The organism is Undibacterium sp. Dicai25W, assembly GCF_049340505.1.
Lineage (GTDB): Bacteria > Pseudomonadota > Gammaproteobacteria > Burkholderiales > Burkholderiaceae_D > Undibacterium > Undibacterium jejuense.
Genome location: NZ_JBMPOQ010000010.1, coordinates 57,230 through 114,195, shown reverse-complemented (window position 1 = coordinate 114,195; position 56,966 = coordinate 57,230). Strand labels below are relative to the sequence as shown.

The 56,966-nt window shown below is 46.8% G+C and carries 57 protein-coding genes (1 of these 57 cut by a window edge); 28 read left to right on the top strand and 29 right to left on the bottom strand.

The features are described from left to right. The first annotated feature begins 295 nt into the window (after window positions 1-295). Window positions 296-865 (top strand): DUF7482 domain-containing protein, encoded by a 570-nt coding sequence (locus ACO0KY_RS12985; RefSeq protein WP_423046647.1) that lies wholly within the window; start codon window positions 296-298, stop codon window positions 863-865. A gap of 70 nt (window positions 866-935) precedes the next feature. Here the strand turns inward: ACO0KY_RS12985 and ACO0KY_RS12980 are convergent, their stop codons facing one another. Both ACO0KY_RS12980 and ACO0KY_RS12975 read right to left on the bottom strand, forming a co-directional pair. After that, a complete protein-coding gene (locus ACO0KY_RS12980) occupies window positions 936-3,323 on the bottom strand; it encodes a DNA polymerase II (protein ID WP_423046645.1) in 2,388 nt (795 codons plus the stop codon). 24 nt (window positions 3,324-3,347) lie between these two features. Beyond that, on the bottom strand, window positions 3,348-4,253 hold the full coding sequence (locus tag ACO0KY_RS12975; protein ID WP_422990847.1) for a LysR family transcriptional regulator ArgP: 906 nt from the start codon (window positions 4,251-4,253) through the stop codon (window positions 3,348-3,350). Between the two features lie 73 nt (window positions 4,254-4,326). Between ACO0KY_RS12975 and ACO0KY_RS12970 the strand changes: the two genes are divergently transcribed. Beyond that, window positions 4,327-4,974: a LysE/ArgO family amino acid transporter gene (locus tag ACO0KY_RS12970; RefSeq protein WP_423046642.1), complete on the top strand. Its 648-nt coding sequence runs from the start codon at window positions 4,327-4,329 to the stop codon at window positions 4,972-4,974. A gap of 55 nt (window positions 4,975-5,029) precedes the next feature. Here ACO0KY_RS12970 and ACO0KY_RS12965 read toward each other — a convergent pair whose 3' ends face one another. Beyond that, window positions 5,030-5,632, bottom strand: a complete 603-nt coding sequence (locus tag ACO0KY_RS12965; protein WP_422990849.1) for a short chain dehydrogenase — start codon at window positions 5,630-5,632, stop codon at window positions 5,030-5,032. Window positions 5,633-5,742: 110 nt separating this feature from the next. On the opposite strand from ACO0KY_RS12965, the gene ACO0KY_RS12960 reads away from it, so the two are divergent. After that, on the top strand, window positions 5,743-6,639 hold the full coding sequence (locus ACO0KY_RS12960; RefSeq protein ID WP_422991028.1) for a LysR family transcriptional regulator: 897 nt from the start codon (window positions 5,743-5,745) through the stop codon (window positions 6,637-6,639). Between the two features lie 168 nt (window positions 6,640-6,807). Here ACO0KY_RS12960 and ACO0KY_RS12955 read toward each other — a convergent pair whose 3' ends face one another. Then, a complete protein-coding gene (locus tag ACO0KY_RS12955; protein ID WP_423046640.1) occupies window positions 6,808-7,407 on the bottom strand; it encodes a hypothetical protein in 600 nt (199 codons plus the stop codon). 529 nt (window positions 7,408-7,936) lie between these two features. On the opposite strand from ACO0KY_RS12955, the gene ACO0KY_RS12950 reads away from it, so the two are divergent. Continuing rightward, window positions 7,937-8,392, top strand: coding sequence for a ricin-type beta-trefoil lectin domain protein (locus ACO0KY_RS12950; RefSeq protein WP_423046638.1), 456 nt, complete (start codon window positions 7,937-7,939; stop codon window positions 8,390-8,392). Between the two features lie 88 nt (window positions 8,393-8,480). After that, entirely contained in the window at window positions 8,481-9,572 is a 1,092-nt protein-coding gene (locus tag ACO0KY_RS12945; protein ID WP_423046636.1) for a M28 family metallopeptidase, read from the top strand. 11 nt (window positions 9,573-9,583) lie between these two features. Here ACO0KY_RS12945 and ACO0KY_RS12940 read toward each other — a convergent pair whose 3' ends face one another. Beyond that, window positions 9,584-10,474: a LysR family transcriptional regulator gene (locus ACO0KY_RS12940; RefSeq protein WP_423046634.1), complete on the bottom strand. Its 891-nt coding sequence runs from the start codon at window positions 10,472-10,474 to the stop codon at window positions 9,584-9,586. 140 nt (window positions 10,475-10,614) lie between these two features. Between ACO0KY_RS12940 and ACO0KY_RS12935 the strand changes: the two genes are divergently transcribed. The 3 genes from ACO0KY_RS12935 to ACO0KY_RS12925 all read left to right on the top strand — a co-directional run bounded on the left by ACO0KY_RS12935 (window position 10,615) and on the right by ACO0KY_RS12925 (window position 12,595). After that, window positions 10,615-11,499 (top strand): MBL fold metallo-hydrolase, encoded by an 885-nt coding sequence (locus tag ACO0KY_RS12935; RefSeq protein ID WP_423046632.1) that lies wholly within the window; start codon window positions 10,615-10,617, stop codon window positions 11,497-11,499. 62 nt (window positions 11,500-11,561) lie between these two features. Continuing rightward, window positions 11,562-12,263 carry a DsbA family protein gene (locus ACO0KY_RS12930; RefSeq protein ID WP_423046629.1) on the top strand — a complete coding sequence of 234 codons (702 nt, stop codon included), beginning with the start codon at window positions 11,562-11,564 and terminating at the stop codon, window positions 12,261-12,263. A gap of 95 nt (window positions 12,264-12,358) precedes the next feature. After that, window positions 12,359-12,595 (top strand): nuclear transport factor 2 family protein, encoded by a 237-nt coding sequence (locus ACO0KY_RS12925; protein ID WP_423046627.1) that lies wholly within the window; start codon window positions 12,359-12,361, stop codon window positions 12,593-12,595. Window positions 12,596-12,828: 233 nt separating this feature from the next. Here the strand turns inward: ACO0KY_RS12925 and ACO0KY_RS12920 are convergent, their stop codons facing one another. The 3 genes from ACO0KY_RS12920 to ACO0KY_RS12910 form a co-directional block, all read right to left on the bottom strand. After that, window positions 12,829-13,074, bottom strand: a complete 246-nt coding sequence (locus ACO0KY_RS12920) for a hypothetical protein (protein ID WP_423046625.1) — start codon at window positions 13,072-13,074, stop codon at window positions 12,829-12,831. 110 nt (window positions 13,075-13,184) lie between these two features. Then, window positions 13,185-13,664 carry a hotdog fold domain-containing protein gene (locus ACO0KY_RS12915; RefSeq protein ID WP_423046623.1) on the bottom strand — a complete coding sequence of 160 codons (480 nt, stop codon included), beginning with the start codon at window positions 13,662-13,664 and terminating at the stop codon, window positions 13,185-13,187. Between the two features lie 122 nt (window positions 13,665-13,786). Next, window positions 13,787-14,671, bottom strand: a complete 885-nt coding sequence (locus tag ACO0KY_RS12910) for a LysR family transcriptional regulator (RefSeq protein WP_423046621.1) — start codon at window positions 14,669-14,671, stop codon at window positions 13,787-13,789. A gap of 197 nt (window positions 14,672-14,868) precedes the next feature. Between ACO0KY_RS12910 and ACO0KY_RS12905 the strand changes: the two genes are divergently transcribed. From ACO0KY_RS12905 to ACO0KY_RS12880, 6 genes are all read left to right on the top strand, one after another. Further along, window positions 14,869-15,429 carry an ester cyclase gene (locus ACO0KY_RS12905; RefSeq protein ID WP_186913435.1) on the top strand — a complete coding sequence of 187 codons (561 nt, stop codon included), beginning with the start codon at window positions 14,869-14,871 and terminating at the stop codon, window positions 15,427-15,429. A 98-nt stretch (window positions 15,430-15,527) separates the two neighbouring features. Continuing rightward, window positions 15,528-16,001 (top strand): MoaF-related domain-containing protein, encoded by a 474-nt coding sequence (locus ACO0KY_RS12900; RefSeq protein WP_423046619.1) that lies wholly within the window; start codon window positions 15,528-15,530, stop codon window positions 15,999-16,001. Window positions 16,002-16,097: 96 nt separating this feature from the next. Next, window positions 16,098-16,883, top strand: a complete 786-nt coding sequence (ygiD, locus tag ACO0KY_RS12895; protein ID WP_423046617.1) for a 4,5-DOPA dioxygenase extradiol — start codon at window positions 16,098-16,100, stop codon at window positions 16,881-16,883. 34 nt (window positions 16,884-16,917) lie between these two features. After that, a complete protein-coding gene (locus tag ACO0KY_RS12890; protein WP_422990863.1) occupies window positions 16,918-17,571 on the top strand; it encodes a CDGSH iron-sulfur domain-containing protein in 654 nt (217 codons plus the stop codon). Window positions 17,572-17,744: 173 nt separating this feature from the next. After that, complete coding sequence (locus ACO0KY_RS12885) at window positions 17,745-18,164, top strand: OsmC family protein (protein WP_186913439.1); 420 nt, start codon at window positions 17,745-17,747, stop codon at window positions 18,162-18,164. Then, complete coding sequence (locus tag ACO0KY_RS12880) at window positions 18,157-19,038, top strand: pirin family protein (protein ID WP_423046614.1); 882 nt, start codon at window positions 18,157-18,159, stop codon at window positions 19,036-19,038. Before ACO0KY_RS12885 ends, ACO0KY_RS12880 begins: the two co-directional genes overlap by 8 nt. A gap of 193 nt (window positions 19,039-19,231) precedes the next feature. Here ACO0KY_RS12880 and ACO0KY_RS12875 read toward each other — a convergent pair whose 3' ends face one another. The 5 genes from ACO0KY_RS12875 to ACO0KY_RS12855 all read right to left on the bottom strand — a co-directional run bounded on the left by ACO0KY_RS12875 (window position 19,232) and on the right by ACO0KY_RS12855 (window position 21,723). Beyond that, window positions 19,232-19,423: a helix-turn-helix transcriptional regulator gene (locus tag ACO0KY_RS12875; RefSeq protein ID WP_422990865.1), complete on the bottom strand. Its 192-nt coding sequence runs from the start codon at window positions 19,421-19,423 to the stop codon at window positions 19,232-19,234. A gap of 1 nt (window position 19,424) precedes the next feature. Next, window positions 19,425-19,811, bottom strand: a complete 387-nt coding sequence (locus ACO0KY_RS12870) for a hypothetical protein (RefSeq protein WP_423046612.1) — start codon at window positions 19,809-19,811, stop codon at window positions 19,425-19,427. Window positions 19,812-20,139: 328 nt separating this feature from the next. Next, the gene (locus ACO0KY_RS12865) at window positions 20,140-20,400 is read right to left on the bottom strand and encodes a hypothetical protein (protein WP_423046610.1); all 261 of its coding nucleotides are present in this window, start codon (window positions 20,398-20,400) and stop codon (window positions 20,140-20,142) included. 4 nt (window positions 20,401-20,404) lie between these two features. Further along, a complete protein-coding gene (locus tag ACO0KY_RS12860; RefSeq protein ID WP_423046608.1) occupies window positions 20,405-20,860 on the bottom strand; it encodes a group I truncated hemoglobin in 456 nt (151 codons plus the stop codon). Between the two features lie 53 nt (window positions 20,861-20,913). After that, a complete protein-coding gene (locus tag ACO0KY_RS12855) occupies window positions 20,914-21,723 on the bottom strand; it encodes a DUF3034 family protein (RefSeq protein WP_423046690.1) in 810 nt (269 codons plus the stop codon). Window positions 21,724-22,042: 319 nt separating this feature from the next. Between ACO0KY_RS12855 and ACO0KY_RS12850 the strand changes: the two genes are divergently transcribed. Further along, on the top strand, window positions 22,043-22,627 hold the full coding sequence (locus ACO0KY_RS12850; protein WP_422990871.1) for a sigma-70 family RNA polymerase sigma factor: 585 nt from the start codon (window positions 22,043-22,045) through the stop codon (window positions 22,625-22,627). Beyond that, window positions 22,624-23,355: an anti-sigma factor gene (locus tag ACO0KY_RS12845; protein ID WP_423046606.1), complete on the top strand. Its 732-nt coding sequence runs from the start codon at window positions 22,624-22,626 to the stop codon at window positions 23,353-23,355. Before ACO0KY_RS12850 ends, ACO0KY_RS12845 begins: the two co-directional genes overlap by 4 nt. Before the next feature lie 156 nt (window positions 23,356-23,511). Here the strand turns inward: ACO0KY_RS12845 and ACO0KY_RS12840 are convergent, their stop codons facing one another. Both ACO0KY_RS12840 and ACO0KY_RS12835 read right to left on the bottom strand, forming a co-directional pair. Next, on the bottom strand, window positions 23,512-24,300 hold the full coding sequence (locus ACO0KY_RS12840; protein WP_423046604.1) for a helix-turn-helix transcriptional regulator: 789 nt from the start codon (window positions 24,298-24,300) through the stop codon (window positions 23,512-23,514). A gap of 37 nt (window positions 24,301-24,337) precedes the next feature. Further along, the gene (locus ACO0KY_RS12835; RefSeq protein ID WP_423046602.1) at window positions 24,338-24,883 is read right to left on the bottom strand and encodes a kinase inhibitor; all 546 of its coding nucleotides are present in this window, start codon (window positions 24,881-24,883) and stop codon (window positions 24,338-24,340) included. Between the two features lie 400 nt (window positions 24,884-25,283). Between ACO0KY_RS12835 and ACO0KY_RS12830 the strand changes: the two genes are divergently transcribed. Next, window positions 25,284-26,675, top strand: a complete 1,392-nt coding sequence (locus ACO0KY_RS12830) for a cytochrome C (protein ID WP_423046600.1) — start codon at window positions 25,284-25,286, stop codon at window positions 26,673-26,675. Window positions 26,676-26,715: 40 nt separating this feature from the next. Then, the gene (locus tag ACO0KY_RS12825; protein ID WP_423046598.1) at window positions 26,716-27,357 is read left to right on the top strand and encodes a c-type cytochrome; all 642 of its coding nucleotides are present in this window, start codon (window positions 26,716-26,718) and stop codon (window positions 27,355-27,357) included. Between the two features lie 118 nt (window positions 27,358-27,475). Here ACO0KY_RS12825 and chrA read toward each other — a convergent pair whose 3' ends face one another. Then, window positions 27,476-28,681, bottom strand: coding sequence for a chromate efflux transporter (gene chrA / locus ACO0KY_RS12820; RefSeq protein WP_423046596.1), 1,206 nt, complete (start codon window positions 28,679-28,681; stop codon window positions 27,476-27,478). Window positions 28,682-28,692: 11 nt separating this feature from the next. After that, window positions 28,693-29,448 (bottom strand): AraC family transcriptional regulator, encoded by a 756-nt coding sequence (locus ACO0KY_RS12815; RefSeq protein ID WP_423046594.1) that lies wholly within the window; start codon window positions 29,446-29,448, stop codon window positions 28,693-28,695. A gap of 112 nt (window positions 29,449-29,560) precedes the next feature. On the opposite strand from ACO0KY_RS12815, the gene ACO0KY_RS12810 reads away from it, so the two are divergent. Together ACO0KY_RS12810 and ACO0KY_RS12805 are read left to right on the top strand one after the other, a co-directional pair. Continuing rightward, window positions 29,561-30,364: an inositol monophosphatase family protein gene (locus ACO0KY_RS12810; RefSeq protein WP_423046592.1), complete on the top strand. Its 804-nt coding sequence runs from the start codon at window positions 29,561-29,563 to the stop codon at window positions 30,362-30,364. 13 nt (window positions 30,365-30,377) lie between these two features. Continuing rightward, window positions 30,378-30,632, top strand: coding sequence for a hypothetical protein (locus ACO0KY_RS12805; protein ID WP_423046590.1), 255 nt, complete (start codon window positions 30,378-30,380; stop codon window positions 30,630-30,632). Between the two features lie 75 nt (window positions 30,633-30,707). On the opposite strand, the gene acpA is transcribed toward ACO0KY_RS12805, so the two are convergent. Beyond that, window positions 30,708-32,147 (bottom strand): acid phosphatase, encoded by a 1,440-nt coding sequence (gene acpA / locus ACO0KY_RS12800; RefSeq protein ID WP_423046588.1) that lies wholly within the window; start codon window positions 32,145-32,147, stop codon window positions 30,708-30,710. Window positions 32,148-32,290: 143 nt separating this feature from the next. After that, a complete protein-coding gene (locus ACO0KY_RS12795; protein ID WP_423046586.1) occupies window positions 32,291-33,238 on the bottom strand; it encodes a cation diffusion facilitator family transporter in 948 nt (315 codons plus the stop codon). 318 nt (window positions 33,239-33,556) lie between these two features. Between ACO0KY_RS12795 and ACO0KY_RS12790 the strand changes: the two genes are divergently transcribed. After that, window positions 33,557-34,432: a c-type cytochrome gene (locus ACO0KY_RS12790; RefSeq protein ID WP_423046584.1), complete on the top strand. Its 876-nt coding sequence runs from the start codon at window positions 33,557-33,559 to the stop codon at window positions 34,430-34,432. Window positions 34,433-34,599: 167 nt separating this feature from the next. On the opposite strand, the gene ACO0KY_RS12785 is transcribed toward ACO0KY_RS12790, so the two are convergent. The 7 genes from ACO0KY_RS12785 to ACO0KY_RS12755 all read right to left on the bottom strand — a co-directional run bounded on the left by ACO0KY_RS12785 (window position 34,600) and on the right by ACO0KY_RS12755 (window position 43,560). Continuing rightward, complete coding sequence (locus ACO0KY_RS12785) at window positions 34,600-34,833, bottom strand: hypothetical protein (RefSeq protein WP_423046582.1); 234 nt, start codon at window positions 34,831-34,833, stop codon at window positions 34,600-34,602. A 370-nt stretch (window positions 34,834-35,203) separates the two neighbouring features. Next, window positions 35,204-36,778, bottom strand: a complete 1,575-nt coding sequence (locus ACO0KY_RS12780; RefSeq protein WP_423046580.1) for an HD domain-containing phosphohydrolase — start codon at window positions 36,776-36,778, stop codon at window positions 35,204-35,206. Between the two features lie 267 nt (window positions 36,779-37,045). Further along, window positions 37,046-37,906 (bottom strand): ABC transporter permease, encoded by an 861-nt coding sequence (locus tag ACO0KY_RS12775; RefSeq protein ID WP_423046578.1) that lies wholly within the window; start codon window positions 37,904-37,906, stop codon window positions 37,046-37,048. Continuing rightward, window positions 37,903-38,769: an ABC transporter permease gene (locus ACO0KY_RS12770; protein WP_423046576.1), complete on the bottom strand. Its 867-nt coding sequence runs from the start codon at window positions 38,767-38,769 to the stop codon at window positions 37,903-37,905. Before ACO0KY_RS12770 ends, ACO0KY_RS12775 begins: the two co-directional genes overlap by 4 nt. Before the next feature lie 8 nt (window positions 38,770-38,777). Continuing rightward, window positions 38,778-39,896 carry an ABC transporter ATP-binding protein gene (locus ACO0KY_RS12765; protein ID WP_423046574.1) on the bottom strand — a complete coding sequence of 373 codons (1,119 nt, stop codon included), beginning with the start codon at window positions 39,894-39,896 and terminating at the stop codon, window positions 38,778-38,780. 156 nt (window positions 39,897-40,052) lie between these two features. Further along, window positions 40,053-41,126, bottom strand: a complete 1,074-nt coding sequence (locus ACO0KY_RS12760) for an extracellular solute-binding protein (RefSeq protein WP_423046572.1) — start codon at window positions 41,124-41,126, stop codon at window positions 40,053-40,055. 196 nt (window positions 41,127-41,322) lie between these two features. Next, window positions 41,323-43,560, bottom strand: coding sequence for a TonB-dependent receptor (locus ACO0KY_RS12755; protein ID WP_423046570.1), 2,238 nt, complete (start codon window positions 43,558-43,560; stop codon window positions 41,323-41,325). A gap of 683 nt (window positions 43,561-44,243) precedes the next feature. Between ACO0KY_RS12755 and ACO0KY_RS12750 the strand changes: the two genes are divergently transcribed. The 4 genes from ACO0KY_RS12750 (at window position 44,244) to ACO0KY_RS12735 (ending at window position 48,895) form a co-directional block, all read left to right on the top strand. After that, window positions 44,244-44,948 (top strand): MgtC/SapB family protein, encoded by a 705-nt coding sequence (locus ACO0KY_RS12750; protein ID WP_423046688.1) that lies wholly within the window; start codon window positions 44,244-44,246, stop codon window positions 44,946-44,948. A gap of 290 nt (window positions 44,949-45,238) precedes the next feature. After that, window positions 45,239-46,111: a cysteine hydrolase gene (locus ACO0KY_RS12745; protein WP_423046568.1), complete on the top strand. Its 873-nt coding sequence runs from the start codon at window positions 45,239-45,241 to the stop codon at window positions 46,109-46,111. Between the two features lie 81 nt (window positions 46,112-46,192). Beyond that, a complete protein-coding gene (gene pncB, locus ACO0KY_RS12740) occupies window positions 46,193-47,383 on the top strand; it encodes a nicotinate phosphoribosyltransferase (RefSeq protein WP_423046566.1) in 1,191 nt (396 codons plus the stop codon). Between the two features lie 207 nt (window positions 47,384-47,590). Continuing rightward, on the top strand, window positions 47,591-48,895 hold the full coding sequence (locus tag ACO0KY_RS12735) for an ectonucleotide pyrophosphatase/phosphodiesterase (protein ID WP_423046564.1): 1,305 nt from the start codon (window positions 47,591-47,593) through the stop codon (window positions 48,893-48,895). Between the two features lie 16 nt (window positions 48,896-48,911). Here the strand turns inward: ACO0KY_RS12735 and ACO0KY_RS12730 are convergent, their stop codons facing one another. Next, a complete protein-coding gene (locus tag ACO0KY_RS12730) occupies window positions 48,912-50,303 on the bottom strand; it encodes an exonuclease domain-containing protein (protein ID WP_423046562.1) in 1,392 nt (463 codons plus the stop codon). A gap of 179 nt (window positions 50,304-50,482) precedes the next feature. On the opposite strand from ACO0KY_RS12730, the gene ACO0KY_RS12725 reads away from it, so the two are divergent. Together ACO0KY_RS12725 and ACO0KY_RS12720 are read left to right on the top strand one after the other, a co-directional pair. Continuing rightward, window positions 50,483-51,493 (top strand): DUF2804 domain-containing protein, encoded by a 1,011-nt coding sequence (locus ACO0KY_RS12725; RefSeq protein ID WP_423046560.1) that lies wholly within the window; start codon window positions 50,483-50,485, stop codon window positions 51,491-51,493. A 113-nt stretch (window positions 51,494-51,606) separates the two neighbouring features. Beyond that, entirely contained in the window at window positions 51,607-52,749 is a 1,143-nt protein-coding gene (locus tag ACO0KY_RS12720; RefSeq protein WP_423046558.1) for a JmjC domain-containing protein, read from the top strand. A gap of 80 nt (window positions 52,750-52,829) precedes the next feature. On the opposite strand, the gene ACO0KY_RS12715 is transcribed toward ACO0KY_RS12720, so the two are convergent. Then, complete coding sequence (locus ACO0KY_RS12715; RefSeq protein WP_423046556.1) at window positions 52,830-54,074, bottom strand: nitronate monooxygenase; 1,245 nt, start codon at window positions 54,072-54,074, stop codon at window positions 52,830-52,832. Between the two features lie 501 nt (window positions 54,075-54,575). Then, entirely contained in the window at window positions 54,576-55,526 is a 951-nt protein-coding gene (gene rlmF, locus ACO0KY_RS12710) for a 23S rRNA (adenine(1618)-N(6))-methyltransferase RlmF (RefSeq protein WP_423046554.1), read from the bottom strand. A gap of 322 nt (window positions 55,527-55,848) precedes the next feature. Between rlmF and ACO0KY_RS12705 the strand changes: the two genes are divergently transcribed. Next, window positions 55,849-56,966: the start of an alkaline phosphatase family protein gene (locus tag ACO0KY_RS12705; RefSeq protein WP_423046552.1), read on the top strand. Its footprint extends 1,327 nt past the window's final position; the window shows 1,118 of its 2,445 coding nt (coding positions 1-1,118); its start codon is at window positions 55,849-55,851; its stop codon lies off the right edge, out of view.

The window sequence follows — 56,966 nt, the reverse complement described above, 5'->3', positions numbered from 1 at the left end:
TAAAAAAATAGCAATTTTATTGGCGGTAAAATTCGTGTTGCTATTAGCGGACTCTATAGCTGAATCAGGCAACGCCCCACATATTTTAAGCCCAGAGGATGGCTTTCATGAGGTGTCGATTGACGGCTTATTTGAAATGCAGTCAGAACGATAGAAAATATGATCACTGATCGACGGGGTAGTGAATTATTTTGATGTGAATGTAAGTTCTCGTGACATACTTTGACTAAGTTAAGAAAACATCAAGTTTGATCAACTTTTTTGAAACATGAACTTTTCACCAAGGAAAATTGACATGAACCGAGGTAAAACTAGCTGCCAGTTTGTCTCGCTGAGTTTCATCGTAGCATTGCTGAGTACTCTACTTATGAGCGGTTGTGCCAGCGTGTCTGCTTTCCATGCCGAGAATCAATTTCTGACGCTGCCATTGGTTCCAGGCTGGTTTGAGGGTAAGCGGGTGTGGTATCTCACGACCGATATCTCGGATGAATCGATGGCAAAGCAAGCAAACATTAATTTTGTAGCCAGACTGGCGAATGCATTGCCGCCAGACCCTCCGGTGCCGGGAAAGCCGTCTTCAGTTGATCGCATTTATAAGTTTATGAATTTTGATCAAGGTAGCGTCTTGCCTTCGATCCCGCAGCCATTAGGTGGTGGTAACGGCAACGCGAATTACAGCCCGTTGTGGCAGTTGTATGCGGTTTATTGGTTGCCTGATCAAACACCACACGAACTGCACTCAGAGCAAGAAGTGTTAGCCGCGCAAGATCAGAATCTTATTCAGATCAAGCCGCTTCGCATCATTGTCAATTGTCCAGTGGTAAAGGTGGAGAATTCGTTGCTACCGGGTACGCGATTGCCATAGTCTGTTGGCAAGTCGCTGGAATCAACGGATGTAGGCTATCAGTCGCTGGCATTGGAGACGTGTTTGTTTCTCAAAATAATTGTTGTTGACGGCTGATCAGCGCATCAAAACTATCATCCAGCAAAGGAAGAATCGCATCAGCAATTGGCCTGAGCTGGTTGGAAATGTAATGTTCGTAATCAATTGCCGCTTGCCTGATTTCTAGCGGTTCTGGTCCGTTACGGGTGATGACGTAACTGATCCAGCCACCATGTTGATATTGCAACGGGCGGCCACGTTGCAGATTGTAGTCGTCAGCGATGCGTGCCGCGCGCACATGCGGCGGGACGTTACGCTGGTAGTCTGCCAAAGGGCGGCGTAGGCGTTTGCGGTAGACCAACGCCTGATCAAATTCGCCGCGCAAGGTGCGCTCTACATAGTCGCGCAAAAATTCTTTATATGGCTGTCGTCTGAAGATTTTTCCGTACAGTGTTTGTTGAAATTCTTGTGCCAGCGGTGTCCAATCAGAACGTACGGTTTCTAAGCCTTTGTAGACTACATCATCGCTGCCATCGGCAAGAATGGATAAACCGGCATAGCGCTTTTTACTGCCTTCTTCGGTGCCACGTATTGTCGGCATGAAGAAGCGACTGTAGTGTCGTTCGAATTGAATTTCTAAGGCACTCGTCAGTTTGAACTGCGATTGCAGATGCTCTTTCCACCAATTGTTAATGTGCGTAACTAAGGTTTTTCCTATCTGTGTTGCATCTTCTTCGCTACGTGCTTCTTTAAGCCAGACAAAGGTCGAATCGGTATCGCCATAAATGACGACATAGCCCTTTTGCTCAATCAACTTGCGGGTCTGGTGCATAATTTGATGGCCGCGCATGGTGATAGACGAAGCGAGTCGCGGATCAAAGAAGCGACAACCGGTCGAGCCAAGTACACCATAAAATGAATTCATGATGATCTTTAGTGCTTGTGATAATGGTGCGTTACGTTCGCGTTTGGCGACATCACGTGCTTGCCAGATCTGAGTCACTATCGATGGCAAACAATGCTTATTTCTGGAAAAACGGGCACCGATAAATCCAGGTACCGAGGCTTCGTCATCAGGATTGTTGACGCCTTCAATCAAGCCCACAGGGTCAATCAAAAAGCTGCGAATGATCGACGGATAAAGGCTCTTGTAATCAAGTACCAGCACCGAATCGTACAAGCCCGGCTGCGAGTTCATCACAAAGCCGCCGGGGCTCGGTTCACCGTGGATGTCGCCAATATTCGGTGCGACATATCCTTGACGATGCATCAACGGCAGATAACGATGTGTGAATGCCGCCACTGAACCACCGCTACGATCTGCTGCTAAACCGGTGACTGTTGCGCGTTCCAGTAAAAACGAGATCAATTCGGTTTTAGCAAAAATCCGTGTCACCAGTTCACAGTCTTTGAGGTTGTACTTGGCTAATGCCGGTTTGTCTTCATCAAAACGACGCTGGATTTCATCCATGCGTTGGTAGGGATTGTCACTGGCTTTACCTTCGCCCAACAGTGTTTGCGAAACGAATTCCAGACTAAATGACGCAAAATTCCAGGTTGCAGATTTCAGTGCTTCGATGCCATCAATGACCAGACGCCCGGCAATGCCGGCAAAGTAATGATCTTGCCGGTTGTGCTTGCGCCATTCCATGACGCTGCCGTCGCGTCCGAGTCGTAGAGGTATCCGGTATTGTTCTGCATGTTGCTGCAAAATGCGCAGGTCAAATTGCACCAGATTCCAGCCGATGATGGCATCAGGATCATGGGTTGCGATCCAGCTGTTGAGTCTCTCCAGCAAGTCGGTGCGCGTGTCGCAATATTCAAGTGCAAAATCGATTTTTACCGCTGCATCATCTTCGCCATTCGCAGGGCCCAGCATATAGACCTGACGCTGACCGCACCCTTCTAAAGCAATCGAATACAAGTCGCCATGCACGCTGGTTTCGATATCGAGCGACACTAGTCGTAGCTGCGGGCGATAATCGGTGGCGGGCTTGAGGTCTCCGCTTAAGACTTCACCTGCATGATGTTGTTGATCGTAGAATAGCACGGGCGCGGTGATAAAACGTTCCATCAGATAGCGGTCGGGCGGGAAAATATCGGCCTCATACACGTCCACGCCACCTTGCCGCAGGCGGCGTTCCAAGGTACTCAAATGTCGGTATTGCTGGCAATATAATCCCAGCACAGGGCGCTGCTGAAAATCTTTCAGGGATAGTTCGCGCAGTTCTGCCTGCCTTCGTTCATGTTGAGTCTGGCTGCGTAGGATGAACTCTGCTCGTTCGCGTTGCTCGGCGGGGATAAATGCCACCGAAGGTTGATGCTGTAAGCGTAAGCGCCGTGGTCCCCGGTCGCTGGTTAGCCAGAATTCTATCTCTGTCCCCGCAGCAGTATCGCGCCAATGGCGTGTGAGAATAAATCCTGGTTGAAGCTCGGTCATGCGTAATTTCCGGTGGTGCTGGTGTTAAGGCTGTAAAAGTGTTGAACTTGCAGCGTTCATTACCGCACGGGTCAGACCATCCAGTAATGAGGATGCAGAGCGTGCTTGTTGCCAGTATAGTGGCACGTCTAAAGGTGTGTCAGGAACCAGTTCTACCAATGTGCCCACCCGCAAATGGTCTTGGATCATCGCTTGCGGATGCAGACCCCAACCCATACCCGCAACCGCAGCAGCGACAAACGCATGGGCGGCTGGTAGTGTATGCCGTGGTAATTCAACGTGGCGATGGCAAAGCCTGCGCACCCAGCGCGTTTGTAGTTCGTCTTTGCTATTAAACACCAGGCTAGGTGCTTGCGCCAAACTAGCAGCATTAACACCTTTACGAAAATAACGCTCGATAAACTCCGGGCTGGCAGCCGCCAGATAACGCATCGCGCCTAATGAGCGGCTATTGCAGCCCGATGCCGCTTGGGCGCTGCTCGTGACTGCCGCCAGCACGGTGCCAGTGCGCAACCATTCCGCCGTATGGTCCTGGTCATCAACGGCCACATCCATCAACACCGGTGCGGTAGCAGCAAAAGCCGACATGGCGGGCGCAAACCACGTAGCAAGACTATCCGCGTTGACTGCGATAGGCAAAGGCACGCGGCTCGGCGCTTCCTGGCCGGAACTCATTACTGTTGGTACCGATTTTTGTAATTCATGTTCCAGCAATCGGACCTGGTCTACATGCTGACATAAACGGCGTCCGGTTTCTGTCGCAATACAAGGCTGACCGCGGATGATCAACGCACCGCCAATAAATTCTTCCAACAATCGTATGCGTTGCGATACTGCTGAAGGCGTGACATGCAGTGTTCGTGCCGCCCGTTCAAAGCTACCCTCGCGAACCACGGCAGACAACACAGCAAGTGAAGCATAGTCCAGCATAAGATTAGTTTTGCTTAATTGGATGAAGAAAACGTAGTTTGACTTCATTTTGTGCCAGATGCAAGCTGATGGTATGACACATCTTATTTCTTCATTTTCTGGCATCGCGCCAGCATTTACCCAGGGGCTGGTGCTCAGTCTGGGCCTGATCATTGCTATTGGTGCGCAAAACGCCTTTGTTTTGCGCCAGGGTCTACTGCGCGAATATGTTGCCAGTATCGTTTTGTTTTGTGCAATGGCAGATGCGCTGTTGATCGCTGCCGGGGTGTTTGGGATGGCGCAAGCATTGGGTGAGCGCCCGATGATTACCAAAGCACTGTCTCTGGCTGGTGCAGCATTTTTGGCGACGTATGGTTGGCAAGCTTTACGCCGGGCGCAGCAATCGCATCAGTTACGTCCCGCTGAGTCAGGTGCGCAAGGCAAGCTGGCAGCAGTCATTCTGCAAGCTGCCGGATTTACTTTGCTTAATCCTCATGTCTATCTGGATACCGTGTTATTGCTTGGGAGTATCGGCGCCCAGCAAGCCCCCGCGCTACGCCCTTGGTTTGTTACCGGTGCATGTTGTGCGAGCCTGTTGTGGTTCAGCATGCTGGGGTTTGGCGCCCGCTGGTTAGCGCCTTGGTTCGCTCGTCCTAAAGCCTGGCAAATTCTGGACGGATTAATCGGTGTGACGATGTGGTTGCTGGCGATTTTATTATTACGGCATACATTCTTTGTATGAAGCGCTTGTTTCGATTTCATGGTCTGGCAAGGCGGGTGTGACCCGCCACATTTACTTACCATACCTGATAAATTTGCCCGGTTTGCGCACCTTCCACGCTGCGACTGTATGCCAAAGCGACCCGGCGTGCAGGCACTGGTTCGAACCCGCGAAAGAAGTCGCCATACACATCCATCGATTCTTCCAGTACGTTTGGACTTACCACATTGATGCGCAGACCACGTCTGAGTTCAATCGCAGCACCGCGCACAAAACCTTCTACGCCAGCGTTCGCAAGGCTGGCTCCACTGCCGCCCACAATGGGCTGTTCCGAGAGAATGCCACTGGTTAATGTGATCGAACCACCGTCATTGAGCATCTCTTGTGCCACCAACGCGACGTTGACTTGTCCCATGAGTTTGCTGTGTATGCCAAGGTAGTAATTCTCAGGACTAAACTCAGCGAGTGGTGCGAAATGCACTGCACCGGCAGCTACGACCACAGCATCTACTTTGCCGGTTTTTTCAAACAACGCACGTACCTGCGCTAGATCGCTGATGTCGGCTTGATACTCGCCGCTATGAGTGCCAACGCCAATGATTTCATGGCGCTTGCTTAATTCTGCGGCGATGGACTTTCCGATGGTGCCATTGGCACCGATAAGGATAATTTTTTTCATGCTGGGACTCCTGTGTGTGATAACGAATAACGAGCGCTCAGTATGCACTCGGTACGGGCAGGAATAAATGAGCTAGAATGAAGATCATTACTAACCAGGAGTTAGCAATCATGGATAAGCTACGCAGTATGGAGATATTTGTGGCAGTAGTTGATGCCGGTAGTTTTTCGGCAGCGGCTAAGGCATTTGAGATTTCGCCAGTGATGGTCGGCAAACATATCAATCAGTTGGAAGAACTGCTTGGTGCACGTCTTTTGACACGTACTACACGCCGTCAAAGTCTGACTGAAATCGGTGTGCAATATGTAGAACAATGCCGCGCAATTCTGACGCAAATTCAAACAGCCGAGCGCGGAGCTGAAGCAATGCGTACCAGCCCGCGTGGACGGCTAAAAATCACGGCGCCAGTGTCATTTGGCAGCGAATGGCTAGGCCCCGCCATGACCGATTTTCTGACTTTGTATCCGGATGTCTCGCTCGATCTGTCGCTCAATGACAGAATGGTGGATATCGTCGAAGAGGGTTACGATGCGGCGATCCGGATTGGCAAACTGGAAGACTCCGGTTTGGTGGCGCGGACTTTGTTTCCTTATGCGATGGTCATCTGCGCTTCGCCAGCTTATTTGAAGCGCTTCGGAAAGCCACGCACACCAGATGAGTTGGTTGATCATGAATGTCTGGAGTTTATGGATTGGCCACACAACGTGCGTTGGCGCTTAAAAGCTCGTACGAATGCTCATCTGGTACCACCAGCACGTTTTCGCTCGAACAATGGTCAGGCACTTCGTATGGCAGCTTTGCACGGCTTTGGCATTGTGATGCAGGCAGAGGTGTTGCTGGCACAGGATATTGCGGCCAAACGCTTGGTACCTATCCTGAAAGATTATGTTCCCGCTGCGCGACCCATGCATTTGGTCTACCCACGTGATCGTCAGGCGACACCTAAGATGACCAGCTTTATTGATTTCATTTTGGAGCGCTTTGGTCCGGCGATACGCTTGCCGTAGATTTTTTTTACTTAACCAACGCAGGTCTCTGTCTCTGAGCATGTTATCGGGCAGTGTCGGGACTAAACCAGACTTGCGTCTGTTCTTTGTCGTTCAAGCTAGTTCAAGCGCGTTTAAGGCATCAGAAGTGCCACGAAAAATTCATTTTATCGATGCCGATGGAATTACTCACCACTTGCAACCACTATCTGACACAGCGCCTTTCATCAGAAAAGGAATTTTTAATAAATTTTGAAATTTCACGCCGCCCAATTGGGGCGTGTAATCTTTATCGCACTTAGGACGCGCTGCTTTTTCTATTGACCGGCTTACCGTATCAGAAGTGACTGTCTCTCGCTTTGATTCTCGCTGTGCTTCTTTTTCTCTATATTCAAATGGATGTGTGCGGACGGCTTCTTTTAGTGTTTCCAGATCCAGGATTTCCGCTTGCTGCACTGTCGGCATGGTTTGTGAAGAAGAGGACGGTTCTGAGATTTTTGTAGCCGTTTCTGAAGACGCTTTGGTGTGCGTTGGAAGTAACTTTTTTCCCGAATGAATACGCTGCTGCGACACCGTAGAGGTGGGCGGCTGTGGAGGCGCTGTTGGAATGATTTGTAAGGTCAATGGCTGCAATAATGGGCGATGCATTTCACCTTGCAATCTGAGCTGTGGTGAGACGAGTAAATACCAGGCAATGACCTGGATGCTGACCGATATCAGAACGCCGGTGGCGAGACGTCCGTTCGTCGTTCTTTGTTGATACCTCGTAGATAGCAAATGGACAGTCATCGATAGTGTCGAAATTTTTTCAATGGAGTAGGGTCGCTATCATCGCCAAATCTCGTGAAGGCAAACGCTGCGCAATTTGCACCCATCTTAGCAATTTTTGATGAAGTCAAAATCTTGCCATTTTTGATATGGTTAAAGATAAAATCAGCTATTTTCTTGTATCTTTCATATATTTATATGCTATATTCCGTCGCTGTAACGTTATATGTATTTTTGTAACGTTACATTTCGGTGGCCAATCAAGCAAAGTTTGGTGCGTTTTACCTTGTTTTATCCAAGGTCAGAAACATCCCAGGGTGAAACAAAAGTAGTTTATCCGCATCTCAATAGTCTTCGTTGGCGATAGGTCTTATTCCAGGCAATTACGTTTATGGCGCTGCCACCAATTTTTTCCTGTGCGAATAAAAGGTGATTTGTCATAATTTTTTCTACATGTCTTGGTTGTTTTTTGTTAATAAAAGTTCCCTTAGATTCTGTAATTCTGTATCTGATGGTGTTAATGCATGTTATTTCAGGAAGGATGAAAACGATGAAAAAGCTAGTAACAACGATCGCATTTATTTTTGTCACCCTCTTCGCGATTGGCGCTCCGTCGATGGCAAGTGCCGGGCAAATTCGCGGTATCGCAGGTAAGTGCCTTGATGTGGCACAAAATCGGGCTTACGATGGTGCGAAAGTGCAAATATGGGAATGCAATGGCACTTCTGCGCAGAATTGGGTTTACTACCAGAGCACCGGTGAAATCCGCGGACCCGGTGGTAAGTGTTTAGATGTAGACAATGCAGGCACTGCGGATGGCACACGTATCCAATTGTATGAATGCAATGGAACCGATGCCCAGCGCTGGTTCTATGCCAACGGTGAACTGCGCGGTATTGCAGGCAAATGTCTGGACGTGGATAACGCTGATACGAATGATGGCACGCGCGTGCAATTGTGGGAATGCAATCGAACTAATGCGCAAAGTTGGGTTTTAGTGCGATAAGAATCTTTAGACCCACATTCAGCTGCGTTGCTGATGTGGGTCGCTTCATTTTTGGTATCGCACTTTCGATTTTAAAAATAGGAACAGGATGGAATTTACCTCACGGTGGCAAACACGATGTTTGCTAGCTATTGCCGCCATCGGAACGCTTGCCGTCAGCATGTATGCAGTTGGGTTCAATCAATCTGATTCATTCAATCCAACCGGGAAAAAATTGACTTCCGGTACGCAAGTCGCGGAAAGTAATTCCTTGATTGACGATCAAAGAATGAGTGACTTTGTCAAAGAATTAGCAAGCGAAAAATATGAAGGTCGTCTGCCAGGCACTCATGGTGATCAGCTTTCGATTGACATGGTAGTAAATGAATTCAAAAAAATTGGTTTGCAACCAGCAGGTACGAACGGCTATCTGCAAAATTTCAATACAACGATTGCTGAACCAGATGGTGAAAGCCATGGCAATCCGGAGAATCCACTCTTTGGCGAACGTATGCTAACCAGCAACGTCATCGGTGTTCTTCCCGGGACAGATCCGCTCTTATCCAAAGAAATTATTATCGTCAGCGCTCATCGTGACCACCTTGGACGTACGCCTGATGGTATCCATTATCCGGGGGCAAATGATGATTTGTCGGGCTTAGCTGCGACCCTGGAATTGGCGCGTGCCTTTGTCAAATTTAAGGCAGAAAATAAGCCTAACAAGCGGACTTTAATGTTCGTTGCCTATGGCGCAGAAGAGCAGCATGAAATGGGGTCGATGTACCATGTTGCGAACCCGTTGCCACGCTATCCTAACAAAAATATTGTCCTCATGATTACCATTGATATGATCGGTCAGGGTTACGACAAATGGGGAAGGTTTTCTCAATCTGAATTAAATGAATACGCTCAGACCTGGTTTGAAGAAGTCTATAACGGTCGCAATGACGATGAGGATGATTATTCACATAAGTATCAGCGAGAAAATAAAAATTCTTATTCCTACGATACAGGTCCCTTTGCGAAAATTGGAATCAATAACCGTGTGTTTGGTATCGCTGCGGGAATTCCGACTTATCATAAAACGACGGATACATGGGAAACCGTGCGCTTCGCACCGGCTGCTATTTTTACAAACACGATTTTTGAGTTCTTAAGAAAAGTCGATCAGGATCCGCAAGTACATATCAAGCCTGAATAAATTCTCATCTATCAAGTTTTTGTTGACGCAAACCACTGCGTCAAAAAATCCAACATGCTACGCATAATCAAAGCTTGATTCTGGCGCGACATATACACGCCATGAATTCCTAAGGTGATCGGCTTATCCTTCGGCACCAATGCAACCAGCTGACCGCTGGCGATGTAGGGTGCAGCAGACATCACTGGCTGCATGGCAATACCAGCGCCTTCCAACGCGGCTCTCAATATCACGACAGAATCATTGGCACTGAAATTGCCACTCACGGGCACGCTGAGTGGTTCGCCTGCGCGTTCAAAATTCCATAAATTTTTGCCGAAGTAAGAATACGTCAGGCAATTGTGTACCGCCAGATCTTCGGCATTTTTAGGAATGCCATGTTCCTTTAGATACGCAGGTGATGCGCAGATCACTGAAGGGCAATCACCAAGTCGCCGCGCGATCAAACCTGGATCAAGCTGATTGGTGATGCGTATTGCCAGATCAATGCGATCCTCGACCAAATTGACAGTGCGGTTATCTACGCGCAGCTCGACAGCGGTGCGTGGGTATTGCCTTAAATAAGCCGCAATGGCTGCGGAGAGCGAATCTTGCGCGAGCGCTTGCGAACAGGCAATGCGCAAGATGCCGCGTGGTTCATCTTTTTCGGTATTCGAGACGGCTGACATTTGTTCTGCCAGTGCCAGTATGTCGCGACAACGTACCAGCGTTGCTTCACCAGCGGAGGTCAGATTAATGCGCCGCGTCGTGCGATGAAAGAGTCGCGTACCTGACCAATTCTCCATCTCAGCCAGATAGCGCGTCACCATTGCACGTGACATATCGAGCAATTCGGCAGCGCTACTCAAACTACCGCGTTCAGCAATAGTGACAAACACTTGCGCAGCAATGATGCGGTCCATATTGAAAATTCCTGTTTATTTGATCGATTGACGCAATAATTCATTTCATTTTAGGCTGTTTATAAAACAATTGGAAGCAATTATGATTCAGTCCTCAACACTTGCTTCTCCCGTTTTTAATAACTACTAAGAGGAATTTTATGACTATTCGTAAGCTCACTACTGCACTGTCCGCCATCAGCTTAAGCGTTGCCGCAATGACTGCGCACGCTGCTCAACCTTTGCAATTGCAGGTATATAACCCTGGCGAAAAAGCGATATTCCCGGTTTCGTCGGTGATCGTTAGCGGCGCACATGATGCGATTCTGATCGATGCGCAATTTCAGCGTAATGATGCCGAACAACTGGTGCAGCAGATTAAACAAAGCGGTAAAAAACTCAGTACCGTGTATGTCAGCCACAGCGATCCTGACTATTACTTCGGTCTGGATGTAATTCAGGCAGCATTCCCTGATGCAAAAATCGTTGCGACACCGCAAACCGTTGCCGCGATCAAGGCCAATATGGAAGGTAAAAAAGCATATTGGGGCCCGATTTTGAAAGACAATGCGCCGCAAAAATTGGTACTGCCACAAGTATTGAAAGCAGACCATCTGAACCTCGAAGGCAAAACCATAGCGATTAAAGGTCTTAAAGGACCTAGCCCTGACCGTAGTTATCTGTGGATTCCTTCTCTGAAAACGGTGGCTGGAGGCGTTGTTGTCGGTAATGGTATCCATGTCTGGATGGCTGATACACAAACAGCAGAATCGCGCAAAGAATGGCAAGCAACGTTGACAGAAATCGCAGCGTTGAAGCCAGCAACGGTTGTTCCAGGCCATTTTTTGGGTGCTGCTCCAGCAGGCTTAGCTGCAGTGACCTATACCAGTGACTATGTCAAAGCGTTTGAGGAAGAAGCGACAAAAGCGAAAGACTCAACAGCATTGGTCGAAGCGATGAAAGCACGTTTCCCACAAGCTGGCTTACCTGCTTCTTTGGATATCAGTGCCAAGGTCATCAAAGGCGACATGAAGTGGCCTCAGTAATTTAAGTGCGGTTAGATAGCACTGCGTAATACGTTCGCCGAAATAACAAAAAAGGAAAAAGAATGACTCAGCTACACTATATTTTCGATCCAGTATGCGGTTGGTGTTACGGTGCCGCGCCACTTATTTCGGCGGCACGTACTATCCCCGGCCTGAAGCTGGTGTTTCATGCCGGGGGGATGATGACCGGTATGAATCGTCGCCCGGTGACAACGCAATTACGTAATTACATTGTTGCCAGCGATGAACGCATTGCGCAATTGACTGGTCAGGTTTTTGGTAAAGATTATCTTGATGGTTTACTGCGCGATAGCAGCGTCGTATTGAATTCTGCACCACCAAGTACAGCCATTCTGGCGGCAGAGCAATTAGCTGGTCGTGGTCTGGATATGCTCAAGCAGCTTCAAATTGCGCATTACGTTCACGGTCTGCGTATCGCTGAAATCGAGGTTCTGCAAAACATCGCAAAAGAGATGGGCTTAGATGTGACTGAATTTACCGCAGCATATGTGCGGTTGGATGGTGTTGAAACCCAAAAGCATTTCACCAAGAGCAGAGAATTGCTGGCGCGTGTTGGTGGTCAGGGTTTCCCTACGCTGGCATTGGAACATGCTGATGGCATATTTGAGCGAATCGACCTGGGTAAATGGCTTGGACACACCACTGAATGGATAGCGTATTTGAGCAACTTCGCAGTCAGCAATAACGATGCTGAATCGCTTGTCAATGGGTTGGCTTGCAATATCGATGGCTGTTCAATATAAAGACCAGTACGTTTCAGTTTTGATCTCCGTTTTGACTTCAGCCGATGCGTTTACTGAAGTCAAAGCAAACATATAAAAAATAAAAGGAGCAGCTAATGCGTTCCAATCTTGACGTTCTTAAATCCACCTACGAAGGTGCATCCGGTGACAACGTAACCCGACTCCTCTCAGTGTTAGCACCAAATGCTGAATGGACTGAGGCAGCAGGGTTTCCGTATGCCGGAACGTATGTCGGGTCAGACGCTATTATCGCCAATGTTTTTCAGCGATTGGCGACTGAATGGATAGATTACCGCGCCGAAGCCAGACAATACCTGGAACAAGGAAATTAAATCGCCGTCTTTGGCGTTTATTCCGGTACCTATAAAGCGACGGGCAAAGCGATGACGGCGTCCTTTGCACATCTTTATATTTTTGCAGACGGTAAGATTTTACGCATGCAGCAATACGTGGATAGCCACATGGTGCAACAAGCATTGGTGAAATAAGGTACGTAGAAACGGCTGTGCGGGGAGGGTTGCACTCGCCCTGCCTGTTCATTGATAAAGCCAACGTACCGCTAAAATTATTCGGCTTGCGCTTTGAGCTCTGCCTCAAATTTTTCCATTTCCTGTTGCAGCGTGCCGCGCTCGCGGAAGTTGCGTTGCGCGTTGCCATACCAATACTCGGCATCTTCCAGATCGCCTTCCTGAATATGCACGATCCCGTGTAGCCAAGCCCCCATCAGAGAATGATCTTGTTGCACAAGATTGTGCGCTTCGGTCCAGCGGCCTGAACGCAGATCAGTAAGAACAGTCAGAAGAATATTCATAAAACTATTTTCAGCAACATCGTTGATTAAATTAAATCATAAGGGTGGGTGCAACCGTCCAGATCCCTGCAAACGTAATCACAGCCCTGGTTTCCCCCGCACTTTGTATTTTAGGAAATGGTCTTTTTCGCAGATACCCACATCGTGATGATGGCCTGAAATACCAGATCGTTCATGTCGTCCAACACATCTACTCTGACTTTATACTCGCCAGCCTCCGACCAATCATTTGCCTTCACAGGCGTCGCGATGGCGACCAGATCACTGCTGGCTTTTTTAAGATATTCGACGGTCATTCCCTTTGGAATCCAACGATGGGTTGCTGGCACTGTCACCTCTGTCATGGTTCCACCAGCTAATTCCGCCATGTTGCACATTGCGATAGCATGTACTGTTCCAATATGGTTGAGTACGGCGCGACGTTTGTTGATTCGTACTTTGCAGTACTCTGGTCTTAGTTCCACGAACTGTGGACTAATGCTGCTGAAATACGGCGCTTTGAAACACAACATCTTTGCGAAGAGCCATTTGCCACCCAATGTAGAAGCACAGCGCTGCCATAACTTTAACGTATTCATTGTCTTGCTCATTTTCTTTCCTGGATTATAAATAAATTTCTTTTGGATATTCTGGTAGTTAAGTGAAGTAGGGCGGGGTCACCCGCCAAGTCTCTGTCAACGCAATCACTATGCGGGTTGCACAAATCCAGATTTTATAAACTGCCGACTGGAAAAACATCGAGTGCTGTTTGAATAAACGCATGTACATTGGGTGACGTGTATCGATGGCCCGGGTACACAAAATGAAATGCGACCGCAGCTTCTAATTTCCATTCAGGTAAAACAGGTACCAATTGTCCGTTTTCAATGGCGTCGATGGTAACAAAGCTAGGAAGCCATCCTATTCCCACGCCGTTCATTGCCAGTGATTTTGCGGTCTCTACGTCGTTAGCGAAGACGCGGCAATTGAGCGGTATTTCTACTTTTAATTTATCTTTGGTCAGTTTTAGTTTTTCTATTCCCTTTTGGCCGATAAAAGTGGCGTTCAGCAAATCTTGTGGACGCGTGATTTTTTCCAATTGCTTCAAATAAGCAGGTGCAGCCAACAGACAATTATGTAAATCAAAAAAGTGTTTGGCAATCATGGTTGAATCTTTGAGCACGCCGACCCGAATTGCTAAGTCAATACCCTCTTGTAGCAAATCTATTTTTTGATTAGTGATCACCAGATCCACAGTGACATCTGGGTATTTATCCAGAAAAGCACTGGTAATGACGGGTAGTACCGTGTGCCCTATGTCGACAGGTGTGGTGATTTTTAGTACGCCAGATGGCTTTGCTTGTAATGACTGCAATACTGCCTCACCCATTTCCACTTCCCGGACGGCATTCGCACAATGCTGAAAAAACTGCTTGCCAGCTTCAGTGACATGAAGTTGACGCGTCGTTCTTTGGATCAGGCTGACTTTGAGCCGTTTTTCCAGAGCGGCTAGTTTAGCGCTGACAGTGGTTTTCGGCATACCCATTAATCTTGCCGCCTTGGAAATACTGCCAACTTCTACAATTTTGACGAAGACGGTGATGGAATCGAAATCCATATCATTGTCCATATTTCTGCACAGTAATTCCCAACTTTACCATCTACCGAAAAATTTAACAAACTTTTACAATGCCGCACTTTCAATTTGTGTTGCCTCAAATCGAATCGATACAAAAAAATATTAAAGGCATTTTTGTACACACAAAATGTGTCAATTTGCTTATTAATTCCAATTACCCCTACAGGAATTTTGAAATGAAAAAATCTATCCCATCATTGTTATTGTCCCTCGCTGCTTTGGCCGTCAGCGCGACCGCTTCCGCACAATCTGCCGCTGATATTGAATCCATGAAACGTCAGTTGGCTGAAATTAAAAATACCAAGCAACACGAAAAAGTGAACTTGGAAAATTTTGATGACTTGGATTTCAATGTCTATACGGGTCAAAAATGGGATCAGCTCAGCAAGAGCCATGCTAAAGACATCGTTGTGCATTATCCAGACGGTCACACGACAAAAGGTATTCCAGCACACATCGAAGAACTGAAACCAATGTTTATTTTTGCGCCAAATACCAGCATCCATGAGCACCCGATCCGTATTGCATCGGGTGAGTGGACTGCGGTACAAGGCGTGGTGGAGGGCACATTTTCACAGCCTATGCCTATCGGTGAAGGTAAAACAATCCCTGCAACGGGTAAATCTTTCAAACTCACCATGGTCACGATTGGTCACTGGAACGGCAGCGTCATGGATGAAGAATGGTTGATGTGGGATAACCAGGCTTTGTTGAAGCAAATCGGTTTGGCGCAATAAAGTTAGTAAAAAGCGAAGTCTAAGCTGCCTCAAAGTAAGGGCTCATAGCGGGCTTTTTTAGCCCGCTATGTAGAAAACGAATTTGTTATAGAAAAATGATGATTTCTAACGTATCGAACACATTGAAGAAAATTGCTGCCGTAATCGCCTTAATGACAGTTGCAGTTGCAACAACAGCACAAACCACAAGCTCATCCAGCAACGTAGAAAAAAATAATCAGCAAAAAGTGAATACCATGAACAACATCAGCTATCGCGGTAAGGTTTATCTGGTGCGTCTCGACAATGGCGTTGTTTTCCGCAACACCTACAGCGCCGACGGTACAAAGATGCGCTATGAAGTGCTGGAAGGCATGCCCGTCAGTACTGAAGAAGTTACTTTAATGGCGACAGAAGTAAGTCAAGACCTTCATTTTGTGAGCTGGGTTGAAAAGTCTGGTACGACCGTCAGCCACGTGTTGGACTTGAACACGAACACACTCAAAGCATTCTGGACCTGGCAAGACGCCAATGGCCGTCACGGTGAATTGCACGTTGGCACGATAGAGTTAGCACCTGCCACAGTCAAATAAAGAAAACTAGACTACACTCATTGAGAACAGCCTGATAAAACTCGATCTCTGAGTTTTATCAGGCTTTTATAGTATTGATGACCTGAGAAAGCATTGATGACAACGCAAAATCATGACATAGCGATGATGCCAGCAGCATTTATTGGGCATGGCTCACCAATGAACGCATTAGAGAATAACCAGTTTACGCAGGCTTGGGCGGGCTTCGCTCAGCGCATACCAAAACCGAAAGCGATACTCGTCATTTCTGCACATTGGTATATTGACCATATTGCGGTCACTGCGATGCCGCAGCCGAATACGATTCACGACTTTTATGGTTTTCCACCAGCACTCTCGGAGATGTTGTATCCGGCACCGGGAAATCCGCTACTTGCGCGGAGGGTAGCAGAATTACTCAGTCCGATGGATGTCAGACTCGATCAGAATACATGGGGACTTGATCATGGCGCATGGTCGGTCTTAGCTCCTATGTTTCCTGAAGCAGATGTTCCTGTTATTCAACTTTCTATCAATGCTCGTCTGTCGTTTGATGAACATGTGCAACTTGGTGCAAAGTTAGCACCACTGCGAAACGAAGGTGTATTGATACTTGCCAGCGGCAATGTTGTTCATAATCTGAGGCTGATGCAGCGCGGATCTTATCCGTGGGCACAGGAATTTGATGATGAAGCCCGTAACCTGATAGTGCAGAGACCTCAGGACATAGCACAATTGCTCAATCACCCGGCCTATAAACTGGCGGTGCCGACACCGGACCACTTTATTCCTTTACTCTACATCGCAGGTCTGGCGGCAGCCTCAGGGGAAAAGCCAGAAGTCTTTATCGATGGGATCGCCATGGGGTCCATCTCCATGACCAGCTTTGCACTAGGTAAATGATCAGACACAACCGCTTAATTTCAGGGAGCAGAACATGAGCATAGAAACCGTCGTTGGCCGTGAGGCTACTATCCATTTTGATGCCAGTAAATGCATTCATTCGCGCAACTGCGTGTTGTCGCATCCGGATGTGTTCGTGCCAAACGTGCAGGGCGAATGGATACATCCCGATGCCCAACCCGTCGAAGAGTTAATGCATTTAGGTAAAAGTTGTCCGTCAGGCGCTATCCGCGTGATACACAATGCCGCTGGTGCAGGTGTTGGTGCCAATAGTGATGGCGCTCCGTTGGTTAACACAGTGCGCGTGCGAGAAAATGGTCCATTGGCAATTGAGGCAGAATTGCAAATTCGCGGTACACCACAAGCCTCACCACGTGCGACGTTGTGCCGTTGTGGCCAGTCTAAAAATAAGCCGTTTTGCGATGGCGCACATGCAGGTGCTGGCTTTGTTGCATCGGGCGAACCAGTCACTGGGCAGTTTGAAGCGTTGGCAGTGCGTAATGGTGCTTTGAATGTGCAACCGCTTCCAAATGGCCCATTGATGGTAAAAGGAAATTTGGAAGTGGTCAGTGGCACAGGGCGTACGTGCAATAAAGTGTCCGAAACCTATCTGTGCCGCTGCGGACACTCTCAAAACAAACCGTACTGCGATGGTAGTCATAACTCGGCAGGTTTTATCGCTGAGTAGTCTGTCGTCTTTGTGTTCTGCTAAACGGTTTTGGTACGTACGCTGTTGAAAAATTCACAAACAGATATCATATTGCAATGATGCAATTTCATGAGCTAATAATTCACGAAGTGCATACCAGAACAAATCAGAACAAATCAGAACAAATCGCAAAACTAAACAAGGAACAGGTCATGACGATAGAAGCAAAATTACACCGCGCGAATGGCGCATTGACCACGCTGTCCAACGGCCGTCATGTCTGGAATGCGGACGTGGATGAATCTCTCGGTTCTCACGATCTGGCTCCTGATCCGCACGATTTATTGGATTCTTCACTGGCTGCTTGCACGACGCTGACTCTGGAGTTGTATATCCGTCGTCGTCAAATGGCGGTCACAGATCTGCGCGTGACGGTGGATCATGTGGAAGATAAAGATGAAAGCGGCACCGTGCGTTATCAAATGCAGCGCCGGATTTTTATTGAGGGTGATCTGCCGGAAGCTGATCGTCAACGCTTGTTAGAAATCGCTAACAAATGCCCGATACACAAGCTGCTGAGTGGACAAATATCGATTCAGTCTGAGATGGTCGATGGAAGCCAACATGGCTGATTTGCTTCAGATCCAGGGGCACGTTACTGAGTTAGCGCCAGGGCTGACTGTGCGCCGCGTGTTACCAGCGGCGGTGAAGCGATCAGTGGGGCCGTTTGTGTTTTTTGATCATCTACGGCCAGTGGAGCTGGCGCCGGAAACCAATAGCGATGTCGGTGCGCACCCGCACATCGGCCTGGCGACGGTGACCTATTTGTTCGAAGGTAGCTTTGTTCATCGCGACAGTATCGGCAGCGTGCAATTGATTACACCGGGTGACATCAATTGGATGATCGCTGGCAAAGGTGTGGTGCATAGCGAGCGTGTGACTGATGAAGAGCGCGGCAAGGCACGCCGTATGCACGGACTGCAATTGTGGGTGGCATTGCCACCAGCCTTAGAACAAGTAGAGCCATCGTTTCAACATGCAGCCGCGGCAGATATCCCAGAATACAAAGCACTCAGCGGTGCGGTGGTCAGAGTATTGCTTGGTGACGCATTTGGGCATGTAAGTCCCATTAAAACCAGTTCGCCCACGTTGTATCTGGATGTGAAGTTGCCACCCGATGGCATATGGAGCTTACCTGCATTGGCATCAGAAATGGCGCTATATAGTCCAGAGCATGCGCTAGTGGTGAATGGCGAAACCATCCCGGCGCAGCACATGGTGGTGTTGCCACCAGATGCTGCGACCAGTATTTGTGCTGGTGAAGATGGCGCACGCTTTGTCGTTGTGGGTGGTGCACCGTTGGAACAACCAGTGCGTATGTGGTGGAACTTTGTTTCTGTTGATCGTGACCGCATTGCTGCCGCAGCTAAACGTTGGGAAGCGAACGAATTTACCATGATCGCTGGAGAGACTGAACGCATTCCGGCACCGAAGTGGCGGGAGTAATGAAGAACCGACCACGCCTGTGCAGCGACCGCGGCACTTCAGCGTTTTGCGGCGCTTTCTAATGCTGACTGACAGGCCTTGTTAGTGTTCATGCAGTCGTTGTAATTGAAAAAGGCTTCGCTTTAATGCGGAGCCTTTTTGTTTTTTGAAATATTCATTGATTCTTACGTAATATTTTGTATTCAAACCCCAATTATTCGACTTGGAAAATTTTCTCCAAAGGTAGCTTAAATAATTTGGCAATGGCAAAGGCAAGCGGCAGACTGGGGTCGTATTTACCGGTTTCAATTGCATTGATGGTTTGTCTTGAAACCTGAAGCTGATCGGCCAGGTTGGCCTGACTCCAGTCCTGATTTGTGCGGAGTTCGCGGATAATATTTTTCATATCAGGCATCGAACTTTTTACGCAAACAAGCGATGATGCCCCATCCACCCATGAAAAGACCCCAAATGACAAACATGCTCAACCGTGGAAAACCTATGCCTTCCATGAAACCATAAGTCAGGCCGAAAATCGCGGTTAAACCGCCAGCCATGGCGAGATTTTCTAAGTTCCATTGGCGCAAATATTCATCAATTCGTCTGAAATGGCGCACTACTGCCCACAGGGCTGCCAGCACCGGAATCATTGGGAGGAGTGCGATCAGTGTGCGCAATACGCCCTCAGGCATGCCTTTTGCAATCCACACACTGGTGAATAGCACGACAAGATAGATAGCAATAGATCCAAATAATTCCCGGAAATAGATTTTGTTGACTGTTGATTCGTACATCGTTGCCTCCAATATTCAAAAGAGTGGTTCAAATGAGCGAAATTAGCTGTGTCTAAACGAGTTTGTATAGACGGTACCAAAAGGAAGTAATGTCAAACGAACTTGACATGTATGATCAAAAAAAATTGCCGCTCTTTTCAGTGCTGCAAATACTAACATCAAACTTTTCGTCGCGATTCGATGTAAAGTATGCTTTACATCTTAGGTCAGTAAAAATGTAATGTCAAGCATCCTTTACATTGCTTGCTTGCATCTGAAATTTAAAGATAATTATTTTTATCAACTGCATCATGAAAGAACAATGTTTTAAAGATGGAAATCCCGGTGGTTAATTGATCGCATTGGCAAAAAAAGTTATTGATCGGTTAAATGGCGCTAGGGTGGGAATGGTTACTGGAGGCACAGTACCGAGTAAAGGAGTGGCGTAGACAATCACGTCAGACATGGGATTGCCTTTTTTATCCAAGGCTGTAGTGACTACTTCAGTGGCACCTACTGACTGTGTCAGCGCCACACCCAAAGATAGGAAAAAAGCGGCAAAAATTCTGCCGCTACCGATTTGTTTCAACACGCTGGTAAGCATCGTCATCTGCTTACTTCGTGACAACCACGCGTTGCATTGGTGCCAGTTTAGCGATCAATTTATTTTGTATGGATGAGGGAATATCATGCTTATCCATCGCTATTTGCAAGTCTTCTGCGAGAGCATTAAATTGAGTGTTGCTAATGTTCATACCTTCATGCGCGCTATTCATATCTTTGCCGCTATATTTGCATGGACCACCACTGAGTTCACAGAACTGTTCTGTCAATAAAAATCCCAAACGTTCTTTATCGGCATTCGCAAATGCTGCGCTAATGCGATCATCGGTCGTGATGATGCTAACAAAATCTTGCACAAAGCTGGCAATACCAGCTTTTTGACCTAAACCTTGATAAACCGCGTCGGCACCAGAATCAGCCAGTGCATTGATGTGTACTGACAGACTTAAAGCTGCGACGCTGCATGCAACAGAAATCGCGCTAGTGAAGGATGAGAAGTTTTTCATTTGAATTTCTTTCTGAGAAAATAGTCGCTAAAAATAAGAATAAAAGTCCTTGATCAGAAACCTGTTTGCAAGGACAAATACCAGCCATGCTGATCTTTAGGATTGAAAATCGTGATGTCACCCAGACGTGCGTACGCCGCAGTCACAGACACATTTTTAGTCGGAAACCACGCAATAAATGCGTCGTAGTATGCCTTCTCGTTGTCGACATTGAGATTATTAGGCTTCATGCGGTATTCGATGCCGGCAACCAGTTTGCGGTTAATCAGATACGCAGCAGATCCTTCAAACATGGCCTGGTAACTATCTTTTTTATCGCCACCAAAACCGAGTATGCCCATTTGATTGGCTTTGGTTAAGCGAACTGTGCCATTGAGCAGTAAGCTCTGATCTAACAGGATTTTGGTTGCAGAAGCGTAGTAATCAATGCCGTGGTCATCAGATGCACCCAATTGTTTGACGTTCGTGACGCCAAGTGCCTCTAAACCTGTAATGCCGTTATTCCGTTTATACATCGCACCTATTGCCACTTGCGGCATCCAGCTACCCTGATCATAGACGGCGTCACCAGCGACTTTGACTTTGATACCAACGATGTCCTGGCGAATTTTGAGGGCGTTTAATGGTGCCAGGCTGCCAGTGAATTCCTGATTCGCTAAAGAAAATTCAACGCGGTCGGCGACACCAACGGCAACGCCATAGGACGTCAGGCCATAGTCCTGGGTTGAAATACGAGTAACATGCGCATTACCGCCGTAGCTATCGCGTGAACCATACCCAGTGATCAGTGCCCACGGCGTAATGCCACCACCACCGGCACCTTCTACGCTGCTGACACCACCAGTGGCGGTTAGTTTGCCCATATCTGGTTTGCTGAATTCTTGCGCATGCGCTGTTTGTGCGATGAGTGCTAATCCAGCCAGCAGGCTGGTGTAACGTAAGCCTTGTATCAGTTGCATCATTTTTCCTTGGATTTTCGTCTGAAAACATCGCTTAAGCGTTTGAAGCTGCTCAATCAGCGATGACCTGATAACTGATACGCAGCGAAAAGCCAATTGGATTCAAGTTTTTTTTAAAAGCATAAAATATTTTTCTTTGTGTGGTTTCGTGCGCATAGGGTGAATGAATGGGTAAAAACCTCGTTACAATTTCTGCCAACATACATATTTTTTGGAGAAGCGATTGACTCAGGCAACTTCTGATGCCAGCCAGTTACATCACTGGTTGGCTGCTATTGCGAAACAAGATGGGCGCGCATTTCAGGCTTTATATGAGGCGACATCGGCGAAACTGTTTGGCTTTGCGCTGCGTATATTACATAAGCGCGAGCTGGCAGAAGAGGTATTGCAGGAAAGTTATGTCAATATCTGGAACAATGCCGCCAATTATCAGGCCAGCCTCGCGGCGCCGATGACATGGATGGTGACTATCGTCCGCCATCGCGCGATTGATCAATTACGTCGCATTGACCATGACGTAGAAATTGATGGAGAGGATTTTGATATGGGTTTGCTACACACATTAGAAAGCACTGAGCCTACGCCGACCCGACATTTGGAATTGAGTCAGGACGCACGCGCCTTGTCGTCGTGTATGTCGCGTCTGGAAAATACCCATAGACAAGCAATGGCACTGGCGTTTTTTCATGACCTGTCGCACTCGGAAGTGGCGCAGCAGTTGAGCTTGCCGATAGGTACAGTGAAAACCTGGATACGGCGCGGTCTGGATAAACTGCGGTTGTGTCTGAACTCCAGGGAGGCATCATGAATCTACAAAACTTAATGGCGAATTCCCGGCTGCAACAAAAGCTTGCCGCAGAATATGTGCTGGGCAGTTTGCGTGGGGGTGCGCGGCGACGCTTCGAGCAATGGTTGGAACAAGAAGCAATGCTGCGTCATGTCGTTCGGCAATGGGAGGCGCATTTACTGCCGATGGCAGAATTGACCCCTGCCATTGCGCCCCCGCCCCAGGTATGGGAGCGCATTCGCCAGCGCGTTGGGATCGCTGCGCCTGTCCATGATCGTTGGCGCTTCTGGCGCGAACTGCGTGAAGATCTGGCGTTCTGGCGTGGTCTTGGTATGGTATCAACTGCGGCTGCAATGATTTTAGTGTCGGTTCTGTTTAGCACGCTGGAACGTCAACAAAATGACGCAGTCGGGAATCAATATGTAGCGACTTTGACGGATGAGAAGGCGCAAGCCATAGCTTTGATTACTGGCGACAAAAAACGCGGTGAATTGGTCGTCAAGATGGTGAGCGCCCAGTCGATTCGTGCTGATCAAAGTCTGGAATTATGGTCGATTTCTAAAGAGGGCAAAGTACATTCACTGGGTTTGATCGCCAGTGCCGGTCAGGTAACGGTGCGTATGCCAGAACACATGCTTAAGCAGGAGCAGGCTGTGTTGGCTATTTCTCTGGAACCCAAAGGTGGATCAGCTAATCCTGAGAAGCCATCAGGTCCTATTTTGTTTAAGGGGCAATGGTTGGTGATTTAGTTGGTGATTTGGTTGGTGATTTGGTTGGTGATTTAGTTGGTGATTTAGTTGGTGATTTAGAACGAGGATCGTAGTGAGGGAGTTGGGCTAAGTGTTCAGTCCCTCGTTAGATTTCGCGGTATAACAATCGTGACTGATCAGCTTGCTTCACATCAGCTACATGCTCTTGCGCAGTTCACTTGGCGTGATGCCGTAATGTGAACGAAAACGATGTGAAAATCGTGATGCCGAAGCGTAGCCGGTTTCGATGGCGATTTCTCCAATCGCTTTCGATGTCGTTTGCAACAAATTTAATGCCTGGCCAAACCGGACTTCAAGCAAAATTTGTCCAAAGTTTTTACCTTCCGCTTGCAGTCGTCTGCGTAAAGTCGACTCGCCTATATGTAGCTGTTGCGCTATTTTTGTGGCACTCCATTCGTAAGCAGGGCGCAGCGCAATCAGTTGCTGTACGCGTTCGCACAGTGTATCGCTGCGATTGCTGATGATCGGTGAGAGATCGTTATTGAGACTCAGCGCCAGAAGCACACCCTCAAGATAATGTTCTTGCAAACTGTCAGGCGCTTGCGCTGCAATGCTCGCCATTAATTGACGCCATGCTTCTGTGGTGTGCGTATCGACTTTACAACGTAAATTGTTTTCGAGTGGTTGACGCTTAGTGGTCAATAATTGATCAACATAACGTTCGCGGAAGCGCGATATCAGTTGCGGTGGAATGCTGACCATTTCTGCCAGATAGAGATCTTTGTCAGGAATATTGCTGACGGTGAATTTCATCCCGGCAGGAAAGAGTAAAAGCTGTTGCGATTCGACATCCAGGAATTGTTCATCCCATATAACTTGTTTGGTCCCATGCTGTACCAGGCATAGCGCTGGCAGGATGCTGGAAACCTGCCGCAGGCTATGTCTTTTGTGGGCTTTGACGACCGTTAAATCAATCGCAGGCATGGCAGCTTACCGCGTGAGATGTCATGCCCATATCAAGTTAACGTCCGTACGTTGCCGTGATTGATGCTTTGGCGATGACATTGGCGTTCAACATATAACCGACCATAGCGCCACTTGCATGTTTATCAATCGGCAAACGATCCGTCTTTAATGCCCAGACAGTAAATTGATAGTGATGTGGTTTATCTCCAACTGGTGGACATGCACCGCCGAAACCATTGGTGCCAAAGTCCGTCAGACCTTGTACGGTACCTTTTGGTAATTTGCCGCCTTTGCTGCCTGCGCCTTTTGGTAACTCCATGACGGTCGCGGGAATGTTGACCAGCGTCCAGTGCCACCAACCACTGCCGGTCGGTGCATCAGGATCATAAGCGGTAATCGCAAAACTCTTGGTTTCCGCTGGCGCACCTTGCCATGCTAAGGAAGGAGAAACATTGCCGCCTTCACAGCCAAAACCTTTAAATACTTGTTCCGCACTTAAGGTCTGGCCTTCTGCGATGTCTTTGCTGCTGAGTTTGAAATCATCAGCCAATGCGGTACCCGCTAAGCTCAATAATACAGAGAATAAAATGCGCGTTTTCATCGAGGTATTCCTTTCAAAGGTGAGTTGCTAGTGTAGGCCTTAAAAGAAAATCATGTTGTGCCAAAACGCTCATTTTATATGCGATATCGGTCAAAAACATCCAAATTTGTACATCATAAATATTAATTGGCGCGTTGTGAGACTGATAAAAGTCGAGCTTTTTGCCAACAGAGTTTGCCGTTCTACTTAAAAAGCAACTGATCCGTAGCCAACTTGGTGTTGATTAGTGCTGCTTTGATTTGCATCAATTGATTTTGCTGTTTGAAGCCTATGCTGAAATTTGTGCATAGGATGAGTTATGTGTATCTATTATTTTTTTTATACGCTTTCCTGGCTCATTGCATAGAAATTAACCATCTGGTCGTTTCAATGTTACCCAAGATTTAAGACGAGGTCATCAATGAGTAAAGTTCTGACTACCTTTCGTGCTGATCACTCTCTAGACGTGTATATCTTTGGATTGGTTGCTTTAATCATGCTGATGATATCTGGCTCAGCCCACGCTTTACCTACTTTTGCCCGGCAGACTGGACAGTCCTGTGTAGCGTGCCATGCCGGTGGGCAATATCCTGAGCTTACACCTTATGGTCGCTTGTTTAAACTGACTGGATATACCTTGGGCGAACGTCCTGCTGTGCCACTTTCGGTGATGGGCGTGGCAAGCTATACCAAAACCATCAATGCTGATCCTTCATCCGACTTTCCAAAAAATGCAGCTGCATTGTTTCAGACTGGTAGCGTTTTTCTGGCAGGAAAAATCACTGACAATATCGGCATGTTCGCTCAGGCAACCTACGACAACTATGCCAATCAGGATCCAAACACCAATCAATGGAGCGGGCATTCGCATTCCGACAATATTGACGTGCGTTATTCTGATCGCTTTATCAGCAGCGGGAGTGACCTGATTGTTGGGCTCAGCCTGAACAATAATCCATCCGTTGCCGATGTCTGGAATACGGCACCAGCATGGATACAATACGTGCCAACCAAATTCGGTTACACAGGTGCCAGTGCGGCACCGATGGTGTCACAGTTAGGGCAACAAGTCGCCGGTCTTGGTGCCTACGTGTTCTGGAACAAAACACTCTATGCAGAGTTATCTTTGTACCAGACCGCCAAAGGAGCATTCACCATCCTGAAGTCAGGCAATGATATCGGTAACCGGCTTAGCGGCAGCAATCCCTATTGGCGTTTGGCTGCAAGTCATGAATGGGGGCCACATAATATGATGGTGGGCATGTTTGGCATGAATGCTGATGTGTATCCAGATCCCACCAATCCAACCGGACCGACTACCCATTTTCGCGATCGTGGTGTGGACGCCCAATATCAGTATCTACTCGATGATCACACTTTTACGGCACAACTGAGCTATATCCGTGAATCGAGCAATGGTGGTGACGTGACAGGTGTGGCGAGTAATAGCAGTAATACCTTGAATCAGTTGCAAATCAAAGGCAGCTATATTTATCGTGCTAAATATGGTGGCAGCTTCACTTATCGCCAAACCACTGGAAGTTCGGACGCCACTCTTTACGCAGGTCTGCAGGACGATGGTACAGGGACGGGGACTATGATTCCAATCCCGGGAAGCGGGAGTATCACCAACAATCCTGATACCAGAGTGTTGATTCCTGAATTGTTCTGGATGCCGGTTCAATATGCGCGAGTCGGTTTGCAGTATTACAAGTTCAACCGTTTCAATGGTGCCAGCAGCAACTACGATGGTGCCGGACGGAATGCGAAAGATAATAATACCCTGTTTGTTTATGTGTGGGCTGCTTATTAAGTGTGACGTCGATTGACGATTAACACCATGGGAGAAAAACGTGAAACACAAGTCAATCTATGCACTGATGCTGACCGCTTTGTTTTTAAATGCCTGCGGCACCCCAGAGCGCTCGCGCTCTCTGGTTACTCAACATGTCCCGACTAAAACGATAGTGATGCAGCTGTGTTCGAATTGCCATGGAATGACCGGCAATTCGAATTCGCCAAATTTTCCTAATTTGGCAGGACAACCAGAGGCATATCTGATATCGCAGTTGCAAGGGTTTCGCGCTCACACACGCTCCGACAAAGATGGCTATGACTATATGTGGGGCATTACGGCAAACCTGAGCGATGCGCAAATACAAGGACTGGCAACCTATTTTTCAGAGCAAACAGCGCAGACATCAAAGAATACTTTCGTGCCTGAGAAGCTAGCTCGTGGGCAGGAAATTTACGAACATGGTATCCCGGAAAATGAGGTACCTGCCTGCGTTGCATGTCACGGTGCCAAGGCGGAAGGAAATCAAATTTTTCCTCGTTTAGCTGGTCAACATTCTACGTATCTGCTCAAACAACTAAACGTGTTTCAAAACACGGAACAACGCCCCAATGGCGCGATGATGAAGGGTGTATCACATGCGCTGACCAAAGAAAATATGGATGATGTTTCGCATTATCTTGAGTCTATGGGGAGTTAGTTTCAATGGTAAAAATGTTGATTATCGCATCGCCTAAATGTGGTGACGGGTACAACCCGTCAAGCAAACCTCATGGGTTTAACGGAAGAGTTTCGCCTCAACCTTAGACGATCAATTCTCAGGACAAAAAAATCCCTGAAAAAAACACTGTAATAAATACCGTCAACCACGCCGGCAGCCTTGCCAACGTCAGCAATGCAAGTGCTCCCGCCGCGACCAGAAAGTCGCTGACATTGTGTATCGCACTCGTCCATACCGGATGATAAAAAGCAGCGAGCAGCATACCAACAACGGCAGCATTGATGCCTAGTAAAGCATTTTTTAAATACTGTTGATGACGCAACCTTTCCCAAAAAGGCAGTGCACCAATGACCAGTAAAAATGCAGGTAAAAATATCGCTGCCAAGGCAATCGAGGCACCCAGCCAACCAGCAGGAAATTGCTTAGAACTCGCACCCAAAAAAGCAGCGAACGTAAATAGAGGCCCCGGCATTGCTTGCGTAGCACCATAGCCAGTCAGAAATGTCGCTTCTGAGACCCAACCACTTTGTACAACTTGTGACTCCAATAATGGCAGCACCACATGACCACCACCAAACACCAATGCACCGGTGCGATAGAAATTGTCGAATAGTGTGACTGGGTAGGACTGAGCAGCCTTGGCCAATAAAGGTAAAGTGATGAGTAAAGTAAAAAATAAAATCAGAGCAATGGTCGCGGTACGCTTGGAAATAGTGGCATTTTCTTCCTGCTGACTATTGTCAGGTGCCGCTCGTAAAAAGCACATACCGATCACACCAGCGAAAGCAATCACAAAAATTTGCCCGATCGCTGGAGGCAGCAGTATTACGCCCGCAGTGGATAGCAGCGTGATGATTGCACGTTGCCAACCCGATGAGAAATTTTTCCCCATCGCCCACAGTGCCTGTGCAACAACTGCCACAGATACTAATTTAAAGCCGTGCAACCAGCCTTCACCCCAATGACTACCAACTTGCGCGTAGGCCAGCGCAAACAAAGTCAAAACAATCGCAGACGGCAAAGTAAAACCAAGAAATGCCGCCAGCGCACCCGGAATACCGCCACGTGATAAACCCAATGCTATCCCCATCTGACTGCTTGCTGGCCCCGGTAAAAATTGGCACAGCGCTAGCAGATCAGCATATCTTTTGGCATCGAGCCATTGACGTTTTTCAACGAACTCTATGCGAAAAAAACCTAGGTGGGCAATCGGGCCACCAAATGAGGTACATCCCAGGCGTAAGAAGATCTTAAAGATAGTCCAGACACTATTGGATGTTTTTTGTACTTCCTGATTTGTCATCGAAGTTTGATTTATTTGGTGAGATAAGATTGTGCTGCCATGCCAGATTGTTCCAGCCAGGCTTTCGGAGTGCAAGCTAAATATTGACGGAACACTTTGATAAAAGCACTAACGCTTTGATAGCCCATGTCTAGAGCAACTGTGGTGACTGATAATCCAGCACTGAGTTTTTCTAAGGCCAGCAGCAAGCGCATTTGTTGCCGCCAGTGTCCTATGCTCCAACCCGTTTCTTGTTGAAATCGACGCGTCAGGGTACGCCGTGACATGCCAATTTTCTCGGCCCAACCATCAAGATTAGTTTCATCGTCAGGCTGCTTTAGTAAGGCCTGTGCCATCCTTAGTAAGCGTGGATCAACAGGCATTGGAACGAACAGTGTTTGCGCAGGAAGTCGATGTAGCACATCTGCAAGAACTGCAATGTAGGCAGGGTTTTGTTGATGGCACTGATGTTCACTGATTTCCGCAAGTAGCGAGGCGAGTAGTGGTGAAGTACGAACGACTTTCAACTCGGTAGGCATTTTTTTTCGGCTAAAGTCTTCGGAGAAATACATGCTTGTACCCCGCATATCACCGTGCACTGTAGCACCGTGTAGCATCTGTGGCGGCACCCAACCGACGCATCCGGAGGGCATAACCCAATGCTGGTCTTTGGTCACGACGCTGACCAGTCCGGAATGCACCAGAAACAACTGTCCCTGCGAGTGTGTATGTGGTGCCGAGTCTTCGAGTGCGCTGTGAGCTAAGTGGCGAACATCAAGTAAGTCCATATTAATTGCCCGGGAGATGAATTGGCCTGTTCGAGATATTGAATGACATTATAGCGTTAGCAGGCAAGTCTGGGTATTAGCACAATAAGCACTCCTTCACCCGGAGAACAAAATGAAAACGCTGATTGAACAAATTGATCCTCATACCATCACTGCCCTACTTATTCGCCATGGTGCATGGCTCTTGCAGCAGCAACCAGCATGTGCGCCCCGTGATCTGACAGCCATGCAAGACACTTTTGAACGATGTTCAGGTACTGTTTTACAACAACTTGAAATGGCTTTGAGTAGTCATTGGCCAGAAATACCTTTCTCACATGCAGAATTTGATCCAGAGCAGCAAATCAAGCCTGAGCATCCCGCCTACTGGATTTGCGATCCTATTGATGGTGCTGTGCAATTTTTGTCTGGCTTGCCGCTATGGACATTGACTCTGTGTCTGGTCATCGATGCAAAACCTGTTATGGCCTTCGTTTATGATCCCGTCGGCAATGCGATGTATCACGCGCAAACGGGGAAGGGGGCGTTTTGCAATGGGCGTCGCATGCAAGTGGGGCAGCGTGACCAGTTAAGTCTCGCGGTGTTAGGTACTAGTTTTCCCAATTACCCTCAACGTCCTCAAGCTGAAATCGATGAATTTCTTCATTTGTTAGCGAAAGTCATTCCTCAAGTTTTCGCGCAAAGGTGGATGGGGCCCAGCTCACTGAGTCTGGCACAACTGGCTGAAGGTAAATTAGATGGCTATTGGGAAACCGGGCGTAGCTTATACGACTGGCTGCCAGGTGTCTTGATCGCACAAGAGGCCGGCGCGTTCTGTACCGATCTTAAAGGGGGAGTATTAGATTGGAACAGCGATGGCATTTTGTTCGCTAGTCCGGCAATGTACCCTCTGCTATCAACAATTCTTTTGACATAAATTTGGGGCAACGATGAAACCTGAGGACATTTTAGCTGATCAAGAAAATACAATACTGATCAACGACGTGTTAGTACGTAAAGGAAGTGTTGGCGCTTTTCTGGTGAACTGGCGGATACTGCAAGATCCACACCAAAAAGAAGCGCATGCACAGGCAAAGGTGGATCTGCTGGCGCTTATTCCGGCATTGCATGCACTGGGTTTGTTTGAGACGCTACAACCGCGTGATCCTATGTTGGCAGAGTTAATACAAATAGGTGCAATCTAAGCTCGTAAAAAAGAGGTGGCATATGCTGCGCCGCCTCTTTTCTAGGACATTGAAATCAGACTAGATTTATAAAACTTAATTTTGTAATGCGCCAGTCAAATCGCCCGCTGTTTCACGAACACCTGGTAATGGTGCCAGTTTAAAACGTTTAGTAAGCAACTTGAGAATAGACGTTGTATCGTAAGGCGTGCTATCGATGTAACCACGTTTTGCATACGGCGAAATAATGATAGCCGGAATGCGGTTGCCTGGTCCCCAGCGATCGGCCTTTGGCGGTGCGACGTGATCCCAGAAGCCACCGTTTTCATCGTAAGTAACGATGATCAGCATGTTTTTCCATTGTGGGCTTGCTTGCAGTTTTTTAACCAGATTGGCAATGTGTTCGTCACCCGACATCACATCGGTGTAACCGGGGTGTTCATTTAATTCGCCTTGCGGTTTGTAGAAGGTCACTTGCGGCAGACGGCCGTGCTCGATATCGTCAAATAATTCGGCACCATCTTTGAGATGTTCAGCGCGATCTTTAGTGCCTGGTGCAAAGCGCGAAAAATAGTTAAACGGTTGATGATGCGGTTGGAAATTAATTTTGCCGCCGTAGATTTGCGAGCGATCCGCTAACGCCTGATTCCAGCCACCTGCATACCATTTCCAGCTAATATTTTTTTGACTCAGGGTGTCACCAATGGTGGTTTGCGTTTGTGGTGGTAGCGGGTGTTTGCTGCTATCGGCTAATGCAGAGTCATTCGCTGATGGAATGCCACTAGGCTGGTAACTCGACTGTAAAGTATTCACACCAAAACCATCGGGGGTGACGCTACCATCCTGGAATTGCGGCGCACCTGCTAGTGGGTCAGTAGGAGAACCTGCTTTCAATAGCAAGTTGCCTTGAGCATCAATTTTTGCACGCATAGAATCTGGCGCATCCTTGAATACCGGCGTACAGGCACAAGCGAGCCACATGTGATTCAAAAATGAACCACCAAAAGCGCCCATGAAAAAATTATCCGCCAGGGTATATTCCTGAGCGATTTTCCACATCGGCAAAGACGCACCGTTATAGTGTCCCATACTCAAACCGCCAGCATCAGAGATTGCAGCAAAGCGATCATTTTTTCCGCCATTAATCTGCATTTGATTCTGATAAAAACGGTGTACCAGATCGACTGTTTTTTTATCTAAGCCCTGGTTGACAGGCGCTGCATCAATACTGAAAGGCATGTTAGGCATACCCTGAGGGAAATCCTTATTTGCCACGCCAGGTTTATCCCATGTCGGTGGCAATTGTGTCAGTGGTTTGCCCTGCATATCGACTTGCGTATAACGTTGTTCCGCAAATGCTCTACCGATTCCGTTTGCTCCCGGGAATATACCGTACAAGTTGTCAAAGCTACGATTTTCGCCATAGATAACGACGATGTTCTGGATTTTATCTATGCTGCTGGCGGCCGCTATTCCCGGTGCGAATGCGCCTGCTATTATGGCAGGCAGCAAGGATGGAATCAGGAGGTTTTTCATGAATTTCGCTCAAGAATGAAGAAGAGCAACATTTTAATATTAATTTATGAATGCTTGATGAACTCTGGTGTCGCTGGAATTTGATCTTACGGAAAAAATAAAAAAGCCCGGAACGTGTCCGGGCAAATTCATTGTGTTGCAGATCAGGAAGCTTCAATCGCATGGTCAAGGTCTGGTCGCTTCCATGGATCAATATGTGTCATCAGATTGAGAACCCGGTGATGTTGCATGACACGTTTTCTGGCTTCGACGGCAATGTCGTGGCCTTCTTCTACCGTGATTTCTGCATCCACTTCGATGTGCGCATCAACCACGATCATATCGCCCATTTTTCGTGTATTCACATCATGCACACCAATCACTCCTGGCGTCTCTTGCAGGGTGCGACGTATTGCTTGCACTTCTTCATCGTCAGCGGCTCTGTCCATCAAATCGTTTAATGCTTCCCAGCCGAATTCCCAGCCCATTTTCGCGACCATGAAACCAACGATGGATGCCGCAATAGGATCTAAGATCGGATAGCCTGCGAGGTTGCCGATAATACCTAAAGCAACCACCAGCGAAGATGCTGCATCAGAACGCGCATGCCATGCATTCGCAACCAATAGGCTAGACTTGACCCGATGCGCCACGGCCAGCATGTAGCGAAAGAGCAGTTCTTTAGAAACTAATGCAAACCCTGCCACCCACAATGCCAGCGTATGCACTTTGGGTACGGTTTCTGGAGATTGCAGTTTCAAAAATGCTGACCACAACATACCTAAACCAACCACCAGCAATATCAACCCTAACGCTAGTGAGGCTCCGGTTTCAAAGCGTTGATGACCGTAAGGATGATCTTCATCAGCATCTTTTTTACTGTGATGACCTGCCAGCAAAACCACGAAGTCTGCAACGAGATCAGACAAAGAATGGATACCATCGGCAATCAGGCCTTGTGACTTACCAAAGATACCTGTAGCAATCTGGACTGTACTTAAACACACGTTAACAGCAACGCTGGTCCAGGTGCTGCGCGACATCGCTGCGGCGCGTTCAGTTGTCCCATATTGTGGGCTGTCGTGTTCATCGTGATGATCAATATTTTTCATAGTGTCTAAATCTGAAAGAGTGCGCCTGGTGATGCAAAATGATCGATTGTATTGGCCTATTTTTCAGGCGCCATTGTATGGTGCTTAACTCCGTCTTGCATCAAGTTTTATCGATAAATTGAAATATTTTTTGTTCGATGAAGACTGATTCTTATTTAGAAAAAGGAAGGATTCTTATTCGATTTTTTATAGTAATGTTGGGACGTAAATTTTACGCAGTAATATAAATTATTCTGATTCTCAAACTGTGCAGGCAAGATGCCGGATTTTTAAAATAGAGCGATAATGCACATATCTTTTTTCACTGCTGGTTAAAACATGTACACATCATTCTTGCGAAGCTCCTTACTGGTTCCGGCGCTGAGTTGTTTATTGCTGGTCGCCTGCTCAATATTGAACACCGATGTGAACAAAGACAGCATCCGCGGACCAGTTTTACAATTGCAACTTGATGCGCAAATAAAAAATCTGAGCCAATCTGAGCTGCTACATTCTAAGTTAGTGCACAGCATCGTGATCCCGGACGACGCGTCTTATCATCGTCAGCAGACCTATATGGCTGTGCCTTTATGGTCTCTGGTTGGATCTTTACCGTCACAAGGCAATTTACAATTTACGGCATTGGATGGCTTCGTCGCCACCATACCAAATCAGCTAATAACAAATGATGCAAATGCGGCACAAGCGTGGTTAGCGATAGAAGATCCGGCTCACCCATGGGACGCGTTGAAGCCTGGGCAACCAAGTGCCGGGCCATTTTATCTGGTGTGGTTGGCGCCAGAAAAATCACACATCTCTGGCGAACAATGGCCTTATCAGATCGCAAAAATCGCGGTGACGACGGCGTTAGAAGTGCGTTATCCACAGTTGCTACCACATGCAGAGGGAGAGTTACAGCTGACTGCTTTGCGGGGTTTGCAAGTATTCACCAAGAATTGTGCGACTTGCCATTCTTTAAATGATGGTGGCGATGCAAAAATAGGTCCAGATTTGAATTTACCTATGAATCCCAGCGAGTATTTTCAAGAAGCTGCACTGCGGCACTTGATTCGTGAACCGGGGTCAGTACGTCGTTGGAGTCAGTCTGTAATGCCGGGTTTTAAAGCCGATATCGTTTCTGATAGTGAATTGGACGATTTGCTGGTTTATTTGCGTCAAATGGCAGCGCAGCGCAATGGTCTGAGTGTACGCTGAAAATGTGAAATGATAATGCGACATGCCGAGGGCGAAGTTGCTCCAGATAAGTATATCTCAGTACAACCTTGAGGACCGCAACTTGAGGAAAGTCTTGAATACGACGAAAACGAGCAGCGAAATTATTATTACGCTGCCTCATTAATATTTGCCAACACAGTTGTTAATCAGGCTTTTACGCTGACTACTTGACCAACAGTTTGGCCACTCGTGTTAACTGATGGCACTGGCGGTGCTGCTTGCGTTGTCTGCCCCTGCGGCACTGGTGTTTGCTGCGTTGAATCTTGTTTATTTTTTACATCCTGATTTTGCTGTGCGACTTTTTTAACTTGTGCTGGATCAGGTTTACTTGTCACAGCTTCGCTGCTAAAGCTGTTTGTATTAATTGAGCTGATACTCATTTTTAGCTCCCAAATATACTAAAAGAAATGAATTGCCTATTACTAACATCAGTCAAAGCCAATCTTCGACACAATGTTAGAAGCTTAGTCAACGGGTTTTGTGTCTTTGATATTTTTTTCGAAATGACGAATAACTATTAAAAACACTACCTCTTAGTAATCAGTGTAGGACAAGTTGAGAATTTATGCATGACTGAATCGTGGGTATTTAAAGAAAATCTTTCTTTGAGAAACTAGTATTTTAAACAAACGTCACTTCTGATTGATTAATTGATTAATTGATTAATTGATTAATTGATTAATTGATTGATTGATTGATTGATTGATTGTATGCATTGACTTTCAATCGTGATGCATTTGATATGCTTGATCAGTGTTGTTGTTGTTGTTGTCGTAGTGGTAGTGGGAGCGAAAAATATCCCTGTTTAAACATATTTACACAAGCGGCGACAATTTCTGCATCAAGTTGTTTGCCAGATTGTCTTTGAATTTCATTCAATGCGATATCGATTCCCAACGCTGGGCGATAAGGTCTGTAGGATGCCATCGCCTCGACGATGTCTGCGACGGCTAATACGCGGGCTTCAAATAGAATTTGATCCCCATGTAATCCACGTGGGTACCCAGAACCGTCGATTTTTTCATGGTGCTGATACACAATTTCAGCGACTGGCCATGGAAAAGGCACATCTTTTAGTATGTTATATCCCGTCAGCGGATGCTCTTTGATCAGGCTAAATTCCGCGTCATTCAGGCTTTTTGGCTTGGTTAAAATTTCAATAGGTACCGCAATTTTACCAATGTCGTGTACCAAGGCTGCCATTTGAATGGACTTTAATTGTGCTTCTGATAAACCAAATTGCTGCCCGATAGCGCATGCAATGATCGACACTCTGTCCTGATGTCCTGCCGTGTAAGGATCACGATTTTCCATGGTTTTTGCCATTGCTTTAATGGTTTCCAGCAAAGCGTTTGACAAATTGAGCTCCGCAACTTTGCACTTCCTGCGCTCATTTTCGATAAGATCAAAATGCGAGAAAAAATTCAAACCATGGGCAATTTCATCGGCAAGTCGTTCAAAGAGCTCAATCAAGGCAGGCCCGAATGTGCTGGCGTCTGATGAGTAGACCATCAAGGCGCCGTGGCGGTTTTGCTCAAAGACAAAGGGAATCGTGGCACTTGAGCGTATGCCAGCCAGTCGTGCTTTTTCGCCCCAAGGTTTGAAATTTGGATGCATTTCAACATCATTAAGAACTTGAATGGTACCTGTTCGAATTGCTATACCAGTTGGACCTTTCCCATGCGGGGAACGTTCTGACCAGCTGATTTTCAAATCGTCGATATAACTTATACTGCGACCTGATGCTGCGACAATGCGCACGTCTTTTTCATCGGTATCTTCTGCAATGCCAACCCATGCCAGCGTGTAACGATGCTCATGAGTAAGTGCATCGCATACCGCTTGCATCAGATCTTCGCGTGATTTTGCTTTGGACAATGCCATGACAGCACTGGCATAAGCAGCTAATTCCCACTTTTTAACCTGAAGTTCAAACTCCGACTGCGAGACATGTTTCAAGTCGCGAAAACTGATAATCAGTATCATTACGTCCTGCACTTCCAAACTACAGGCGAACGAAATCTCTATAGGAATCGCATGACGGTCTTTGTGCTGTAGATGTAGATTTTTTAACACCGTTGGCCCTGAAAACTGCTCAATCGCGTTTGCGATAGCAGACTGCTCTTCAGGAAAATGCAGTGAAAAATAGGACTTTCCTATCAATTCCACCGGTGAGTAACCAGTCATTTCCTCAACGGCATGATTGACGTCAAGGACGATACCAGTGTTGCGATTGATGGCAATCAGAGGAAAGGATGAATGCTGCCAGGCGCTCGCGTAGATACCTGAGTCGTTCTTGGTAACGTTTTCGTCTCTCGCATTCATGTGCCCGTCCGTATCGCCGATACAAAAGATGATGTTGACCGGGCGTTTTTTGCGTTTTTTATTTTGCCCGTTCTTTCAAGCAACTTACTTTGTTTAACAAAGTTGGGTGATAAATAAATATTACTTTATTATTAATCAAAATGCAAAATTAAAAATGGTTAAGGCTTACGCAAAACTGCCCGAGCGGCAATATAGATCCAAAGCAGTTATTCGTACTATCTTGGTCACCAAGCCTTGTCGGGACAGTTTTGCATACGTCCTATTGGTTTAATTGTCGCTTTTTGTTTTGCGGAAATTCATCACCAATACCAACGCTGCAGAAACAAGCATGAGCATCAGACTGATGGCATTTACAACCGGCGTTGCGCCATCTTTCATGCGGCCATAGATCATCACCGTTAAAGGTGCATCACTTCCGGTCAGCATATAGGTGGTATTAAAGTTTTCAAACGACAACAAAAACGCAATCATCGCTGCCCCGACCAGCGCGGGACGTAAATACGGCAAAATGATGGTCATAAATATTGCCCAGCGGCTGGCACCGAGATTGAGCGCGGCTTCTTCCAGGCTGACGTCAAAACGTTTCAGACGTGCACTAATTGTTAAGGTGGTAATCGAGGCAATATAAGAAATTTGCCCTATCGTCACCAATACCAGTCCGGGACGTAAAAATTCCAGCTCCATACCTGTCATGTCTTCGACAAATTGCGCGATGTGACTCATTAAGGCAAGAATAGAAATTCCCAAAATCACGCCCGGAATCACCAAAGGTAATAGCATCATGACTGAGAGTACTTGCTGACCCTTAAACTTAAAACGCTCCAATAAAAAGGCATTGCAGGTTCCGAGAAATACACTGATAGCACTGACACAGACTGCTACGCGCAAGCTATAGCCAAGGCTGGTCAGAATATCCTGATCAAAAAATAAGCCAGTTCTGTCACTACTGCCATCGGCTAAAAACCAGTCCAGTGTAAAACCATGCCACGGTGGCATAGGATAGGCAGCATCGTTAAACGCAAAAGCGATAACAACAACGAGAGGAATAAATAAAAATAGAAAAAAAGCGGCAACATAAGTCAGCCGTAAAGCCTTGATCGTACCCGATTGATGTATGGTCGGTATCATGTGCGCCTCATGACATGAGTAAAGGATTGGCGGCTCAATTTTAAGCCGCACCACACCAGGAATGTGGATAAGCCCAGTAACAAGAAAGCAAAAGCAGCGCCTTGTTCCCAATTAAAACGAGTAATAAATTGCGTGTAAATTTGCTCGGTGAACCACATGGAATTTTTGCCACCCAATAACACTGGCGTCAGGTAATTACCGAGGGTCAACATGAACACCATAATGGTGCCCGCCGCGATCCCTGGTGCTGCATGAGGAATGATGATCTGACGCACAATATTGGATGGACGACCACCTAAATCGTAAGCCGCTTCAATTAAACTGTCGTCCAGCGTTTCCAACGCATTGATCAGAGGAATCAGCATAAATAGCAGTGAGGAATACACCAGGCCTAATAAAATTGCTGCGTCGTTGTATAACAACTCTATCGGTTCGGATGTAAGTCCTAAGTGAAATAATAATTGCGGTAGTACACCATTGCCGCGCAATAAAATCATCCAACCTAATGTCCGCACCATTTCGCTGACCCAGAACGGCAGCAATACCATTGCCAGTAATAGCGGCTTGGATTTGCTACCGGCGACTTTGGCGATATACCAAGCAACAGGAAACGCCAACACTAAAGAAATCGCGGTTGCTGATAACGACAAAATGGCGGTGCGTAAAAACGTATGCCAATACAAAGGCTCGTCGAAAAATGTCGCATATTGCTTGAGGCTGAATGCGTACTCTTGTGGTGCGACGCGCGTGCGCAAAGAAAGGATCAGCATTTCCAGATGCGGCAAGAGTATCAATAAACTTAGCCAGATCAGCGCAGGTGCGAGCAGCAACCAGAGTAATAGCGATTTTTGCTTAATAATCATAGTGATGCTCAGGCAGAAAAAGCTTGCACGTGTTCGGCGCTGATCGCCAGATGCACAGCATCACCCGCTTGCAGGTCTTTGAGTTGACCATTTTGTGGCAAGGATACTTGTAATGAAAGTGCGCTATTGTCTAAATTAACCAAGACGGACGAATTGGCACCATCAAATAAAATGCTATTTACATGGCCGCGCAAATGGTTTGCGTAGGCTTCGCTTGGTAAGGCTTGCTGACTGATGGCGATGCTCTCCGGACGTATGTATAAACTCAATTCCTGTCCATTGCGGAATGCGTGCTGGGAATCGCAGTACAGCGATAAATTGTCGGCTACTTCAGCAGAAATTAAATTTGTCATTCCTGGTAAAGCACGCCCTGAAAGTTTATTTGCATTACCCACAAAACCAGCAACGAAGCTGGTTTGCGGACGATAGTACAAATCTTGTGGCGTACCAATTTGTTCGCATTTACCATGATTCATGACTGCCACGATATCCGACATTACCAAGGCTTCGGACTGATCGTGGGTGATATATAAAAAGGTGGTGCCGATTTGGGCCTGCAATTGCTTGAGTTCGACTTTCATATGTTCGCGCAATTTCAGATCAAGTGCTCCTAATGGTTCATCCAACAATAATAAAGTCGGTTCTAACACCAACGAACGGGCAATCGCCACCCGTTGTTTTTGTCCGCCGGATAATTGCTCAATACGTTTGTCTTCGATGCCTGGCAAACCGACACGGCGTAGCATGTCTTGTACTTTATGTTGAATCTCGGCCTTTTTAAGCTGGCGTCTGGCGAGTCCGTAGCCGACGTTTTCGCCCACCGACATCATTGGAAATAAAGCCAGATGTTGAAACACCATATTCACAGGTCGTTGATTTGGAGGAACCGAACGCATACTTTTTCCGCCGACCAGGATCTCGCCTTCATCCGGCTCGATAAAGCCAGCAACCATACGCAACAGCGTCGTCTTGCCGCAGCCAGAAGGACCCAGAATTGAGCAAAACTGTCCTTTAGGAATTTGCAATGACAGTGAATCAACCGCGGTAAAGGTTTGCCCGTTAAGTTGATAGCGTTTAGATACGCCTTGGATATCCAGGTCGATCGTTTCTGTGGATGACGTTTGCATAGTGAAAGTTAAAAGTGATTCTCAGCAAAGCGAGTGTGCATCAGGCGCGCGTGCCAGATTTTTTTCGCCTTGCGATAATGAAATTGCTGCTTGAAGTGGACTGCACTATCGGGAGGGAGCATCAAACTTCCTCCTTCATAAGAAGAGCAAAATGTATCAGGATGCTTTGATTCTATCGAGAATTTTGCCATCCAACTCTTCCAGACCAGCAGGAATTGCTGGATACCATTTAATATTTTTTAAGGCGTCGGCAGAGAAAGATTCATTGAATTGTGCTTTCATTTTGGCGTCCATGAACTTGTCTGCATCTTTCACTGCCGTAAAGGTGCGCGCAGATTTTGCCATGCGTCCGGCGATTTCAGGGCGTGTCACGAAATTAATCCAGGCATAAGCAGCCGCATCATTTTTGCCACGTGCTGGTATCGCAAAGCCATCAACCCAGCCGAGAGCGCCGGACTTTGGTGCAATAAATTTAAGATCCGGATTTTCTGAGTTAAGTTTCCAGCCGCCGCTGTCCCACATTTGTGCAGCCAACAACTCGCCAGTGCGTAAATCGTTGAGCAACTGGTCTTTGCTTTCCCAGAAATATTTGAGATTTTTCTTGCAGGCGATCAGTTTTTCGCCTGCTTGCTGCATGATTTGTTCGTATTGTTTTGGGTTGTTGTAAGCCTTAAATGGATCGGCACCCATAGAAAACGCCATGCCAATCAGGGTCGGGCGTTTTAAGCGCACAGCAACTTTGCCGTGTAATTCTGGTTTGCACAGATCGCTATAGTCAGCGACTTTCACTTTGCTGCTGGCCAGTACTAAGCCATCGGTGCCCCAGAAAAAAGGCAGGCCGTAAAGTTTGCCATTGACTGTGGTGACTTTTTTAGTCGCCTCCAGCATGTCTGGCATGAATTGCGCTGTTTTGACTTTAGACAGGTCGATTGCTTTGTAGATGCCAAATTCCGTGGCAGGACCAGCGATTCTATCCTGACTCGGTTGTACCAAATCAAAACCAGCACCGCCGGTGGCGCGCAGTTTTGAAATCATCTCTTCATTATTCGACAAAGTGAGTTCAACAGCGATACCTGTCTCTTTGGTAAATTGTTCCGCCACATCCTTAGGAACATAATCTGCCCACGTCAGTATGCGCAATTTTTCAGCGGCAAAACTGGTGCTAGGCAAGAGACCAAATGATGCACAAACAAGCGACATTGAAATGAAGGAGCGGCGAAAATTTTTCATTTATATTCTTTACTTAAATTGCAGATTAACCAAGCATGATTTCACACTGTGATGACAATTTGATGACAGGTCAAGAATTTGTCGTCATCAAATGTATGTCAGTTGTAAAAACAGTTCTGACTAAGTGGTATCCATGCAAAAAGTGCCGGAACATTTCTGCTCCGGCACTCGATTTCTCAGATTACATTAACTGGTCTTACATTTTACCGCTAACAGAAACAAAGAATTGACGTGGTGCGCCAGTCAGGATTGTTTGTGCTGTTCCATTAGGATCTGTCGCCTGGAAGCCGTTAGAGCCAATGGTGCTGATGTATTGTTTGTTCAACAGATTTTGTACATTCAACTGAATCGAAAAGTCTTTCAGACCAGCAAATGATTTTTGTTTGTAACCTGCAGTCAGATCAGCGATCCAGTAGGAAGGAACGTTGGCATCATTGGTGTAGGTGTAGAAACGTTTGTCTGTAAATTTCGCGCCAACACGAGAGAACCAGACTGGCGTGTCATAGGACAATTCTGTTTTAAACATCGTTTTTGGTGCGTCAACGACTTGTTTTCCAGCGATATTCACAACGACATTATTGTCAACATAGTTGGACTTGTATTTCGAATCGTTGTAAGTCAGAGAGTTGAACAATGTCCAATCTTTAGCCAACGACCATGACAGTGCTGCCTCAACACCTTTCGTTTCAACTTCACCGACGTTCACTAATGTGCTTGGGCAACCTACGATACCAGCGCATGTGGCGACTGACAACAAGCGATCGCTGAATTTAGTGTAGTAGAGAGCAACAGAACCAACAAAGTCATTTCTCTTGAAGCGATAGCCACTATCAAAAGTTGTTGATGTTTCTGGTTTCAAATTTGCCTGACCCAGATCAAAGGCAACTTGTTTTTGAGAAAATGGACCATCCACACCTGGTTGGAAGGCACGCATATTTTGCGTTACGCTGGCGAACAATTCGTCATTCTTCGTCATCGCATAATTCACACCAACTTGGGGCAAGAATGTTTTGGATGCTTTGATTTCGCCACCTGCGCGGCTGCCAGTGATCACGACAGAATTCACTTTCACGGACGGCGATTTGAAACCATAGTTCAGCTTGAACTTATTGTCCATGAAGCTCATGGTGTCTTGAGCGTAGAACTGAGTCGTTGTCGTCGTGAAATTTTGTTTGAAGTCGGTTTTAAACGGATTACTTAAGTAATAGTTAGTGTCTTGTGGACCTGTTGCATCGTAGTAGTTGCGTGTATCTGTGTGCAAACTACTTTCAACCCAGAAACCAGCATTGACTGTGTGTTGACCAAGTTCCCATGTCAAATCTGATAAGACACCGTTGCGGCTGATGGAATATTCCGTCGTACGGATAGACAGAGGTAAGCCGTTGGTCGATGCCTGGTACGGTGTGTACCAGTGACCTTGGCCTTGGTTGCTGTGGTGATATGCCGTTGTCTTCAACGCCATTGCGTCAGACAAATAGCTGTCTAAGGTCGCACCAATCAGGCTATCTTTACGCAAGCCACTACCTTGATAGTAAGCATCATCCAGACTATTCACACCACCTGTGTACACTTTTTTCGCTGCATTCACTGCACGTTGCCAGTCAGGTGCGTAGTTGTCCCAGTTGTAACCGAGGCGGTTGATCATTTCCAGGGACATATCCTGGTAATCGACTTCCTTACGATCGGAGTAGTTGAAGAAGGCCGACAGTTTATTGTTAGTGCCTAATTGTTGTACCAGCTTGGAATTGAACTGATCCTGGTTCTGGGAGCCACTACCTTTCCATTTGTCTGTACGTTGGCGTGTGGCGCTCAAATATGCCTTAGTACCGGTAGACAGCAAGCCTGTATCAATACGAGCAAAAGTACGTGATGTGCTATTGCTACCGAAAGTTTGTCCGCCAGTTAAGCCAAATTCTTCAGTTGGTGCGGACGAGTAAAATTGAACTGTGCCACCAAGATTGCTGGTGGAGGCTGTGCCTACATCACCCGCGCCTTGGGACAAAACAACGTGACCGATATTTTCGGAAGAAATCGCACGGCTGATGTGTAAGCCGTTATTGTTGCCGTAGCTCATATCGCCAAGCGGCACATTATCCAAGGTAAAACCTAAGTGATTCTGATTGAAACCACGTGCGCTGAAACGGGTAGACCATTCGTAAGCACCGAACGGATCAGCCGATTGGAATGATACGCCTGGCAATTTATCCAAGGTTTTCAATGGGCTGGAACCAGGCACAACTTTCATCAAATCTTCTTTGGTGATGTCTTGTACCTGGCGAGTTTTTCCTTCTCCGACGATAGTCACTGTTGTTGCAGCAGATGCTGTCGCAACTGGAGTAGGGTCAGGTGTTGCCACTGCTTCAGCAAATGCAGGTGCTGCAAATGCTTGCATCAAAACGAGATAAATCGGGGTGCGTCGGAAATGGTTTGCCACAGGAATTTCCCTTCAGATCGTTGGATTTAAAATTTTTAAGGTGTTGTCTAAGCGGCACGTCGTCTTTTTTAATATGGTTGACGAATGCTTATTGAGGTGTGTTTTGCAATATTGCGATACAAATTCAAGCTTGAAGATCAACGCGGCGAAGTCTATAGAGTGAATATGACAAACTTGTGAATAGAAACGTAATACAACACTAGTGAATTTGAATAAAGTTACTAGACCTATGTCATGGCAAAGACATATTTTTTTGTTATAAATATTAAAATTGCCTTAAAGTTAAGTAAAAATAAGTATAAATTTCGAGACTTATTTCAACATAATGTGTCGCTTTATTTTATTTCTGCTTCATTCGCGCAATTTCTGTTGATGCACCCTTTGTGTTGACACTCTGAAAACATGGCGCTTACAATTCACCCGTTATTGTTCTAAAGGAATCCCATCGTGGACTGTAGTAGTTGTATTTTTCGATGCGATGAATGGGATGATACGTCTATCTTTTCTGCTTGCTTCATGTAGATTTTTCCTGCAGTGGCTCGCGGTAAATGTGAGCTGTCGTATTGTGGTAAATTTTTTCCGCATTCCCCATTCATTTTATTTTCTGAGCAAGTCATTGTGATTGCTTGCTCAGATGCCAATCAGAGCTCTTTGTGGGCAAATTTATTTGGAGAATGTTGATGATGGAATGGGATATTTTTACCGTCAGGTTATTGCTGGCGCTGACTTTAGGTTCACTCATCGGTGCTGAGCGTCAGATGCGTCAACGTATGGCTGGTCTGCGCACTAATGCCCTGGTGGCAGCGGGTGCGTGTCTATTTGTTGGCGTCGGTGTAATCACAGGCACGATTGAAGGCCAGGCCAGGATAGCGGCGCAGGTTGTTTCTGGCATCGGTTTTTTAGGCGCTGGTGTCATTATGCGTGAAGGCCTGAATGTACGTGGGCTTAATACCGCTGCTACTTTGTGGTGTTCGGCTGCCATCGGTGTGTTAGCGGGTTTGGGTCACATGTTGGAAGCGACCATTGGTGCCATCGTGATTCTTGGTGCCAACCTGGTTTTACGCAGTGTCGGTCAGCTGATCAATAAGCAAAGTATGGAAAGCGCGACTGAGGTTGAACAAATGTACCGGCTGTCTATCGTTTGTCAGGCCGACGATGAAGTCCATGTGCGTACCTTGATGTTACATATGCTCAACGGTATGCCGCAACTTGTTATTCAATCTTTGCATAGCGAAGACATTCCCTTAGCGGGTCAACTCGAAGTGCGTGCAGATTTGATCGCATCACCAAATAACCTGTTACAGCTGGAACAAATTGTCAGCCGTATCAGTTTGGAAAAAGGAGTCAGCGCCGCGCGCTGGGCAGTATTGCACAGAGTCGATGAATAAGTAGTGCAAGCTAAAGCTTTTAAGAACTGCTTGAACTCTTATTTTCTCCCTATTTAAAGTTCCGTAGGAATAAGGCTACGGAACTTTTTTCTTTCAGAGTTTGTGCAAAATTTACCTGAAATTTATGAATAGCGATCAGCAATGCCAATGTTGTATGACCTATTGTCGTTGTTAAGCCAGATTGAAAAAAATTGATGTTGGCGCGATATTTAACGAAAGTATTGATAGACTTTTGGTAAACAATAGTTACTAAAATGAATATGCTAATTAAAACGGCGAGGATCACCTTCATGAAAAAGAATCTACACCTACTTGTTATTGATCCACAAAACGATTTCTGTGATTTGCCACAAGCCTATCTGGGTTACGATTCACAAAAAAAAGAAAAACTTTTTCCGGCATTGGCGGTACCAGGTGCTCATGCCGACATGCAAAGAGTGGCACAGTTGATCAAACTGGGCGGTGCAGGTTTATCGGCGATCAGCGTGACACTGGATTCGCATCATCACTATGACATCGCCCATCCATGTTTTTGGATAAAAAAAGATCAGCAACCTGTTTTCCCGTTCACAGTCATTTCTGCGGCAGCGGTACGCAAAGAGGATTATTTGCCGCGTGATCGCACTGCACTACCCAGGGTGTTAGCCTATCTTGATGCGTTGGAAAAAAATGGACGTTATCAATTGATGGTCTGGCCAGTACACTGCGAAATAGGTAGTTGGGGACACAATATTCATCCTGATGTGCGTCACGCCTATAATGCCTGGGAAGAAGCGTATTGCAAGATTGTGCAAAAGATTTATAAGGGGAGTAATCCGTGGACTGAGCACTATTCGGCCATCATGGCGGAAGTGCCAGAAGAAAATGATCCACACACGCAGTTAAATCAGCGTTTGATACAAACCATTAATGAGGCAGATACTGTTTACATTGCTGGTGAAGCAAGCAGTCACTGCGTAAAAGCAACGACTGAGCATATTATTGAACACGTTGAGCCTGCCGCATTGTCTAAGTTAGTCCTTTTAACGGATTGTATGAGTCCAGTGAGTGGTTTCGAGGCAATGCACGAACAGTTTATTCAAAATGCATTGGCGCGTGGTTTGCAAATTGCGAATGCCGGCGATGTATTGCCGGAATTGATCGCCAATAGTCAAAGCAGATAGTTAGGAACACCCGCACAAAAGAATGGCGTCTGGTGCGTTATCAGACCCAATTTGCGTTTGTCCTATTAAGAAGAAAAAATCATGAAACCTGTTGTTCGCAGCCTGCTGGAAACCGATCTCTACAAATTTACGATGTGGCAGGCTTTGCTTCACAAGCATCCTGATGCGCATACCGAATACGCATTTGTATGCCGTAATGAGCCAGCGTATCCACTGGCTGAATTGCATGCAGACGTGGAGCGGGAAATTGATCATCTCTGTTCTTTACGCTTTACCGAAGACGAACTTGATTATCTGCGCTCCTTACGCTTTATCAAAAGTGATTTCACTGATTTTTTGACGGTATTTTATTTTCAAAGAAAATTCATCAAAGTCACGACAAATGACAAAGATTTAGAAATTGTTGCAACCGGCCCGCAAGTCCATGTGATGGGCTTCGAGATCTTTGTACTTCATATCGTCAACGAATTGTATTTCCGTCGTCTGCAAAAGCCGGACACTATGGATGAAGCACGTCTGCGGCTGGGAAACAAAATCAACGATTTACGTGCGTTTGCCAAAGAAGCGCCCCGCGCGCATCCATTTGAATTTTCAGATTTTGGCTTACGCCGTCGTTTTTCTGGTGAATGGCAAGATGAAGTTGTTCAAACCCTTGCACGTGAAGTGCCGCAATTCTTTAAAGGCACTTCCAACGTTTACCTCGCCAAAAAATTTAAAATAATTCCCATCGGTACCATGGCGCATGAATACCTGCAATCTTATCAGGCGTTCGGCGTACGTTTGCGCGACTTCCAAAAAGCAGCCTTAGAAGATTGGGTGCAAGAATACCGTGGTGATCTGGGTATCGCATTGACAGATGTTGTTGGCATGGACGCCTTTCTGGCCGATTTTGATTTGTACTTTGCGAAACTCTTCGATGGCTTACGTCACGATTCTGGCGACCCGGTAGTCTGGGGTGAAAAGGCACTCGCTCATTACGCTAAAATGCGTATCGATGCGCATACCAAACGGCTGGTGTTTTCAGATGGTCTGGATTTGGGTACGGCATTTTCCCTCTATCGCCACTTTGCTGATCGCACTATGCCTGCATTTGGCATCGGCACCAATTTAACGAATGACACAGGAATTACGCCACTCAATATCGTCATGAAATTGATGTCCTGCAATGGTCAGTCCGTTGCTAAGTTGTCTGATTCTGCAGGCAAGACTTTGTGCACAGATGAGACTTTTCTGGCCTATTTGCGGCAAATTTTTAATCATCCTGTAGTTTAAGAAACGTAAAATCATCTTCGCTTCAATTGTCTCTGCCTGCAATTACGGCATAAAGATGACACTTAAAAAGCTGCGAGATGTTGTGGTAGCTTCAGTCTGTTTTTAACTGTTCTGAAAGTGACGTGTGACATCGATGTAGCAGGTAAGGCTCTGAACAAAACAGACATAATAATTTTTTGAAATTTTGCTCTTTACATAAGGTGTGATGTGACTACTTTTTTTACTCTAAAGAATATCAAGTATCTGGCTTGTGCTTCTTTCGTTTGCTTACTATCTGCCTGCAATCAGCCATTGAAATCTGCTGCACCTGCAGATGTATCTGTTACTGCTGTTACGGCTGACCCGTCACAAAAAGAAACCGCCACACAAGTCACGCGTCCGGCAGTGATTCTGGTCTCTATAGATGGCTTTAAACCAGAATATTTGCAACGAGGTGTGACGCCAACTCTCAATGGTCTGGCGAATAAAGGGGTATTAGCCGAAGCGATGCATCCTTCATTTCCTTCGATTACATTTCCAAATCATTACACACTGGTAACAGGCTTGCGTCCTGATCATCACGGTATTGTTGGCAATAGTATGGACGACGTACAGATACCTGATCAACATTTCACGCTTAGTAATCATGCGGCGGTGGTTGATCGTCGCTGGTGGGATCAGGCCGAACCAATCTGGGTGACAGCAGAGAAACATGGGGTGCATGCAGCCACCATGTTCTGGCCGGGATCGGAAGCTGACATCCACGGAGCGCGTCCAACGCAGTGGCAGGTATTTGATGGCAAACTTCCGCCCGACAGTCGTGTCGATGTGTTGTTAGGCTGGATGGATAAACCGGCTACGCAAAGAGCGGGATTTTTTACTTTGTATTTCGATGACGTGGATCATGCAGGGCATGAGTTTGGACCTGATACACAGCAAGTGACAGACGCAGTAGCCAAGGTTGATCGTGCTATGACTCGTTTGATGACTGGGCTTGATGCGCGCCACATTGATGCCAATATTGTGATTGTTTCCGACCACGGAATGGCATCAACGAACGAGAAGCGTGTGATTTATCTCGACAAATCAGTAGCAAGCAATAGCTTCAAATTGGTGACGGCGGGCACTTATGCTGGCATTGATCCGCTCCCTGGACAACAAGCAACAGTTTCACAGGCGTTGGTCAAAAAACATGAACACATGGAATGTTGGAATAAGGCAGATATTCCGGCACGCTTGCAGTATGGGAAAACCCCTCGTGTGCCGGCAATTATCTGTTTAGCGGATGTAGGTTGGTTAATATTTGCTGCTGAAGATCCAAGAATTCATGCCAATGGTGGTGCCCATGGCTACGACAATATGAGCAAAGAAATGGGCGCCTTGTTCATCGCTTCTGGTCCGGCATTTAAACAAAATATAATTTTGCCTGCATTTGACAATGTGGATGTTTATCCGCTCCTGATGAAGTTGATTGATGTTCAGGCTTTACCTTCTGATGGTAATCTGACTTCTACGGCGGCAGCATTACGCTAAATAACTTTAAACGAAATTATGCGATATTTACCGGCGTCATACGGTTCAGATATTTGACCAGTATCCGGTAAGTATCGCGATCAAACCGTGGTTTTCCTGATGCCAGTAAGGTTTGAATTTCGGCTTCATCTTTAGCCCGTCCGAGATAGCACCAGGCTTCGATCACGTGATGGATATTGCCCTCTTTAAACATGGCTGGGCCGTTAAATGGCCAGGCTTTTAATTTCATTTCACTTAAGGCTTCAACCAGGCGCAGATTATGTTGCAGCGGAGATTCCTGACCGACGCAAGCGCCTTTGCATTGTTTTAACTGACGCGCAAAACAAGGTTTTCCAGCGCCGCCTTTTTCTAGCCCCAACGTGGCGGCACAGAGCTGAAACTGTTTTACAGCTTGCATTAAAAATTCGCGTGCGCTCGCACCGCTTTTGAATAGGCCGTACAACTGTTCCTGTCGTCCCAGATCCAGATCACGTCCATACGCGAGTTGCGGTTGCAATAAGCCAGAACCCATATCGACCAGGCGCCACGAACAGAATTCAGAATTCCGGCGTAACTGACGATTGAGTGTCGGTTGCTTCTCTTTGATCAAACGCGCTTCGGTAATCAAAGCGTCTACTTCGCCTTCACACTCTATCCATTCAATATCACGCACTTGCAAGGAAATATTCATCTCTTTTGCAATCGCATGATCAGAAGAAAAATGCGATAACACGCGTTGGCGCAAGGTGTTGCTTTTGCCTATGTATAGCGGAAGGCGGTTCTCCGCATAAAACAGGTAGACGCCATAACCCTTAGGCAACTGGTCAACAATATCGGCATCCAGATGTGGCGGCAAACTTGAACGCGTGGTCAATTCTTTGACGGCGGCCTCCAACTCACCTTCGGGTAAGCTCGATACCAAGGCACACCAGAATTGATAAATCGCATCGGCATCGCACATGGCGCGGTGACGTTCACCTTCTGCAACGATCTGATGGCGTTCCATGATGCTATCGAGATTGTGCTTGGCAAATTGAGGAAATAATTTACGCGACAGCTTCAAAGTACATAGCACTGTGGAGCGATATGACTTCTCCAGTCGCTTGCATTCATTTTTCAGAAAACCGTAATCAAAACGGGCATTGTGTGCGACAAAAATATGTCCGTTCAGACGCCGTAGAATTTCGTCTATTACATCGGCGAACTTCGGCTGATCCGCCACCATCGCATCGCTGATGCCAGTCAATTGTTCGACAAACGGCGGTATTGGCGTTTCTGGATTCAGCAACTGGCTCCAGCGTTCTACCTTCTCGCCATCAAAAGTAAGGATAGCAATTTCAGTAATACGGTCTCGGGTTGCGATGGTGCCTGTGGTTTCCAGGTCGACGAAGGCCAGCGGGCGTGCAAGTAGGGTCAAGGTGGTACTCATTCAATAAATTTCCTGCCATTGTATAGTCTGCGAGCGGTTCTGGCGCTATCAAGGCATTAACATTGCCTGCTTATCATTATCCCGGCGTGGTCTTTGGCGCGATTTAGCAATACATAGGGTGGTAATGCTCCAGCATAATCATGCACATTCAATAACCCATATTTATTCAAAGATATCTTATGTCCGAATTTTTTCTCGCACCTGTTCCGCAAACCGTTATCAATACGCAAGGCGAGGTAGGTTTTGGAAAATTTTCTGGTGCGATAGCGGATATCGATTGGTCAGGTTTACCAGTGCCTTTCCAGCGCAGTGCCTTGTGGCGCGCTGTGCATCACAAGCATTGGCAATATCTGGCACTGGCGACGGCAGACATTTTTTGTGGCATTGCGATTGTGGATGTCGGTTGGACGAATACGGCCTTTGCCTATGTTTTTGACAGAAAAGAGAAAAAACTGATTGCCAGCTTTTCACAAGATGGTTTGCCGGGGCTGACTGCCAGCATCAATTCCCGGCCCGCGCTGGGTGCCGCCAGTCATTTTCATTTTTTACGAAACCGTATCGACTTTACGGGGGCAAGCGCTACCGACTCCGCACGATTGGACTTGGTCTGCGGGGATTTTTCTATTCATGTGCAGTTGCACGAACAGCAGGCGGCACCTGCGCTCACTGCGATTGGTACAGTGGTTGGCGGCACTGTGCACGCCACAGTTAAATCTGCAGGAATGCCAATGACAGGCGAGGTGCAGGCTGCAGGCCGTCGCTATTCGCTTAACGATGGCGTCGCCAGTACTGATCACAGCAATGGCTTTCTGGCACGAGAAACAGATTGGCGCTGGGCATCGGCGCATGGTCTGGATGTAGGCTTCAATTTACAGTCTGGATATTTTGGTAACAATGAAAATGCCTTGTGGTTAGATGGAAAACTGATTTCATTGAGCACAGCACGGTTTGACTTTGACCCTGCCAATCCGCTGGCAAGCTGGCATATCACCACCGATGATGGTTTGTTGGACGTCATTTTTCAGCCAGAAGGTTGTCGACGCGAAGATAAAAATCTGCTGATCGCCGCCAGCCGTTACGTACAGCCAATCGGTACGTTTAGCGGATGGGTCAAAGCACATCCAGCTGCCGAACCAAGGGCGATCAATAACTTGGTTGGCGTGACGGAAGATCATTTTTCCCGTTGGTAACTTGTATAGATCAATGAAGATGTGCCGTTTTTTTAGACAAAGTTTGATCTGAGCGAAACGTTCAGGCGGAACATCATGCTACAAGAGGGGTTTATACATTTTTGTGGCGCGCCATGTTGACACTCCAGCTCAGTGAATTTTCCATACAAGAATTTCTGGCCAATTATTGGCAAAAAAAGCCCGTTTTGATACGCCAGGGTTTTCCCGGCTTTTACGATTTGATACGCCCCGATGAGCTGGCTGGTCTGGCGTGTGAGCCACAGATCGAATCGCGTGTTATTTACAAAAAAGACGGTGAGTGGCAAGCCGAATCAGGGCCGTTTGAAAGCTATGGCCGGTTTGGGAAAAAAGACTGGACGCTGGTCGTGCAAGCCGTTGATCATTGGTCGCCGGATGTAGCTGATCTGGTGCAGGCTTTTTCGTTTATTCCTAAATGGCGCCTGGATGATGTGATGATCAGCTATGCAGCGGCTGGCGGCGGCGTTGGCCCTCACATTGACTTATACAACGTATTTATCTGTCAGGGTTCTGGACGGCGCCATTGGCGGGTTGGTGATCGTGGCAATCATCGTCAGTTTGCAGCGCATCCCGCACTTTTACATACTGAAGCATTTGAAGCCATCATTGATGCTGAATTAACGGCAGGTGATATTTTGTACATACCGCCTGGATTCCCACATGAAGGGGTATGTCTCGAAAATTCCATGAGTTTTTCCGTGGGTTTTCGCAGTAAATCGGCGCGTGACATGTTGAGCGGTCTGGCTGATCATCTGATCGACCAGGATTTAGGCTCTGCTTTGATCACTGATCCTGAGCGCCCGTTGCATACAGAACAAGGGCATATTAATAACAGCGATCTGGCTTTGATTAAGGCGCAGATGCAGGCGATTTTGAATGATGAAACCGTGATGACGGATTTTATCGGTAGTTTTTTATCCAAAACGAAATGCGAGCTGGATTTGCAGGCTTTGGACGACGAGATATCGGAAGATGAGCTAATCGATATTTTGCATAATGAAGGTTTGCGACGCACCGGTGGTTTGCGCTGTTTTTATCTCGATCACAGCATAAGTCAGGGTGTTTGCTACATTGATGGGCAACGTTACGGTTTCGGCGCGCAAACGCGGGATGCGGTGATTGCGTTGTGCAATAACGATGAGATCGATGCAGACATGCTTGCCGATGGTTTGAGTAATCCTGTATTTGTTAAGGCGCTACAGGAATGGGTAAATCAGGGCTATTGGTACACTGACTAAGGCTGAGCTCTATGGCAAGATGCTGAAAATAGAAACGGCGCTCAGATCGATCTGAGCGCCGTTTTTAATAAGATGCAAATTTATTCCGGTAAAGCGACTTGATTATCTGTACTGAATTGATAATCACGGAATACGTGTTCGGCACTCAATAACTGGTAACTACCGTCTGGTAATTTGCGGGTTGTATCTTTCAGGCGATACGTGGTTTGTCCGCAAGTCCAGCAATTGAAGTTACGCATGTGAGTGCACAGGCAAGTTTTGTCCATGACGACGACTTTTTTAGCGTCTGGATGCGCAGCCACTTCGCGGTTATACGAGGTGATATAAGCGCAGTTGCCATTGCCGTCGAGCAGGTAGCCATAGGATTCGCAACCCGGGCGGATGCCATCGCCAATCGCTGGTGTGTTTTTCAGCATGCGCATAGGGTAACCAGTTGGTGAGATATGATTGACTTCAATATCTTCTTCGCTGGCTTTAAAGTATTCTTGCTTTACATCCGCTGGCAAACCGCATTCATTGGTCACGGTAAAGCGCGTCGCTACCTGAACGCCGGACGCGCCGTTTTCGAGGAAAGACACTGCATCACTGCCGGTAAAAATACCACCGGCGGCAATCAACGGAATATCCAGATTTTCAGCTTTCAAATAAGCCACGATTTCGGTAATGATGGTTTGTAGATCATGTGTTGCCCAATCATCACCAAATCCTAAGTGACCGCCCGCCAATGGACCTTCAACGATCACATAGTCAGGCAAGCGATTAAGCTTGGCATTTTTACGCAAGAACAATTGCAAAGCGCGAACCGAAGATACGATGATGCCCAGTTTGGCTACCCGAAAACGTGGATGCTCAGCCATCAGACCAAACGAGCTCAAATGCAAGCCTGCACTTAAGGTAATGCCATCAATGCCAGCATCGAGTGCGGCCTCGAGGCGTACCTTTAAGGTTTCGCGCGGACCATTCATGGTCAGCTTTTCCATGCAGTTAACAAAGATCATGCCTGAGCCTTGTTTGGCTTCCATGGTTTTGCCGACGTGCATACGCGTAGCTTCCGCCAAATGCTCAAGATTGAATTTAATATCAGTCTTGTCGGTATTGTTAATATTGTATTTATAGAATTTGGTTTTTTCTTTGATGTAGCTGGTGTCAAAGCGGCGATCCGAGACATCATGCACCATCGCATCAGAAATGTGACCTATACCACCGAGGCGGGCAGCGACCAATGCCAATTCTGCCGTGGAAATATCAACGCCCATCCCACCAATCATGATAGGAACCAGTTCATCTTTGCCTAACTTCAGGCGGAAATCATCTACTCGTTTCATTGCTATCCTTGACACATTGAGCCTAAAGGTCACACCCAAATCCAGAGCTTATTTTATGGGCGAAGCCCGCATTCAGAATGAGGGCGACCCAGATTGTAAGCCAGGCGAGGGATGTCCTGTGAATAATTTAAAAGCGAAAATCAAGCTGATCGCCGTCTGAAAATGCTGAAAATATCGCCTTTTAAAATTGCAAATATTTTAATGTTCTTGATGTTGCGTACAGCTAGGCGATAAAAGCTGAAAAATAATCAGAGTTAGACTGTTTTCTCTAATTTTAGTTCCGGCATGAATTTTACATATCAGTCTGAATTTGTCCTCAAATATATTTTTAAGACTAAAATTTTTTATGCATTCTTGATGAGAATCAAACATATTCGGGCGAATTTTTCCAAAATCAGCGTGTATTTCTCGCATGGTGAATGTGCCTGAAAACTATGTCAGGGGAGTGACACTGAGCTAAATCTTTTCAATCGCACAAGAAACCAAGGTCTTCAGACCAGCTTACCAGCGCATTTTTTTCCATCCTGCTTGTTGCACGGGGTTCAAGAATGTCCAGGCCAGAAACCGGCTTTGTTTATTTCCCTGTGCCATATTGACTTCACGTAGTTCATGCACCTGGGCGCGCTTGAGCGCCGTTTTCAGTGGTGCTAAGTTGGCCGATTTTGACACCAGGCAAGTGAACCAAAAGCATTGGCCCTGAATATCTGCACTTTCTTTGATCATGCGTTCAATAAATGCAAGTTCACCACCCGGGCACCAGAGTTCAGCGCCCTGACCGCCGAAATTAAGCAGCGGTGCAGCCTCATCGGGGGCTGATAATTTTCCCAAATTACTCCATTTCCTTTGCGTGCCAGCCTGCGCTTCTGCCAATGACATATGAAAAGGCGGGTTACACATGGTCAGATCAAACCAGTCATCTTTGCTGACAATGTGCTTAAAAATCGCATTGGGATCATTTTGCAAGCGTAATGTAATCCGCTCACTCAATGCTTGATTGGTGTTCAGTATCTGCCGCACATTGTTGAGCGAGTCTTGATTGATGTCTGCAGCGACGAAGTGCCAGGCGTATTCCGCTACCCCAAGTAAGGGGTAAATGCCGCTGGCGCCGGTACCTATATCCAACACATCCAGACGTTTCTTTTTGGGATATTTTCCGTTATTGCTGTGTGAGAGAAGGTCAGCGAGGTAATGGATATAGTCAGCACGTCCGGGTATCGGTGGGCACAATTGACCTTCAGGAATGTCCCAGCCGATGATGCCGTAGTCACTTTTTAAGATCGCTGCATTCAGGGTTTTTACCGCCAACGGATCTGAAAAATCAATACTGGTACCACCATGTTGGTTATTGATGATGAAATCCTGCAACGCAGGGCTGGCTTGTGTTAACCGGGCAAAGTCGTACTGCCCCTGGTGGCGGTTCTTAGCGTGAAACGGTTGGACGGTAGTTGGCATTGATAGCGAGGAAAAGAGAATGTTTATCAGAGGCGACCTCGGTTAAGGGAGCCACCGCAACGCCATTGTAAGCCCAAGCCTGCTTTATCTTCAGATTCGGCTTAATCTTTATGGTTTGCATATGCGTAGAAAAAGCCTTCATTGCATGATTCGTATAAATACGACATTCCATTAGAGCGGGCTTTCTAATCTGTAACATTTTTTAAACTTTTCATGCCCCGGTCATAAAGTGCTGCGAGACTGCGGCATCCTTATCACAAAACATGGTCATTAACATCATGTTTTTTATATAACCAATTTTCATTTCTGGAGATGTACGATCATGAGACTTCGTTCGATTGCACTAGCTTGCTCTATCCTGGCGATTGCCACGGGTTGCAGCAAAAGTTCTACGCCCGCTGCAGCCTCACCGACAATAGTGAGTGTGAGTGGTGTTGCTTCTGCTGGGACACCATTAGTCGGCGTCGTAGTTAGTGCAACCGATGCAACCGGAGCAATCACAACGTCTGCTACAACTGATGCAAGTGGTCGCTACACGCTCAATTTGTCAGGTACCGCACCGTATTTGTTAACTACGCCATATAACGACGTAGACGGCACACCTGTTGTATTATCTGCAGCGATTAGCCCGACAGTCGCAGCCGGTCAGACTGTGGCTGTACAGGCTAATTTGAATCCTTTAACTTCGCTGATTTCTCAGCGTGTTTTGGGTAGCGTTCCGACGAGCAGCACTGTTGCCGGTTCTGCGGTCGCGACAATTTCTGCAACGCAGATTACTGCCGCTGAACAAGCGTTGAGTACCTTGTTGCAACCGGTTTATACTGCATTAAATATTCCTGCTTCCGAGACAACAGATCCTATCGGTTCTACTGCTTATAAAGCGGGTAGTGCTGATCCCCTGGACAATTTGTTTAACGTGACTAGCTTCAACGTCCATACTGGTCAAATCAGCGTAGGTACTGATGCGAACAATACGGTATTGAATGTTCCAGCGACAGGTGCTATCTCTGCAAGCGTTCCGGCAACTGCAGTGAGTTCAGTGGTTGCATTGGCAAACGGTGCGACGACGACGCCGATTACTAACGTGATCGTTGTGATTGGTGAAAACCAGACATTTGACGGTGTTTTCGGCGCTTACTCTGCACCGCAAGGCCAGACAGTGAAAAACTTGCTGTCCCAAGGCATCATCAATGCTGACGGCACGCCAGGTCCTAATTTTGCTTTGGCGATGCAAAATCAGGCAGCGAATCTCAGCACCTATAGCATCACGCTTACCCGTACAACAGCGTACACAAACTTACCGCAACCTTTGCAAATTGGTGAATTGGTTCCAACTAAAACTGGTTTAGTGACACAGGGTGGTACACCTGATCCAAAATTCCCGGCTAATTTGCCAAATGGCCCATTTCAAATCACCAAATACGTTCCTTACGGTGTGAC

Excerpts from the sequence above, each read along its gene's own strand:
- ACO0KY_RS12760 (WP_423046572.1), bottom strand. The coding sequence starts at position 41,126 with ATGAAAAATTTTCGCCGCTCCTTCATTTCAATGTCGCTTGTTTGTGCA.
- ACO0KY_RS12900 (WP_423046619.1), top strand. The coding sequence starts at position 15,528 with ATGATTTCTAACGTATCGAACACATTGAAGAAAATTGCTGCCGTAATC.
- ACO0KY_RS12815 (WP_423046594.1), bottom strand. The coding sequence starts at position 29,448 with ATGGACTTACTTGATGTTCGCCACTTAGCTCACAGCGCACTCGAAGAC.
- acpA (WP_423046588.1), bottom strand. The coding sequence starts at position 32,147 with ATGAAAAACCTCCTGATTCCATCCTTGCTGCCTGCCATAATAGCAGGC.
- ACO0KY_RS12805 (WP_423046590.1), top strand. The coding sequence starts at position 30,378 with ATGAAACCTGAGGACATTTTAGCTGATCAAGAAAATACAATACTGATC.
- ACO0KY_RS12840 (WP_423046604.1), bottom strand. The coding sequence starts at position 24,300 with ATGCCTGCGATTGATTTAACGGTCGTCAAAGCCCACAAAAGACATAGC.
- pncB (WP_423046566.1), top strand. The coding sequence starts at position 46,193 with ATGAAACCTGTTGTTCGCAGCCTGCTGGAAACCGATCTCTACAAATTT.
- ACO0KY_RS12780 (WP_423046580.1), bottom strand. The coding sequence starts at position 36,778 with ATGAATGCGAGAGACGAAAACGTTACCAAGAACGACTCAGGTATCTAC.
- ACO0KY_RS12855 (WP_423046690.1), bottom strand. The coding sequence starts at position 21,723 with ATGGGCAAACTAACCGCCACTGGTGGTGTCAGCAGCGTAGAAGGTGCC.
- ACO0KY_RS12915 (WP_423046623.1), bottom strand. The coding sequence starts at position 13,664 with ATGAGCAAGACAATGAATACGTTAAAGTTATGGCAGCGCTGTGCTTCT.
- ACO0KY_RS12730 (WP_423046562.1), bottom strand. The coding sequence starts at position 50,303 with ATGAGTACCACCTTGACCCTACTTGCACGCCCGCTGGCCTTCGTCGAC.
- ygiD (WP_423046617.1), top strand. The coding sequence starts at position 16,098 with ATGACAACGCAAAATCATGACATAGCGATGATGCCAGCAGCATTTATT.
- ACO0KY_RS12910 (WP_423046621.1), bottom strand. The coding sequence starts at position 14,671 with ATGGATTTCGATTCCATCACCGTCTTCGTCAAAATTGTAGAAGTTGGC.
- ACO0KY_RS12810 (WP_423046592.1), top strand. The coding sequence starts at position 29,561 with ATGAAAACGCTGATTGAACAAATTGATCCTCATACCATCACTGCCCTA.
- ACO0KY_RS12860 (WP_423046608.1), bottom strand. The coding sequence starts at position 20,860 with ATGAAAAACTTCTCATCCTTCACTAGCGCGATTTCTGTTGCATGCAGC.
- ACO0KY_RS12890 (WP_422990863.1), top strand. The coding sequence starts at position 16,918 with ATGAGCATAGAAACCGTCGTTGGCCGTGAGGCTACTATCCATTTTGAT.
- ACO0KY_RS12885 (WP_186913439.1), top strand. The coding sequence starts at position 17,745 with ATGACGATAGAAGCAAAATTACACCGCGCGAATGGCGCATTGACCACG.
- ACO0KY_RS12950 (WP_423046638.1), top strand. The coding sequence starts at position 7,937 with ATGAAAAAGCTAGTAACAACGATCGCATTTATTTTTGTCACCCTCTTC.
- chrA (WP_423046596.1), bottom strand. The coding sequence starts at position 28,681 with ATGACAAATCAGGAAGTACAAAAAACATCCAATAGTGTCTGGACTATC.
- ACO0KY_RS12865 (WP_423046610.1), bottom strand. The coding sequence starts at position 20,400 with ATGACGATGCTTACCAGCGTGTTGAAACAAATCGGTAGCGGCAGAATT.
- ACO0KY_RS12925 (WP_423046627.1), top strand. The coding sequence starts at position 12,359 with ATGCGTTCCAATCTTGACGTTCTTAAATCCACCTACGAAGGTGCATCC.
- ACO0KY_RS12935 (WP_423046632.1), top strand. The coding sequence starts at position 10,615 with ATGACTATTCGTAAGCTCACTACTGCACTGTCCGCCATCAGCTTAAGC.
- ACO0KY_RS12980 (WP_423046645.1), bottom strand. The coding sequence starts at position 3,323 with ATGACCGAGCTTCAACCAGGATTTATTCTCACACGCCATTGGCGCGAT.
- ACO0KY_RS12955 (WP_423046640.1), bottom strand. The coding sequence starts at position 7,407 with ATGACTGTCCATTTGCTATCTACGAGGTATCAACAAAGAACGACGAAC.
- ACO0KY_RS12940 (WP_423046634.1), bottom strand. The coding sequence starts at position 10,474 with ATGGACCGCATCATTGCTGCGCAAGTGTTTGTCACTATTGCTGAACGC.
- ACO0KY_RS12920 (WP_423046625.1), bottom strand. The coding sequence starts at position 13,074 with ATGAATATTCTTCTGACTGTTCTTACTGATCTGCGTTCAGGCCGCTGG.
- ACO0KY_RS12750 (WP_423046688.1), top strand. The coding sequence starts at position 44,244 with ATGGAATGGGATATTTTTACCGTCAGGTTATTGCTGGCGCTGACTTTA.
- ACO0KY_RS12835 (WP_423046602.1), bottom strand. The coding sequence starts at position 24,883 with ATGAAAACGCGCATTTTATTCTCTGTATTATTGAGCTTAGCGGGTACC.
- ACO0KY_RS12770 (WP_423046576.1), bottom strand. The coding sequence starts at position 38,769 with ATGATTATTAAGCAAAAATCGCTATTACTCTGGTTGCTGCTCGCACCT.
- ACO0KY_RS12725 (WP_423046560.1), top strand. The coding sequence starts at position 50,483 with ATGTCCGAATTTTTTCTCGCACCTGTTCCGCAAACCGTTATCAATACG.
- ACO0KY_RS12975 (WP_422990847.1), bottom strand. The coding sequence starts at position 4,253 with ATGCTGGACTATGCTTCACTTGCTGTGTTGTCTGCCGTGGTTCGCGAG.
- ACO0KY_RS12765 (WP_423046574.1), bottom strand. The coding sequence starts at position 39,896 with ATGCAAACGTCATCCACAGAAACGATCGACCTGGATATCCAAGGCGTA.
- ACO0KY_RS12720 (WP_423046558.1), top strand. The coding sequence starts at position 51,607 with ATGTTGACACTCCAGCTCAGTGAATTTTCCATACAAGAATTTCTGGCC.
- ACO0KY_RS12745 (WP_423046568.1), top strand. The coding sequence starts at position 45,239 with ATGAAAAAGAATCTACACCTACTTGTTATTGATCCACAAAACGATTTC.
- ACO0KY_RS12845 (WP_423046606.1), top strand. The coding sequence starts at position 22,624 with ATGAATCTACAAAACTTAATGGCGAATTCCCGGCTGCAACAAAAGCTT.
- ACO0KY_RS12965 (WP_422990849.1), bottom strand. The coding sequence starts at position 5,632 with ATGAAAAAAATTATCCTTATCGGTGCCAATGGCACCATCGGAAAGTCC.
- ACO0KY_RS12790 (WP_423046584.1), top strand. The coding sequence starts at position 33,557 with ATGTACACATCATTCTTGCGAAGCTCCTTACTGGTTCCGGCGCTGAGT.
- ACO0KY_RS12945 (WP_423046636.1), top strand. The coding sequence starts at position 8,481 with ATGGAATTTACCTCACGGTGGCAAACACGATGTTTGCTAGCTATTGCC.
- ACO0KY_RS12875 (WP_422990865.1), bottom strand. The coding sequence starts at position 19,423 with ATGAAAAATATTATCCGCGAACTCCGCACAAATCAGGACTGGAGTCAG.
- ACO0KY_RS12785 (WP_423046582.1), bottom strand. The coding sequence starts at position 34,833 with ATGAGTATCAGCTCAATTAATACAAACAGCTTTAGCAGCGAAGCTGTG.
- ACO0KY_RS12715 (WP_423046556.1), bottom strand. The coding sequence starts at position 54,074 with ATGAAACGAGTAGATGATTTCCGCCTGAAGTTAGGCAAAGATGAACTG.
- ACO0KY_RS12870 (WP_423046612.1), bottom strand. The coding sequence starts at position 19,811 with ATGTACGAATCAACAGTCAACAAAATCTATTTCCGGGAATTATTTGGA.
- ACO0KY_RS12880 (WP_423046614.1), top strand. The coding sequence starts at position 18,157 with ATGGCTGATTTGCTTCAGATCCAGGGGCACGTTACTGAGTTAGCGCCA.
- ACO0KY_RS12830 (WP_423046600.1), top strand. The coding sequence starts at position 25,284 with ATGAGTAAAGTTCTGACTACCTTTCGTGCTGATCACTCTCTAGACGTG.
- ACO0KY_RS12795 (WP_423046586.1), bottom strand. The coding sequence starts at position 33,238 with ATGAAAAATATTGATCATCACGATGAACACGACAGCCCACAATATGGG.
- ACO0KY_RS12775 (WP_423046578.1), bottom strand. The coding sequence starts at position 37,906 with ATGATACCGACCATACATCAATCGGGTACGATCAAGGCTTTACGGCTG.
- ACO0KY_RS12970 (WP_423046642.1), top strand. The coding sequence starts at position 4,327 with ATGACACATCTTATTTCTTCATTTTCTGGCATCGCGCCAGCATTTACC.
- ACO0KY_RS12985 (WP_423046647.1), top strand. The coding sequence starts at position 296 with ATGAACCGAGGTAAAACTAGCTGCCAGTTTGTCTCGCTGAGTTTCATC.
- ACO0KY_RS12905 (WP_186913435.1), top strand. The coding sequence starts at position 14,869 with ATGAAAAAATCTATCCCATCATTGTTATTGTCCCTCGCTGCTTTGGCC.
- rlmF (WP_423046554.1), bottom strand. The coding sequence starts at position 55,526 with ATGCCAACTACCGTCCAACCGTTTCACGCTAAGAACCGCCACCAGGGG.
- ACO0KY_RS12930 (WP_423046629.1), top strand. The coding sequence starts at position 11,562 with ATGACTCAGCTACACTATATTTTCGATCCAGTATGCGGTTGGTGTTAC.
- ACO0KY_RS12960 (WP_422991028.1), top strand. The coding sequence starts at position 5,743 with ATGGATAAGCTACGCAGTATGGAGATATTTGTGGCAGTAGTTGATGCC.